At 33.8% G+C, this 57,671-nt stretch carries 52 protein-coding genes and 1 riboswitch (1 of these 53 running past the window's edge); of the genes, 31 read left to right on the forward strand and 21 right to left on the reverse strand.

Annotation, left to right across the window (positions count from 1 at the left end; all coding sequences use genetic code 11):
- Positions 1–171: 171 nt before the first annotated feature.
- The 7 genes from SBL15_RS09515 to SBL15_RS09545 all read right to left on the reverse strand — a co-directional run bounded on the left by SBL15_RS09515 (position 172) and on the right by SBL15_RS09545 (position 6,702).
- A complete protein-coding gene (locus SBL15_RS09515) occupies positions 172–2,136 on the reverse strand; it encodes a fructose-bisphosphatase class III (protein ID WP_053016420.1) in 1,965 nt (654 codons plus the stop codon).
- A 188-nt stretch (positions 2,137–2,324) separates the two neighbouring features.
- Entirely contained in the window at positions 2,325–2,939 is a 615-nt protein-coding gene (locus SBL15_RS09520; RefSeq protein WP_053016422.1) for a DedA family protein, read from the reverse strand.
- A 113-nt stretch (positions 2,940–3,052) separates the two neighbouring features.
- The gene (locus SBL15_RS09525) at positions 3,053–4,051 is read right to left on the reverse strand and encodes a ThiF family adenylyltransferase (RefSeq protein ID WP_107611497.1); all 999 of its coding nucleotides are present in this window, start codon (positions 4,049–4,051) and stop codon (positions 3,053–3,055) included.
- Positions 4,051–4,818, reverse strand: coding sequence for a thiazole synthase (locus SBL15_RS09530; protein WP_037538909.1), 768 nt, complete (start codon positions 4,816–4,818; stop codon positions 4,051–4,053). The genes SBL15_RS09525 and SBL15_RS09530 overlap by 1 nt, the downstream gene beginning before the upstream one ends.
- Position 4,819: 1 nt before the next feature.
- The gene (gene thiS / locus SBL15_RS09535; RefSeq protein WP_037550281.1) at positions 4,820–5,020 is read right to left on the reverse strand and encodes a sulfur carrier protein ThiS; all 201 of its coding nucleotides are present in this window, start codon (positions 5,018–5,020) and stop codon (positions 4,820–4,822) included.
- Complete coding sequence (thiO, locus tag SBL15_RS09540) at positions 5,004–6,119, reverse strand: glycine oxidase ThiO (RefSeq protein ID WP_107611499.1); 1,116 nt, start codon at positions 6,117–6,119, stop codon at positions 5,004–5,006. The genes thiS and thiO overlap by 17 nt, the downstream gene beginning before the upstream one ends.
- Positions 6,112–6,702, reverse strand: a complete 591-nt coding sequence (locus SBL15_RS09545; protein ID WP_182703538.1) for a thiamine phosphate synthase — start codon at positions 6,700–6,702, stop codon at positions 6,112–6,114. Before SBL15_RS09545 ends, thiO begins: the two co-directional genes overlap by 8 nt.
- Before the next feature lie 63 nt (positions 6,703–6,765).
- Positions 6,766–6,875, reverse strand: a riboswitch (TPP riboswitch).
- 339 nt (positions 6,876–7,214) lie between these two features.
- On the opposite strand from SBL15_RS09545, the gene SBL15_RS09550 reads away from it, so the two are divergent.
- From SBL15_RS09550 to SBL15_RS09625, 16 genes are all read left to right on the forward strand, one after another.
- Positions 7,215–8,495, forward strand: a complete 1,281-nt coding sequence (locus tag SBL15_RS09550; RefSeq protein ID WP_016930787.1) for an MFS transporter — start codon at positions 7,215–7,217, stop codon at positions 8,493–8,495.
- 241 nt (positions 8,496–8,736) lie between these two features.
- Positions 8,737–9,021 carry a putative quinol monooxygenase gene (locus SBL15_RS09555; RefSeq protein ID WP_037550272.1) on the forward strand — a complete coding sequence of 95 codons (285 nt, stop codon included), beginning with the start codon at positions 8,737–8,739 and terminating at the stop codon, positions 9,019–9,021.
- A gap of 167 nt (positions 9,022–9,188) precedes the next feature.
- On the forward strand, positions 9,189–11,126 hold the full coding sequence (locus SBL15_RS09560; protein ID WP_107611502.1) for an FUSC family protein: 1,938 nt from the start codon (positions 9,189–9,191) through the stop codon (positions 11,124–11,126).
- A 71-nt stretch (positions 11,127–11,197) separates the two neighbouring features.
- A complete protein-coding gene (locus SBL15_RS09565; protein WP_053016436.1) occupies positions 11,198–11,617 on the forward strand; it encodes a DUF2188 domain-containing protein in 420 nt (139 codons plus the stop codon).
- A gap of 164 nt (positions 11,618–11,781) precedes the next feature.
- Positions 11,782–12,480, forward strand: a complete 699-nt coding sequence (locus SBL15_RS09570) for a GTP pyrophosphokinase family protein (protein WP_037538902.1) — start codon at positions 11,782–11,784, stop codon at positions 12,478–12,480.
- A 141-nt stretch (positions 12,481–12,621) separates the two neighbouring features.
- The gene (locus SBL15_RS09575) at positions 12,622–13,497 is read left to right on the forward strand and encodes an alpha/beta fold hydrolase (RefSeq protein WP_107611503.1); all 876 of its coding nucleotides are present in this window, start codon (positions 12,622–12,624) and stop codon (positions 13,495–13,497) included.
- Positions 13,498–13,589: 92 nt separating this feature from the next.
- A complete protein-coding gene (locus SBL15_RS09580; RefSeq protein WP_107637381.1) occupies positions 13,590–14,312 on the forward strand; it encodes a MerR family transcriptional regulator in 723 nt (240 codons plus the stop codon).
- A 137-nt stretch (positions 14,313–14,449) separates the two neighbouring features.
- On the forward strand, positions 14,450–15,130 hold the full coding sequence (locus SBL15_RS09585) for a GntR family transcriptional regulator (RefSeq protein WP_011274899.1): 681 nt from the start codon (positions 14,450–14,452) through the stop codon (positions 15,128–15,130).
- Between the two features lie 21 nt (positions 15,131–15,151).
- Positions 15,152–16,690 carry a gluconokinase gene (gene gntK / locus SBL15_RS09590; protein WP_107611505.1) on the forward strand — a complete coding sequence of 513 codons (1,539 nt, stop codon included), beginning with the start codon at positions 15,152–15,154 and terminating at the stop codon, positions 16,688–16,690.
- 40 nt (positions 16,691–16,730) lie between these two features.
- Positions 16,731–18,089: a gluconate:H+ symporter gene (locus SBL15_RS09595; RefSeq protein ID WP_317955845.1), complete on the forward strand. Its 1,359-nt coding sequence runs from the start codon at positions 16,731–16,733 to the stop codon at positions 18,087–18,089.
- A gap of 165 nt (positions 18,090–18,254) precedes the next feature.
- Entirely contained in the window at positions 18,255–18,512 is a 258-nt protein-coding gene (locus SBL15_RS09600; protein WP_317955847.1) for a hypothetical protein, read from the forward strand.
- Between the two features lie 304 nt (positions 18,513–18,816).
- Positions 18,817–19,683, forward strand: coding sequence for a UTP--glucose-1-phosphate uridylyltransferase GalU (gene galU / locus SBL15_RS09605; protein ID WP_011274904.1), 867 nt, complete (start codon positions 18,817–18,819; stop codon positions 19,681–19,683).
- A gap of 864 nt (positions 19,684–20,547) precedes the next feature.
- Entirely contained in the window at positions 20,548–20,943 is a 396-nt protein-coding gene (locus tag SBL15_RS09610) for a (deoxy)nucleoside triphosphate pyrophosphohydrolase (protein WP_016930782.1), read from the forward strand.
- Positions 20,943–23,807: a DEAD/DEAH box helicase gene (locus SBL15_RS09615; protein WP_317955849.1), complete on the forward strand. Its 2,865-nt coding sequence runs from the start codon at positions 20,943–20,945 to the stop codon at positions 23,805–23,807. Before SBL15_RS09610 ends, SBL15_RS09615 begins: the two co-directional genes overlap by 1 nt.
- Positions 23,808–23,922: 115 nt before the next feature.
- Positions 23,923–25,191 (forward strand): MrcB family domain-containing protein, encoded by a 1,269-nt coding sequence (locus SBL15_RS09620; protein WP_107637383.1) that lies wholly within the window; start codon positions 23,923–23,925, stop codon positions 25,189–25,191.
- A 405-nt stretch (positions 25,192–25,596) separates the two neighbouring features.
- Complete coding sequence (locus SBL15_RS09625) at positions 25,597–25,788, forward strand: hypothetical protein (protein ID WP_011274908.1); 192 nt, start codon at positions 25,597–25,599, stop codon at positions 25,786–25,788.
- A gap of 151 nt (positions 25,789–25,939) precedes the next feature.
- Here SBL15_RS09625 and SBL15_RS09630 read toward each other — a convergent pair whose 3' ends face one another.
- On the reverse strand, positions 25,940–26,206 hold the full coding sequence (locus tag SBL15_RS09630) for a DUF1413 domain-containing protein (protein ID WP_053016455.1): 267 nt from the start codon (positions 26,204–26,206) through the stop codon (positions 25,940–25,942).
- A 189-nt stretch (positions 26,207–26,395) separates the two neighbouring features.
- Between SBL15_RS09630 and SBL15_RS09635 the strand changes: the two genes are divergently transcribed.
- Together SBL15_RS09635 and SBL15_RS09640 are read left to right on the forward strand one after the other, a co-directional pair.
- Positions 26,396–27,091: an SDR family oxidoreductase gene (locus tag SBL15_RS09635; RefSeq protein ID WP_037570697.1), complete on the forward strand. Its 696-nt coding sequence runs from the start codon at positions 26,396–26,398 to the stop codon at positions 27,089–27,091.
- A 120-nt stretch (positions 27,092–27,211) separates the two neighbouring features.
- Entirely contained in the window at positions 27,212–28,444 is a 1,233-nt protein-coding gene (locus SBL15_RS09640) for an acetylornithine deacetylase (RefSeq protein WP_107637384.1), read from the forward strand.
- Positions 28,445–28,500: 56 nt separating this feature from the next.
- Here the strand turns inward: SBL15_RS09640 and SBL15_RS09645 are convergent, their stop codons facing one another.
- The 3 genes from SBL15_RS09645 to SBL15_RS09655 form a co-directional block, all read right to left on the reverse strand.
- Entirely contained in the window at positions 28,501–30,666 is a 2,166-nt protein-coding gene (locus SBL15_RS09645; protein WP_107611512.1) for an RNA degradosome polyphosphate kinase, read from the reverse strand.
- A 96-nt stretch (positions 30,667–30,762) separates the two neighbouring features.
- Positions 30,763–32,304, reverse strand: a complete 1,542-nt coding sequence (gene ppx / locus SBL15_RS09650; protein ID WP_317955854.1) for an exopolyphosphatase — start codon at positions 32,302–32,304, stop codon at positions 30,763–30,765.
- A 213-nt stretch (positions 32,305–32,517) separates the two neighbouring features.
- Positions 32,518–34,062, reverse strand: a complete 1,545-nt coding sequence (locus SBL15_RS09655) for an AbgT family transporter (RefSeq protein WP_107613558.1) — start codon at positions 34,060–34,062, stop codon at positions 32,518–32,520.
- Between the two features lie 268 nt (positions 34,063–34,330).
- Here SBL15_RS09655 and SBL15_RS09660 point away from each other — a divergent pair, with 268 nt between their 5' ends.
- On the forward strand, positions 34,331–35,149 hold the full coding sequence (locus SBL15_RS09660; RefSeq protein WP_107611515.1) for an SDR family oxidoreductase: 819 nt from the start codon (positions 34,331–34,333) through the stop codon (positions 35,147–35,149).
- Between the two features lie 192 nt (positions 35,150–35,341).
- Here the strand turns inward: SBL15_RS09660 and SBL15_RS09665 are convergent, their stop codons facing one another.
- A complete protein-coding gene (locus SBL15_RS09665) occupies positions 35,342–36,418 on the reverse strand; it encodes a M42 family metallopeptidase (protein ID WP_317955857.1) in 1,077 nt (358 codons plus the stop codon).
- Positions 36,419–36,585: 167 nt separating this feature from the next.
- Here SBL15_RS09665 and SBL15_RS09670 point away from each other — a divergent pair, with 167 nt between their 5' ends.
- A complete protein-coding gene (locus SBL15_RS09670; RefSeq protein WP_107611517.1) occupies positions 36,586–37,047 on the forward strand; it encodes a YehR family lipoprotein in 462 nt (153 codons plus the stop codon).
- Between the two features lie 81 nt (positions 37,048–37,128).
- On the opposite strand, the gene SBL15_RS09675 is transcribed toward SBL15_RS09670, so the two are convergent.
- Together SBL15_RS09675 and SBL15_RS09680 are read right to left on the reverse strand one after the other, a co-directional pair.
- On the reverse strand, positions 37,129–38,415 hold the full coding sequence (locus SBL15_RS09675) for an O-acetylhomoserine aminocarboxypropyltransferase/cysteine synthase family protein (protein ID WP_317955860.1): 1,287 nt from the start codon (positions 38,413–38,415) through the stop codon (positions 37,129–37,131).
- 274 nt (positions 38,416–38,689) lie between these two features.
- Positions 38,690–40,267, reverse strand: a complete 1,578-nt coding sequence (locus SBL15_RS09680; RefSeq protein ID WP_107611543.1) for an FMN-binding glutamate synthase family protein — start codon at positions 40,265–40,267, stop codon at positions 38,690–38,692.
- A gap of 188 nt (positions 40,268–40,455) precedes the next feature.
- Between SBL15_RS09680 and lnsB the strand changes: the two genes are divergently transcribed.
- The 4 genes from lnsB (at position 40,456) to SBL15_RS09700 (ending at position 43,720) form a co-directional block, all read left to right on the forward strand.
- Positions 40,456–41,238, forward strand: a complete 783-nt coding sequence (gene lnsB / locus SBL15_RS09685) for a CPBP family lipoprotein N-acylation protein LnsB (protein WP_107611519.1) — start codon at positions 40,456–40,458, stop codon at positions 41,236–41,238.
- Positions 41,239–41,293: 55 nt separating this feature from the next.
- Entirely contained in the window at positions 41,294–42,094 is an 801-nt protein-coding gene (locus SBL15_RS09690; RefSeq protein ID WP_016930767.1) for a CPBP family intramembrane glutamic endopeptidase, read from the forward strand.
- 176 nt (positions 42,095–42,270) lie between these two features.
- The gene (locus SBL15_RS09695; protein WP_011274922.1) at positions 42,271–42,933 is read left to right on the forward strand and encodes an ATP-binding cassette domain-containing protein; all 663 of its coding nucleotides are present in this window, start codon (positions 42,271–42,273) and stop codon (positions 42,931–42,933) included.
- A complete protein-coding gene (locus SBL15_RS09700) occupies positions 42,926–43,720 on the forward strand; it encodes an ABC transporter permease (RefSeq protein ID WP_037550211.1) in 795 nt (264 codons plus the stop codon). Before SBL15_RS09695 ends, SBL15_RS09700 begins: the two co-directional genes overlap by 8 nt.
- A 54-nt stretch (positions 43,721–43,774) precedes the next feature.
- Here the strand turns inward: SBL15_RS09700 and SBL15_RS09705 are convergent, their stop codons facing one another.
- Both SBL15_RS09705 and SBL15_RS09710 read right to left on the reverse strand, forming a co-directional pair.
- Complete coding sequence (locus tag SBL15_RS09705; protein WP_107611522.1) at positions 43,775–45,241, reverse strand: sensor histidine kinase; 1,467 nt, start codon at positions 45,239–45,241, stop codon at positions 43,775–43,777.
- Positions 45,231–45,911, reverse strand: a complete 681-nt coding sequence (locus tag SBL15_RS09710) for a response regulator transcription factor (RefSeq protein ID WP_107611523.1) — start codon at positions 45,909–45,911, stop codon at positions 45,231–45,233. The genes SBL15_RS09705 and SBL15_RS09710 overlap by 11 nt, the downstream gene beginning before the upstream one ends.
- Positions 45,912–46,062: 151 nt before the next feature.
- On the opposite strand from SBL15_RS09710, the gene SBL15_RS09715 reads away from it, so the two are divergent.
- Positions 46,063–46,293, forward strand: a complete 231-nt coding sequence (locus tag SBL15_RS09715) for a hypothetical protein (RefSeq protein WP_107611524.1) — start codon at positions 46,063–46,065, stop codon at positions 46,291–46,293.
- 117 nt (positions 46,294–46,410) lie between these two features.
- Positions 46,411–47,586: an MFS transporter gene (locus tag SBL15_RS09720; protein WP_107611525.1), complete on the forward strand. Its 1,176-nt coding sequence runs from the start codon at positions 46,411–46,413 to the stop codon at positions 47,584–47,586.
- A 56-nt stretch (positions 47,587–47,642) separates the two neighbouring features.
- On the opposite strand, the gene SBL15_RS09725 is transcribed toward SBL15_RS09720, so the two are convergent.
- Together SBL15_RS09725 and SBL15_RS09730 are read right to left on the reverse strand one after the other, a co-directional pair.
- Positions 47,643–48,992, reverse strand: coding sequence for a carboxylesterase family protein (locus SBL15_RS09725; protein ID WP_107614324.1), 1,350 nt, complete (start codon positions 48,990–48,992; stop codon positions 47,643–47,645).
- 127 nt (positions 48,993–49,119) lie between these two features.
- The gene (locus SBL15_RS09730) at positions 49,120–50,784 is read right to left on the reverse strand and encodes an APC family permease (RefSeq protein WP_107611527.1); all 1,665 of its coding nucleotides are present in this window, start codon (positions 50,782–50,784) and stop codon (positions 49,120–49,122) included.
- Positions 50,785–50,969: 185 nt separating this feature from the next.
- Between SBL15_RS09730 and SBL15_RS09735 the strand changes: the two genes are divergently transcribed.
- Positions 50,970–51,569 (forward strand): YdeI/OmpD-associated family protein, encoded by a 600-nt coding sequence (locus tag SBL15_RS09735; RefSeq protein WP_053018416.1) that lies wholly within the window; start codon positions 50,970–50,972, stop codon positions 51,567–51,569.
- A 96-nt stretch (positions 51,570–51,665) separates the two neighbouring features.
- On the opposite strand, the gene SBL15_RS09740 is transcribed toward SBL15_RS09735, so the two are convergent.
- Positions 51,666–52,709 carry a 2,3-butanediol dehydrogenase gene (locus SBL15_RS09740; RefSeq protein ID WP_053041393.1) on the reverse strand — a complete coding sequence of 348 codons (1,044 nt, stop codon included), beginning with the start codon at positions 52,707–52,709 and terminating at the stop codon, positions 51,666–51,668.
- A gap of 431 nt (positions 52,710–53,140) precedes the next feature.
- On the opposite strand from SBL15_RS09740, the gene SBL15_RS09745 reads away from it, so the two are divergent.
- From SBL15_RS09745 to SBL15_RS09760, 4 genes are read left to right on the forward strand one after another with little or no spacing between them, the layout of a single operon-like run.
- Complete coding sequence (locus tag SBL15_RS09745) at positions 53,141–54,448, forward strand: betaine/proline/choline family ABC transporter ATP-binding protein (RefSeq protein ID WP_107614399.1); 1,308 nt, start codon at positions 53,141–53,143, stop codon at positions 54,446–54,448.
- Complete coding sequence (locus tag SBL15_RS09750; protein ID WP_037535693.1) at positions 54,448–55,083, forward strand: ABC transporter permease; 636 nt, start codon at positions 54,448–54,450, stop codon at positions 55,081–55,083. Before SBL15_RS09745 ends, SBL15_RS09750 begins: the two co-directional genes overlap by 1 nt.
- A 24-nt stretch (positions 55,084–55,107) precedes the next feature.
- The gene (locus tag SBL15_RS09755) at positions 55,108–56,055 is read left to right on the forward strand and encodes an osmoprotectant ABC transporter substrate-binding protein (protein WP_037535696.1); all 948 of its coding nucleotides are present in this window, start codon (positions 55,108–55,110) and stop codon (positions 56,053–56,055) included.
- Complete coding sequence (locus SBL15_RS09760) at positions 56,055–56,741, forward strand: ABC transporter permease (RefSeq protein WP_037550177.1); 687 nt, start codon at positions 56,055–56,057, stop codon at positions 56,739–56,741. Before SBL15_RS09755 ends, SBL15_RS09760 begins: the two co-directional genes overlap by 1 nt.
- Positions 56,742–56,800: 59 nt before the next feature.
- On the opposite strand, the gene lrgB is transcribed toward SBL15_RS09760, so the two are convergent.
- Both lrgB and lrgA read right to left on the reverse strand, forming a co-directional pair.
- Entirely contained in the window at positions 56,801–57,502 is a 702-nt protein-coding gene (gene lrgB, locus SBL15_RS09765; RefSeq protein ID WP_011274935.1) for an antiholin-like protein LrgB, read from the reverse strand.
- Positions 57,502–57,671 carry the 3' portion of an antiholin-like murein hydrolase modulator LrgA gene (lrgA, locus tag SBL15_RS09770; RefSeq protein ID WP_107611530.1) on the reverse strand. Its footprint extends 286 nt past the window's final position, so only the last 170 of its 456 coding nucleotides appear in the window; the start codon falls outside the window, past its right edge — the gene reads right to left on this strand; it ends in the stop codon at positions 57,502–57,504. The genes lrgB and lrgA overlap by 1 nt, the downstream gene beginning before the upstream one ends.

Genomic DNA, 57,671 nt, shown 5'->3' on the forward strand with positions numbered 1-57,671 from the left:
CAAAAGGCGAGAGTAAAGCTGACTAGTTTATAATACGGATTTAAAATCCAAGGGAGCCTACAGTCTACTTCTCTCTATAACTATAAAAAATAGCTGTGAAAAAATTTATCGTCATAGATTTCTTCACAGCTAATCTTAGTATGTTTATTTAGGTTGTCATAAATATTTGTATTAATTTAAGTATCTATCATGCATTAATAATTTTAAGATGCGGATTTGTTCTTGAAGTACTTTACCGTCATTGGTATCTCTGATTTTTTTGCGTTGTAATTCTTCGTCTACAACACGACGTACTGATAATTCATCTGCACCGTCTGATAGTACTTTATCTCTTGAGTCAAAATGTTGATGTGCGACTAATTGCATGCCAAATGAATTGTAAAGTAATGTATAACCCGCAATACCTGTCGTTTTTTGATATGCTTTTGAGAATCCGCCATCGATAACTAACATCTTGCCATCTGCTTTAATAGGGTCTTCACCATCTATTTCTTTAACGGGTGTATGACCATTGATAATTCGACCTTCATCTGGATTGAGACCGAAGTCTTTTAACATTTTGCGAATCATATCAACATCTTCTCTTAAATAATAATATGGATTCTTAGGTTCTTTATGAGAAGCCTTATCTTCAATAAAGTAACGTTCAAATGTTGTCATCGCTCTTTTTCCGAAAAGTGAACTATATTTACCAGTCCATAAATACCACACTAAATCTGTTGATAGATCATCAGTGATTTCTTTGTAGTCGTATGCATAGCGTACATGTCTTTCAAACACGTCTAAAAGGTCACGACCTTTATGTTGTTCTCCTTCAATTTCGAATGATTCCATTTCTCCATTCTCATCAACAGGGATACAACCATGAATAAGAAGATTGCCATTATACGGAAGGTAAAGTTTCCCTTTCTTCATCAAGAACGACATGTGACGTTTCAATTTCTCAGATTGCTGGAAAGAAAGTAGCAGTTTGTTCATAACTTCTTCTTCCTCAGGTAATAATTTACCAGGATCTTGTGGGTCCACAGTACTGAAACATGTATCTTTTAAAGGATATGTTTTACCGTAAATTGTGATTTCATTCGTATCATAGTTGACCTTTTCCAAGACTAAACGGTCTTCCATTTCGAAGGTAGGACGACGTTTGATAATTGGCATTTCTAGTTTGAATTGAATCATCGCAATGGCTTGATGAATCTTAGTGATTTGGCTTTCTTCAAGTTTAGATAGCCCGACTGGTTTATCAGGGCGTTTCTTAGGTTTAAATGCAGGATTATCGCCACTATAATGTTCTTCGGCAAGCGTTAATAACGGACGTAAATTAATTCCGTAAGCATCTTCAATAATATCTAAATTATCGTATCGTGCACATATACGAAGTAGGTTGGCTAAGCATGCTTTAGACCCAGCATATGCACCTATCCATAAAACATCGTGGTTTCCCCATTGAATATCAACAGAGTGATAATTGATTAACGTGTCCATAATCTTATCTGGTTGAGGACCACGGTCGTAAATATCACCAACTACATGGAGATGATCAACTACTAGACGTTGGATACTATAAGATAAACCAATAATTAAGTCGTCAGATTGTTCTAACTCGATAATTTGATTTACTAGTGTTTCATAATATGATTTTTTATTGTTGAATTCATTATTCTTATAAAGTAGCTCTTCAACGATATATGTATATTCTTTAGGTAACGCTTTACGTAATTTTGAGCGTGTATATTTTGATGAACAATAAGTAATTAAATCAATTAATTGTTCAATTGTAGTAATATACCAAACATTTAATTTTCCCTTCGAATCGAAGTTATTTTTCACAAGTTTTAATTTTTCTTCAGGGTAATAGACGAGGGCAGCTAAGTCATCGATTTCTTTTTGGGATAATGTCTTTGCATAAAGGTCATTTATTTTTGAACGAACATTACCTGATCCATTACGCAATACATGTTGGAACGATTCATATTCACCATGAAGGTCACTGACGAAGTGTTCAGTACCTTTTGGTAATTCTAGAATAGACTCTAAATTGACAATTTCTGTTGCTAACTTCTCAGGACTATCAAATTGTTGTGATAATAAATCTAAATATTTCTCTCGTAATTCACTTTCAGTCGTTTGTGTCATCTAATTTCACTCCTGTTTGGAATTGATATTCATATGGGTAGATATGTCATAAAACCGCTTACATTAATTATCTTTAAAAAGCACCACTTTTTCAATGCTGATGCTTAAAATGTCAGAATTAATTCTTAAAGTTTAAATATATATAAGATAAAAGCCTCAGTCATCGAATGATTCTGAGGCTTTAAATGTTATTTAACTCGGTTTCTATTTTTAAAGAATATTCTATACAGTAAGTAAAGCACTGCAAGAATAATAATGACATACATAATATATGAATAAGTGTGTAAACCAGCCATTAGGGCATCGAAACTACCACTTAGCATACGGCCTAATAAGATTAGGGCGAAGTTCCAAATTGTAGTACCTAGTAATGATAATACTGCGAACGTTACGACATTCATTTTATTGATACCAGCAGGAATTGTGATTAATACACGTAATACTGGAATGAAGCGACATAATAATACTGCCCATGCACCATAACGCTTAAACCAGTCATTTGCGCGCCTTACATCTTTACCCTTAAGTTTAAACCATTTACCATGTTTATCTACAAAACGATAAATACTTTCTTCGTTAATTAAACGGCATAAATAATATAGGATTAATAATCCAATAAATGATGCGATTGTTGATATAAGGAATAAAATTGGTATTGATAAACCCGACTTAACTGACATTAAACCAGCAAAGGTAAGAATGATTTCAGATGGGACAACAGGTAAAACATTCTCTAATAAGATGAGAATAAAGATTGCTGTATAACCCCACTTACTTATAAAATCAGTGATTAATTGTTCCATTTATATTCAAGAACTCCTTTTATTAAAAGCATTATTTGTGAAATTAAAAATTCATAGTAAATTTATTATAATAAAATTTACTATGAATTGCTTGTATAAACCTATGTGTATTTTTATTTAAGAGCTTTTAAATAAGAATGATACAACTTAAATGCTTCTTCATCATCTTCGATGCCATAAACATTCATACGTCCATCTTTAAATAAGGTAATTTCATAATCGTCATCTTTAATTAATTTTGCGAAAGAAGTGGATTTCACAATTTCACCGGGAAGGTGATGTGCATGTTCAAATATGCTTGATTGATATCTAAAGAGATACGTACGTCCACATAAGCTTTCAATATGCTGCTGGTGTTTCGTTTCTAAGAGTGAGTAGTGTTGATTCGCACATACCTCACACGTGTGATCTTTCAATATATCGACGTTCATCGCTTTATAATCGATATGCCACGTATCAATAGTGATTAATTTTTTTGAAAAGCCTTCCCCAGATAGGTAACGAAGCACTTCTGCAACTTCATAACTTGCAACTTGATTAATAATAGTTGGTAGTACGCCATTAATCGCACAACTTTCGCCACTTGATGGCATTTGTTTTAAGAGGCATTTTAGACATGGTCCTTTGAAATCAATGCCATAAACCGTTCCTTTATTGCCGACAGCAGCACCATATACCCAAGGAATTTGATGTTTGTGACACACTTCATTGATGAGATAACGAATTTTAAAATGATCCATCCCATCGATAACGATATCTGGTTTAACTTCATCTAGTATATCTTCAATATTGTTTGAAGTTATTTCTTGATAATACGTTTGTACGTCTACATGATGATTGATACGTGCAATATGTTCTTTTATTGCGTGTACTTTTGGTACCATATTTAGAGCGTCATCTTCAGTATAAAGCGCTTGTCGATGTAGATTAGACGTTTCAACAATATCCATATCAACAATTGTGATGTGATGTGCCCCCATACGAGCAAGTAGCTCGGCAACATGACTACCTAATGCGCCGGCACCTAGAATAAGTAGCTGTGCATTAGAAAGGGCATGCTGTCCTTGTTCACCAAAAGGAGAAAATCTCATTTGACGATTGTAACGTTGCATTATAAGAATCCTAAACCTTCAGTTGGGCTTGATGCTTGGGCAGTATATTTTACTGGGATTCGTCCAGCTTCATAAGACAAGCGACCAGCATGAATACCTAATTTCATTGCTTCTGCCATCTTCACAGGATCTTTCGCACCTGATACAGCTGTATTGAGTAGAATACCGTCAGCTCCTAATTCCATCGCATGACATGCATCTTTCGGAGAACCAATACCAGCATCAACGATAACTGGCACATTTGAGTTTTTAATAATGTAACTTAAATTAAGTTGGTTGTTTATGCCGCGACCAGTTCCGATTGGAGATGCTAATGGCATAACGGCATGCACACCTAAATCTTCTAAACGTTTAGCTAAAACAACGTCATTAGAAATATATGGACATACAATATAACCACGCTCTAGCAATACTTTACAAGCTTCATATGTTTCAAATGGATCAGGTAATAATGTTTCATCATCACCGATAACCTCAACTTTAATCATGTCACATACACCTGCATGTTTAGCGATTTCTGCAATACGAATGGCTTCTTCAGCAGTTTTTGCGCCAGCAGTATTTGGAAAAGTTATAAAGTCTTTTAAATTAATGTTTGCGAGTGGATTAGGTAAATTCTTGTCATACAAATTCATACGTCTTACTGCGAAAGTAAGTACATTTGTTTCTGAAGCTTTAATCGCTTCTGTTTGTATGTCTTCATTTTCAAACTTTCCTGTACCTAGTAATAAACGAGATTGTAATTCTAAATTTCCAATTTTAAACATTTTATCCGCCTCCAACAAATTCTAATAATTCTAATTGATCATCTTCACGTACCGTGTGTTGATGATAATCTTCTTGTTTAATTAATGTTTTATTATGTTCAACAATGACACGTTCTGGGTCTAATTCTAGAGAGATGAGCACTTGATGAATGGATTGCTCAGTGTCGAACGTGAATGCATCCCCATTAATAATGCATTTCATGATTTAACCTCCTTGAGACATTGAAAGATTCATAGCGAGTTGGTTTGACTCCAGTTAATAGCCAGTTTGCAATGTCACGACCAATAACAGGGGACAATAAAATACCGTTACGATAATGACCGGTAATGACATATAATCCATCGTCAACTCGGTCCATAATTGGTAATTCACCGTCCGTATATGGACGTACGCCAGACCACTGCTTCATGATACGTGCGTTTGCAAGTTCAGGTATACGTTCTGTCGCATAGTGTTTTAACCATGAGACGCCTTGTTCCGTATTACCCACAGAATAATTATCAAATTCGCTAGTAGCACCAATTAAGTAGCGATTAGGCGCTTTCGGAACTATATAGCATCCATTTGTCATAAATACCGTTTGCTGTAAGTTTAAATCGTCATGTTCCATAAGAAGCACTTCACCTTTAACGCCGACAACCTCACGAGGCAATTGATATTGTTTTAACAATTGAGATGACCACGCACCACCTGCGACAATGACTTTCTTCGCATATAAATCACCTTGAGATGAAACGATTTGATAGTAACCATTCTGACGAATAATATCTGTTACATTTGTATTGAAGTAGCGTGAAATACGACGCTGTTGTAAGGATTTAAACAGTGCTTTCGTATAATGATTTGCATTGATTTGTCCATCATTTGGAATGTAGATTGCCATTTCAGATGCAACCACACTACCACTAGTTAAATCTGCTAATTCATCGTCTGATAGTTCAATTACATTGTTATCTAAGGCATGTAAGAATCGAAATTGTGAGCGCAAATGCTCCACATCTTCAATTTGATTTGCGATTTTAATCAATCCTGATGCTTGATATTGAATATCTATTCCAGTTTCATCTTGGAGTGTTTCGCATAATTCAGGAAAACATTCACGTGACTCTAGAGCGAGACGAAATAAGTCGCTGTCTTCTGTAAATTCATTTTGTGCACCTAACATGCCTCCAGCTTTATATGAAGCATGTTTACCAGGTATATCACGGTCGACAATTGCAATGTCGAGTTGCGTATGACTGAGGTGTCTCGCAATGGACATTCCGATAACACCAGAACCAACAATAAGTACGTCATGCATCTTTCAACCACTCCTTTCGTAGATGTTGAATTTGTTGTAAAGATGCGTTCATAAAATAAGAAATTGCACAAATTCCTGCAAAGCCATTTGGAAGCCGTTGTATCGTATCTTCAGTTATACCTCCTATGGCATAGACTGGAATCGGAACTTGTAACACGGCTTTGATTTCAGTCATTGATCTAGGCTGCTGATTTGGCTTAGAAGCCGTGGTAAATATATGACCATAAAAGACATAATCTAATTGATGTTGATAAGCTTGTTTCACCGAGTTAATAGTGTGCGTCGACATGCTTACTTCAACATCAGGATGTTGTGCTTTATAATCGAACGCTAATGTGTCCATTTCGCGACAGTGCAAGCGTTTAAGTTTTAAGGATTCTAATAAATTAACATCGCTATGGATAATAATTTTGTTTCTTGGAAAGCCAGCAGCAATTAATTTTTTTAAAAAGGAAAATAAATCATCATTAGACATAGGCGTACGAAAGAGTAAACCATCGATGCCTTTACTAATTTCAATGAAATGTTGTAAGTCTGCTTCTGTTAAATGTTTATAAGTTGTTATCGCAATAAAGATGTCTATCACCCCTAATAAATGAAAAAACGCTATCTCCTTCGTAGGAAATAGCGTTAGTCTCTATGTAACGATATGTGTAAGCCACTTTCCTACGCCAGTACAAACTGGATCAGGTTCCAGGAATTATAAAGTTCTTTCTTTACTCTCAGCCTTAAACAAAGGCACTTCCAGTGGATAAATTATCTATTTAATTTTAAATAATAATAAGTCGCGTTTCATTTCAAGTTCATTCTACAATTTTTTTAAATGGAGTTCAAATTTTAATGAATATTGAGATTGCAAAGCGTAAATACGAATTTAGTGAATAAAGTAATCAACGATGTACAATTTAATAAAAGAACTTTTAAACAAGATGTTGAAAACGATTTCAAAAACTGGTAATATTATTAAAAATAAATGCTGAAACCTTATGATGGTAAGGGTTTTAAGGGAGTTATTTTTACAAATAGGGAGTCTCGTGATTATATTAGACAACATATTTAGAATCAACAAATTAAAGGAAGTAGGAAAAAGAGGATATGGTACAAAGACAAAAGAAAAGTAGTGTTCGTTGGTTTTTCGCATTAGCATTTTTTATCATAGGTGTTATTGCCTACATGGATAGATCTAACATCTCATATATTGCCCCACAAATGATGGAAGATTTACATATGACAAAGCAACAATTTGGTCTGTTAGCTTCATTCTTCTCATTAGGTTACGCGTTAATGCAAGTACCTTCTGGTATGTTAGCTGAGAAATTTGGACCTCGTAAGATGATTACAATCGCTTTAGTATGGTGGAGTGCTTTCACTATCTTTACAGGTATGATTAAACATCACGGTTTATTATATTTAGTGCGTTTCTTATTCGGTATTGGTGAAGCGCCAATGTATCCATCAAACGCTGTGTTTAATGCAAACTGGTTCTCTAAAGATGAGAAAGGTAGAGCATCTAGTATGTTACTCGCTGGTTCTTATTTTGGACCTGTATTAGCGCCTGTGATTACTATTGCTATTGTAAATGCATTTAATTGGCAAGCTGTATTTTACATCTTCGGTGCTGTAGGTATTTTAATTGCAATATTATGGGGAATCATTGCGAAAGACTTACCAGAGCAACACCGTATGGTTAATGACGCTGAGAAACATTTCATTATGGAGAATCGTGACCTTGTTCAAACAAGTAAATCACTACCACCTTGGAATCAATTCTTCCGTCGTGTAAGTTTCTATGCGATTGCAGGTCAATACTTTGTAGTACAATTCGTTATTTCATTATTCTTAATTTGGTTACCAACTTATTTAACTGAGCAATATCATGTTGAATTTAAAGACATGACAATTAGTTCATTACCTTGGTTTATCATGTTTATTTTAATTTTATCTGCTGGTGCGATTTCAGATAAAATTTTACGTAGCGGACAATCAAGATTCGTTTCAAGAGGTTTAATTGCCATTGTTGGTTTCATCGTGTTCGCAGTTTCAATTTTCTTTGCAGTACATACTGAGAATTTATACGTAACGATTTTCTGGTTATCACTTGGTTTAGGTGGTATGGGTGTATCAATGGGTATGAGCTGGGCAGCAGCGAATGACATTGGTAGAAACTTTGCCGGTACAGTATCTGGTTGGATGAACTTATGGGGTAACATTGGTGCATTATTAAGTCCGTTCTTAGCTGGTGCGTTGGTTGCATCACTTGGTTGGACAATGACTTTCCAATTATTAATTATTCCAGCAGTCATCGCAGCAATTTTATGGTTGTTTGTATCACCAGACAAACCACTGATTAAAGATGAAAGTCGTGAATTAAAATAATTTCATAGAAGCTAGGACATCATTCCTAGAATCTAGCCAGTAAGTGGGTTTTAATTAATTCATTTACTGGCTTATTTAATTACATTACTTGCTAAGTGCTTTGGAACATAGATTCACTAAATGTCTATTTTGACGAATTATATTAAAATGTGATTAAAGCTTAAAGTCACATTAGTGTTTTATGTATGAGTGAAAATGGTAAGATAATATTAAATTAATCACAAAATTGAGGGTGAAATGTATGATTATTATTAATGCCAAACTTAAAGTAAGTGAAGAACATCGTGAAGCATATTTAGATTTAATGACGAACTTAGTTAAACATGCACGTGAAGAGGAAGGAAATACATTTTATAGCCACTATGAAGATGTAACTGAACGTAATACATTCGTAGTCGTAGAGAACTATAAAGATCAAGATGCGGTTGAAGCACATAACCATTCAGATCATTTTAAAGTGTTTAGCGAAAATATCGGCAAATATATTACAGAAAAACCAGTCATCGATGTTGCGGAAGCCAAATAATTAAAGAAATTTGCATAATAATATACATTACTAAGGTAGGATTTGAAATCTATGTCACAGATATGATTTCAATCCTACCTTTTTGTAAATTAGACAATGGTCATCATATAACTTAATAAAAAGTGTTATCATTGAATATGTATGTTTTATAGAAAGGAAAGATAACATTGGGAAATGTTTTAAAATCACTTATCACATTTGACACAAGTAAAGTTGACCCGATGAAGGGTGTCAGACAAGGCTTGTTATTAATTATCCCAGCACTATTAGGTTATTTCCTAGGCAATTTCGCATTAGGATTGCTTGTATCGACTGGGACATTGGCACATATTTATGTGTTCAAGAGTTCACCTCGCTCAATGATTAGAACTGTTATCTTATGCTCATTGTCATTTGCAGTATGTATGATACTGGGCACACTTACGGTTACTGAGCCGATATTATATGGCGTAACATTATTATTAGTTACAGTCATCCCATATTACATCTTCAGTGCATTGAAGATTGCAGGACCATCTTCAACATTCTTTCTTGTAACGTTTTGTTTACCAAGTAACTTGCCAATAGCACCAAATGAAGCGTTATACCGTGGTTTAGCAATTCTTGTTGGTGGTGCGATTGCTACATTAGTAGTCATCTTGACAATACTTTTCCAAAAACAAAAAATCGAAAATAGAGCGATTAATTCGGACTTTAACATGATTAAAGAATTAATGCACAATTATAATGATGTCGATAAATTTAAAGAAAGTGCAAAAACAGCGGTAACACAGTTCAAAAATTCAGATGAATTGTTAATCACTGCAACGGCTGGAGTGAACCAGAAATTGAGTCCGCGTTTCCAAAGACTGTTATTACTCCACACATCAGCACAGGGGTTATATTCAGAGTTATTGGAACTGCATGAAAAAGGTATTCGCCCTATACCAGACGAATTAGTTGAAATGATGGATGTTGCGATACGTAATGCATATCGAACAACAGCCTCTCGTGAAAAGTGGACAAAAGAAGTTCATGTAGATGAAGCGTTTGATGATTTATTACAATATATCTTGAAAATCGATGAAATTACAAACTTAGATTCTAGTCAAATTGAACATGAAGCAAGTGTTCGTAAACCGTTATATAGTCAACGTATCATTCATAATTTAACATTAGATTCAATTGTATTTCGAAATACATTAATTTATGCCGTCATTATGGCAGTAGCAATATTTATTTCGTTAGCCTTTAATATCCAAAAATCTTACTGGATACCATTAACAGCACATACAGTCTTATTAGGCATGACAACTCGACGTATGTTAGACCGTTCTGTTGCTCGTGGACTAGGTACTATCTTAGGAACACTTGTCTTATCAGCTATATTGTATTTCAATCCACACTTAATCATTGCCGTTATCATAATGGGTATTGCAGCAATGGTCACTGAAACATTTGTAGGTTCAAACTATGCGTTCGCAGTTATATTTATCACGATCCAAGTTATATTATTAAATGGTTTAGCATCAGATAACCTTTCAATTTCAATTGCCTACACACGTATCTTTGATGTATTGATCGGTATAGCAATCGCAGTTGTCGGAATTCTTCTTATTAACCGTCAAACAGCGTCTGCCATGTTGCCACGAACGATTGCAGAAGTGGTTCGTAAGGAAGCGGTCATCTTCCAATATTTATTCTCAGAGAATCACTACCAAGATGATTTACGTGAAAGAGATGAAAGTTTAGCACTTTCAGTGAAAATGAGTAACATGACTCAAATCAACAATTCAGCAAGTGGTGAATTGTTCTCTAATCAAGAAGTGATTCGTTATTATTATCCAAGTATATTTGCCTTAGAAGAAATTAACTTTATGTTAATGCGTGCGATGCAAGATCATCAACGTCAACGTATTTCAGATCAGCAAATGGGGGAATACCTAGTTACTTTTGAAAATTTAGCGAAACATTTCGAACTTCAAAGCCGACTTGAAATTAATGAACTTTCCGATTTACCTCAATATAATTACATTAAATCGGCATTAATGAGACTTCAAAACAATTGCGTGCATACGCGTAAAGATATAGACGATGTTGAAAATGGTGTGGCGATTAAAGCATAGTCCGATAAACAAGTTTCACTCGGAACGATAGTGGTAAAGCAAACTATCAAGTTAAAAAGGAGTTTGATAGGATGCCTTGGACGATGGATGATTATCCGAATACGTGGAAGAACTTCGATGAATTAGAACGTAAGAAAGCAATTGATATTGGTAATGCTATGTTAAAAGATGGTTATAAAGAAGGCGATGTTATACCGATTGCTACACAGCAAGCTAAAGATTGGTATAAAGATGCGACGAAAGATGAGCTAGATGAATTAAAACATAAACACATTACCCAACACCAAAAAGATCAATCCGCAAACCCAAAACTAAATGACGAAAATGTACATGTCTATTTCGAAGATGATGAATGGAAAGTGAAAACAGAAGGTGCGAAACAAGCGTCTGATACGTTTGAGAAGAAAGCAGACGCCACTAAACGCGCACAAGACATCGCTGATAATCGTGGTACTAAAGTCATCGAACATAATAAGAATGAAACATCATAATTAATAGTTGCAAACCTTTATGTCTGGACGCATTGTTCAATATAAAGGTTTGCATTTTTAATTATAAATTTAATTGTTAAAAATAATGTGAAATCAAAGAGTATTATTTTTAGTTCATTTTGCAATTCGCTATAATATACAGTGATGATTAAGGAGGAAATACTATGTATGTAGAAAGAAAACCATCATTGTATATAGAAGAATTACGAAGTGAATTTAAAGATAACTTACATCATTTTAAAGATGGAGACGAAGCCTTCGATAGACTTATTGGCTTCGTAGAACTGGACCACTTATACTCCTCAGCCTTAAAAGAAATCAGTACAAAATTAGATATTCTAGATGACAACTTTAATCACGTTTATAAACACAACCCTATTCACCATATGGAACGCCGTGTGAAAGAGATGAACAGCTTAATTAAAAAGTTGCACCGCAAACAACTAGATATTAGTGCAGAAAGTGCTCGTGAACATATATTAGATATTGCAGGTATTCGCGTTGTTTGTAACTATTTAGAAGATATTTATGTCATTGAAAAGATGCTATTAAAACAAGAGGATGTCAAACTTCTTAAACGTAAAGACTATATTAAAAATCCAAAAGACAACGGTTATCGTAGCTTACATATTGTTGTGTCTATCCCAGTATTCTTATCAAATAAAGTTGAAAAGCTTCCCGTGGAGATTCAAATTAGAACCATTGGCATGGATATGTGGGCAAGTTTAGAACATAAAATTCGCTATAAAAATAATGCGAGTACGGATGATTATAGCGATATGTTAAAAGACTGTGCACTTGAAATTGCAGATGTAGAATCTAAAATGCAATCGATACATTCTGCGATTTCAGATAATAACTAAGCGATTAGTTTAGAGTATAACTTGATGAATTGTACGTAACTTGCAACAATTCTATAAGTTATACTTTTTTAATTTGACTCAGTTTTGATAATTTTGTGATAAAATAATAATTTAGTAATATAGCAATTTTTGAGGTTGATTATGAACAGAAAACATTTCAAAACACAAATTTATCAATTGAAAAATTATCATAACGAACAAGTCGAAGTAGCATTTGCCGGGAATCAAACTTCAAACAGGGCAATTGTCTTTTTACATGGGGCAATCATGACCTATCGCATTATGACGATGTTTGAACCGTACTTTAGAGAATATAAGATGATCTTTATTAACTGTCCAAGTCGTGGCAAAAGCTCAAGTATCGATCGCAATAATCACACATTAGATGATTACTCTGAACGAATTGAAGACGTTTTGGAACAAATTGTTTCGTCACAACATCTTGAAAAGGTCATGGTCATTGGTTACTCGATGGGTGGTATGATTGGTACACGTTTGTTGAAATATAATACATTGCCCATATCGCACCTTGTTTATTTAAGCAGCGCAGCTAAAATTACGCCAAACACAAGTATGCTAGCACGTTTGTTCTCGACAGATAGTAAACGTGATCACTTTAAAGATGAAATTACCGCAATTAAAAATTTGCCACAATATATATTAAAAAAGACGGTCTACGCACGAAAAGAAAACGGACTAGATATCTTATCATTTGTCGCCCCAATTAAAACTATCATTACAGATTTAATATATACGATAAAAGCTGATTATCTTCCAGATATAGAAGAAATTGAACAATTTCCTAAGTTACTATTTATCTCTGGCAAAGATGATGAAATCATTCCGTATACTGATTCACAAGCGACAATGGAGCAGTATAAACGCTATGGAGGAGAAACGAAAGAAATCGTCTATCCAGGTATCGGCCATATGGACTTTCCTTCTGTCCTTGAACAATTACCAAATGGTACGGTAGGCATCGTAGATCATATTAAAGATTGGATAGAAGACAAATAAGACATCCTTCAGACTTACTTTAAACTATATGTAAAAATGTCTTGCTCGTGACGTAGCGTCATGAGGTAGATTCAATGTAGGAGGTGGACACTATGTCACATTATACAGTTGGAGAGCTTGCCAATCATTTAGGAGTTACAGTTCGAACACTACAATATTATGATCGTAAAGGCTTATTGACAGCTGAACGTGCATCAGAATCAAATCGTAGATATTACAATGATGATCATATACAGCAACTACAGTTGATAGTTTTGTTGAAGCAATTTGGTTGTACATTGGATGAAATTAAAACGCTACTTTACGAAGATAGCGATATGAAGACGCTTAAAGCAATGTTGCAACTTCATAAGAAAGAATTAGAGACAACCATACATGATCAAACAAAAGCACTAAAACATTTGAACAACGTTGACCAATATATTTCAAATCACTCAAGCGCTCCAATAAATCATTTATCTGACATAGATAAAGCAATGAAACAATCGACTACATTGAAATCGTTTAAAAGTAAAGTATTGATTAGCGCAGGTATCATTGGCATTATTCAATACACAGGGTTAATCACAAGTTTAATAAGAAGTTCGAGTAAACCATTTATTGCGATAGTGCCTGTCTTAGTAACCTATGCCGTTGGATTAACAACATATTATTATAAAAATATTTCATATCTGTGTCCCAATTGCCAACATACGTTTAAGCCATCATTGAAACAGTTCATCTTGGCACGACATACTATGCAAACACGTAAATTAGAATGCCCTAAGTGTCACGAACCACATTACTGCATCGAAGTTTCAGATGAGAAGAAATAGAATTTTAATCATGGTTTTCCCGGTCCATCTGTGGCCGGGTTTTTTAAATTTATAAAAAGAAAGCGTTTGCAAAAACGTAACTTATATATTAATATACTTGTATACAAGTTGTAATTGAGTCAATAGGAGTGAAAGATGTGAAAGAAGGTTATCCAGAACAATGGCTTGGTGGCATGTCTAAAGGAGAAGGTGTCGCAGCAGAAATACGATTGCAAATTGTGAGTGGGGAAATCGAAGTAGATACGCTACTTACTGAGAATCAAGTCGCAAAACAATTTGATGTTAGTCGTTCCCCTGTTAGAGATGCATTCAAATTATTACAGACAGATCAACTTATTCAATTAGAACGCATGGGCGCTAAGGTATTACAGTTTGGTGATCAAGAGAAGAAAGAACTCTATGATTTACGTTTAATGTTAGAGTCATTTGCCTTCTCTAAGATCAAACACATTGATAGAGCACCTATAACTAAAGAGATGCGTAAGCACCTTGAAATGATGAAAGTAGCAGTTAAATTCGAAGATGCTGAAGCATTTACACAACATGACATTCAATTTCATGAAGCCATGATTAACGCATCCAATCATCAATATTTACAAACATTCTGGAATCATTTGAAACCTGTAATTGAAACACTCGTATTACTATCTATGAGACATCGCATGGAGCAGGATAAAGCGGATTTTGAACGCATTCATAGTAACCATGAGGTGTTTATTGAAGCGGTAGAACAATATGACTCTACAAAATTAAGAGAAGCTTTCCACTTAAATTTCGATGATGTTGGCGAAGACATTGAAAGTTTCTGGCTAAGATAAATAGAAGAAAGAAGGAATAATATGAAATACATGATTGGTGTTGACATAGGGACAACAAGTACGAAATCAGTATTATACGATGAAAATGGACAATTCATCATGAAACACAACATTGGCTACCCCTTACATACACCCAATGTAGATGTTTCTGAAGAGAACCCTGACGAATTGTTTGATGCAGTACTAATGACTGTGAAATATGTTGTCAGAGAAGCAAATATAAAAAAAGAAGACATCAAACTAATTTCATTTAGTGCACAAATGCATAGTCTGATTGCACTCGATACACAACATCATCGTTTGACTGAAAGTATTACATGGGCAGACAATCGCGCGAGTAAATACGCTGAACTAATTAATAAAGAACATCATGGCTCAGACATATACCAACGCACAGGAACACCAATTCATCCGATGTCACCACTATCTAAGATATTCTGGATGAAGCATGAACAATCAGATATTTATAAACAAACTGCCATGTTCGCAGATATAAAAACTTACATATTCTATCAACTATTTGAAAAATATGTCATCGATTACTCAATGGCGTCAGCTACTGGCATGTTCAATCTTAAAGAACTTGACTGGGATAAAGAGGCACTTGAATTGTTGGGTATTACTGAAGCACAACTACCACAACTGGTACCTACGACACATATTCTTAAAGGTATAAAGAAACGCTATGCAACTTTAATGGGCATTGATGAGAATACACCTATTATTGTAGGTGCAAGTGATGGTGTTCTCTCTAACTTAGGAGTGAATAGTTATAAAAAAGGCGAAGTCGCTGTCACAATCGGTACATCTGGCGCGATTCGAACAGTCATTAATAAACCTCGCACCGATTATAAAGGACGTATCTTCTGTTACGTACTAGATGAAGAACATTATGTCATTGGAGGACCAGTAAACAACGGTGGAGTTGTTCTGAGATGGTTAAGAGATGAACTCCTTGCAAGTGAAGTTGAAACTGCCAAACGTTTAGGCGTTGATCCATATGATGTACTGACTAAAATCGCAAGTCGGGTTAAGCCAGGTGCAGAGGGTCTCATCTTCCATCCGTACCTTGCAGGTGAACGTGCACCATTATGGAACGCTGATGCACGTGGTTCATTCTTCGGTCTTACACTCTCGCATCAAAAGGAACATATGATTCGTGCTGCTTTAGAAGGTGTACTCTATAATCTCTATACAGTTTATCTTGCACTTATAGAAGTAATGAACGAAACACCAAGTACAATTAAAGCAACAGGAGGATTTGCTAAGAGTGAAGTCTGGCGTCAAATGATGGCAGATATCTTCGACACAGACCTTATCGTGCCTGAAAGCTATGAAAGTTCTTGTTTAGGCGCTTGTGTACTAGGTTTGAAAGCATTAGGGGAAATTGATGACTTCTCAATTATTGAAGAAATGGTCGGGACAACGAATGCACATCAACCTGATTCAGAAACCGTTCAAGTGTATCAACAGTTAGTTTCAATCTTCATTAATTTAAGTCGCTCATTAGAAGAACGTTATGCAGAAATTGCAGATTTTCAACGTAAGCACATGGAGTAAATTAATTAATTAAAAAAAGAAAACATTGGGAGGATTTACTATGTTTGGAGATATTTGGCCACTTATCAGTGTTGTTATCGGGATTTTATTACTATTATCATTAATTATATTCTTGAAATTGAACACATTTATTTCATTAAACGTCACTTCTGTCGTGACTGCTATACTACTAGGTATGCCATTAAATAAAATAATGGAAACTATAGAAGCGGGAATGGGAAGTACGCTTGGCCACATTGCATTAATCTTTGGGTTAGGGGCAATGCTTGGTAAATTACTTGCAGATGGTGGCGGTGCGAATCGAATTGCCGACACATTGATTGCTAAATTTGGACCTAAACACGTGCAATGGGCAATGTTGATTGCAGCATTTATCGTGGGTATCGCATTATTCTTCGAAGTAGGTTTAGTCTTATTAATTCCGTTAGTGTTTACGATTGCTAAACGTGCAAAAGTATCACCACTTAAATTAGGTTTACCAATGGTGACAGCTTTATCAGTAACACATGGTTTCTTACCACCCCACCCTGGACCAGTCGTTATCGCTAAAGAACTAAAAGCGAATGTGGGAGAAGTATTACTATTTGGAATCATCATTGCAATTCCAGTGACGATTATTGCTGGACCTGTATTTAATAAAATTGCACAAAAAATTATCCCTTCAGCATACACTCGTGAAGGTGATATATCAGCATTGGGTTCTCAAAAAGAATTTAAAGAATCTGAAATGCCAGGTTTTGGATTAAGTTTATTTACAGCAATATTGCCAGTGATCTTAATGTTAATTTCAACTATCGTTCAATTAATCACTGGCCATGAAGAAGCTAAAAATTTATTTGAACAAATTGTTTACTTCATAGGTACGGCTGGTACTGCAATGTTAATTTCAGTTATCTTCGCTATTTTCTCAATGGGCTTGAACCGTGGCAGAAAGATGGACGACATTATGAAGTCAGTTACAAATGCCATCTATCCAATTGGCATGATGATCTTAATCATTGGCGGTGGTGGCACATTCAAGCAAGTATTAATTGATGGTGGCGTGGGTGATACAATCGCAAAAATGTTCGAAGGTTCTACAATGTCACCTATCTTACTTGCTTGGATAGTAGCAGCAGTATTACGTATTGCATTAGGTTCAGCTACAGTAGCTGCAATCTCTACAACAGGTATCGTTTTACCATTATTACAACATTCTGACGTTAATGTCGCACTCGTTGTACTTGCAATAGGAGCCGGAAGCGTGATCCTATCTCACGTAAATGATGCAGGATTCTGGATGTTTAAAGAATACTTCGGCTTAACCGTCAAAGAAACATTCCTAACTTGGTCACTACTTGAGACAATCATCTCATTATCAGGTATCATCTTTATATTATTTATTAGCTTGTTTGTATAGGGTTAATGTTGAATGCAAAATGTAAAGCCACTCCAACGAGTGGCTTTTTTTATTAACACTGATATGACAAGTCTAGATTGCAATAAGAAAGTAATTTATGATTAATATATTATCTGTTAAATGATATATTATTCTATGAAATAAAAATTTACTGAGGGTATTTGAATGTCAAAAGTTAAAAAGATAAATGTGAGAGATATTGATTTAGATTTGTTACAAAACTCTAGAATTGATGATGTAGAAAAAGAAATAGATAAATTTAAAATGATAGATAAATTAGATCTTTTAATCATCGCACTAATTTGGGGTATGATTTTCATCATTGATTTTCAATATAGTGAATACGTTATTTTAATCGTATCATTCATCGGTTTAATCTATGCTTTTTTATGTAACGAGTATATTAAAAAAAGCAAAATATAACATTGCACAATTATTGATGCATTATAGCAATCCACCATTATTTGATAAGCATACACAAATCAAAGTCGTTCAAAGTAAATTTACTGAGTTCAATATATATATGATGTTTGGGGTATTCGGGTCACACTTTATCGTAAGTATTTTAAAAATAATCGATCATGTGTTTTTAAGTTGAAATTGAATAGAACTTAAACGCAAACTTCAAACAATTGGTTATCACAAGCTATCACTAGGAAAGAAATAAAAAGAGTGATAAACTAACAAATGATATAAAAGACAGAATGTGCAAAGGAGTTACTTGAGTTTGAAACAGATAAAAAAAGCAATCATACCTGCTGCTGGTTTAGGGACGCGATTCTTACCAGCTACTAAAGCGATGCCTAAAGAAATGCTTCCTATTCTAGACAAACCTACAATTCAATACATAGTGGAAGAGGCTTCTCGTGCAGGAATTGAAGATATTATCATCGTAACTGGTAAACATAAACGCGCAATTGAAGATCATTTTGATAATCAAAAAGAATTAGAAATGGTTCTTGAAGAAAAAGGAAAAGATGACCTACTTGAGAAAGTACAATATTCTACAGACTTAGCAAACATCTTCTACGTTCGACAAAAGGAACAGAAGGGATTAGGACATGCGATTCATACAGCACGTCAATTTATTGGAAATGAACCATTTGCAGTCTTATTAGGTGATGACATTGTTGAATCAGAGACACCAGCTATCAAACAATTGATGAACGTTTACGAAGAAACAGGTCATTCAGTCATTGGTGTTCAAGAAGTACCAGAGAGCGTTACTCATAGATATGGTATTATTGATCCATTAGAAAAAGAAGGCCGTCGTTACGAGGTAAAACAATTTGTTGAGAAACCGAAACAAGGTACAGCGCCTTCAAATCTAGCCATCATGGGACGTTACATCTTAACACCTGAAATATTTGACTATCTTGAAACACAAAAAGAAGGCGCTGGAAATGAAATTCAGCTCACTGATGCGATTGAACGTATGAATAGTGATATTCCAGTTTATGCATACGACTTTGATGGCGATCGTTACGATGTTGGAGAAAAATTAGGCTTCGTTAAAACAACGATTGAATATGCACTTAAAGATCCAAAGATGAAAGATGAACTCATTAAGTTTATAAAAGAATTAGGATTTTAATATAATGATACAAAAGAAGACCCCATAAGCACTTAAGTGATCAGCTTAAATGTTTATGGGGTTCATCTTTGATGTAAAAAACATCGCACCTATACTTCTTTAGAGACATTTCGACTTAATTAATACTTAGTTAAAGCATCAGAGAGTAAGTATTAATTAAAAATTTTGTAATAGCTTATTTCCTAAAAATATAGTTCATAATACACCTGACATATGGTAAAGAATTATGGGTTCTTCTTTGGATTACGTAATCTTGGCTGTTTGATTCATGTTGAGTTGACTGACATGTCACGAGCATTATGAACATATATCAAGAAGTATAAATTCCACTCATCTCAGTTTCCGCTAAGATGAGCTTTTTGGGAAATATAATATGTAATGGTTATACTTCCCAACCTCCTCAAAAACTCTATGTATTAGATGTATATCTAATACACTTAAATTGTACAATATATTATTCAGATAGAATACCTGTCGTAATATCAAATCTTTAGCTAAAAATATCAATCTTTTTACTTCATTTAAAATTTATTGAAAAAGAAAGAGACCCACCTTACTCTCCAGTTAAGATGCGCCTCTAACGAATTTTATCAGTTGAGAGCTTATTATCCCCCTCATGCATCAGATCGATCTAATGTGAGTTAATTATACTGCAAACATAATGGCGCCCGTTATCAAAAGATGGACAGAAAGTATCAATAATTGGTGGATTTCTTAAAATGCAAATTTGCTTTAAAATTCTAACTAAATATGTTCAATTTAAGTTTTAAAAAACTTATACATACTTTTAGATAAGAGGATTGATGAAAATGTAAGTTTTGATAAAATTATAATTAATAAAATAAAAAGGTGTGGGTCTTTTCTATGAAAAAGGTTATAAATGTTGTTGGCGCTATAATTTATTCAGAAGGGAAAATCTTATGTGCACAACGTAGTGAAAACATGTCATTACCATTAATGTGGGAATTTCCAGGTGGCAAAATTGAGCCTGAAGAATCTGAAAAAGAAGCTTTAATCAGAGAAATACAGGAAGAGATGAAGTGTGATTTAGTTGTCGGTGACAAAGTGACTACAACTGAACACGAATACGAATTTGGCATTGTAAGATTAACTACTTTTAAGTGTACATTAAATAATCAAATGCCTACGCTAACGGAACACAAAGAAATCAAGTGGTTACATGCTGGTGAATTAAAAACACTTCAATGGGCACCAGCAGATATTCCAGCAGTAGAAATGATTTCAACTGGTGAAGAATAATGGCTAATAATATAGTAGATAGTTTAAAGCAGTCATTGAATAAAGGTTTTATAGATAAAAACGTTGTTCACGAAGGTAATTTGAATCCCAAAATATTAATAAATAATAAAAATCAAAACGTATTAACAACTATTTTAAATGAGTTAAACAAATGTAATACATTTTATATATCAGTAGCGTTTATTACTGAAAGTGGGTTAGCAAGTATTAAATCAGCACTCTATGATTTAAATAAAAAAGGAATTTCAGGAAAGTTAATTACTTCGAATTATTTAGGATTTAATACCCCTAAAATGTATAAAGAATTATTGAAACTAAACAATGTTGAAGTACGCTTAACAGACATTGAGGGTTTTCATGCGAAAGGATATATATTTGACCATGATAATTATTCTTCTATGATCATTGGGAGCTCTAACCTGACATCAACTGCAATGAAAGTAAATTATGAACATAATGTTTTGTTGTCAACTCATAAAAATGGCGATTTAATACATAATGTAAGGTATCAATTTGAAGAATTATGGGATAACAGTATACCTTTAGATGAGAAATGGATTGAAGACTATGAATTATCATTTAGTCCGAAACTCTATAAAAATTTATTTGAAATCAATAGTGAGCAAAACACATTATTAAACAAATTTAATAAAACCAATGAAATAAAACCAAACATCATGCAAGAAGAAGCTTTGATGTCTCTAAGACAATTAAGAGAATCAGGTGAACATAAAGGGTTAGTTATATCGGCTACTGGAACTGGTAAAACTATTTTATGTGCATTGGATGTAAGGAATTATAAGCCTACTAAATTTTTATTTATTGTTCATAATGAGAGTATTTTAAAGAAAGCTCGCCAAGAATTTATAAAAGTATTTCCCCATGAAAATCCGCAAGAGTTTGGTTTATATACAGTTACTCATAAAGAACAAGAAGCAAAATATGTTTTTGCAACTATTCAATCTTTAAGTAGAAATGATAATTACAAAAACTTTAAAAAAGACGCATTCGATTATATAGTTTTTGATGAAGCGCATCGTACTGATGCTAAAACATATCAAATTATTTTTAATTATTTTAATCCTGATTTTATGTTAGGTATGACAGCAACTCCGGAGAGAACAGATGATGGAAATATATTCAAATTATTTGATAATAATATTGCATATGAAATTCGATTACCTAAAGCCTTGGAAAGCAAAATACTTTGTCCATTTCATTATTATGGAGTTACCGATTATGTACATAATGGCATAGAAAGTGATGATTTTACTGATTTAAAAGATTTAACTTCTGAAGAAAGGGTTAGTCACATAGTTGAAAAAGCAAACTATTACGGTTTTTCAGGTGATACATTAAGAGGGTTAATATTCGTTAGTAGAAAAGAAGAAGCTATTGAAATAGCAGAAATGCTGACAGCTAGAAATATTCCAAGTAAGTCACTGATTGGTAGTGATAGCCCTAATAAAAGAATGAAAGTAACAAATGAACTAATTAATGGTGAAATTAATTATATCGTTACAGTCAATTTATTCAATGAAGGTATAGACATTCCAGAAGTGAATCAAATTTTAATGTTAAGAGGTACACAATCTAGTATTATATTTATTCAACAGTTAGGTAGAGGATTGAGAAAAAGTTCTGAAAAAGAATATGTTACAATCATAGATTTTATAGGTAACTATAAAAATAACTATCTTATTCCAATAGCTTTGTCAGACAATCAATCTCAAAATAAAAATGCATATCGTGAGTTTTTAAGTAACCCTAATAAAATAGAAGGTATATCTACGATTAATTTTGAAGAAATCGCTAAGAAAAAAATCTATGATTCTATAGATAATGCTAAATTAAATAGTGTAAAAATTATTATTGATGCATATAAAACTGTTGAAGAACGAATAGGTCATACACCAATGCTTATGGACTATATTGAACAAAATTCGATTGACCCTCAGGTTATTTTATCTAAATTTAGCAGTTATCATGAATTTTTAAAGAAATATAAATATACGCAAATGGAACTCTCAGATGATGCAACAAAAAATCTATGTTTCTTATCAAGAGAAATATCACCTGGATTAAAAAATTCGGATTATTTAGTACTTGAATATATAATCAATAAAGGTCAAATAGGTGAAGAAATATATGATGAATTGAATTATCTTAATAATGAGGATATTAACACTTCTTTAAAAATATTAACATTAGAATATTTTGGTCAAGCAGAACATGCGAGATATGGTAGTCCAATTATAACTAAGAATGGAAATAAATATAGTTTGAGCGCTTCATTTAAAAAACATTTGGCAGATATGCAATATCAATTATATGTAGACGATTTAATTAGTTTAGCTAAATATTATAATGAGAAGTTTCAAAATTCAGGGAATGACTTAATCCTTTATAATCAATATTCGAGATTAGATTTTCTAAAATTAGTAAACTGGAGAAATGATGAAAAAAATATGAGTAATAACATTTATGGTTATAGAGTGTTAGATGATCATATTCCAGTATTTATTACATATAAAAAATCTGAAGATATAGAAGATAATATTAAATATGAAGATCATTTTATAAGTCAAGATGAATTAGCTTGGGTTTCAAGAGCAAATGCATCATTAAAAAGTAATGAAATACAAGATATTATTAACCATAAAGAGAAAAATAAAAAAGTTTATATTTTTGTAAAGAAAAGTGATGCTGAAGGAAGACTTCATTATTATTTAGGAGAAGCAGAATACATCCAAGGAACAGCTAAAGAAGAAATTCGAGATATTGGTGATAGAGTAGTAACAATGAATTTTACTATGAAGACATCAATTAGAGATGATATATATAGATATATTGTAGAAGAATAAAATTAACGATCACCATAGTGTAATTAGTCAGATTTTAAATTGCACTATGGTGTCTTTTATTATTTTGAATATATAATAATATATGTAATATACATAATGATTAGAGGGATTCAAGATGATAAAAGATATAAAAAATGTTTTGAATTTGATAAAAATGAAAAATAGTGAGGATGTCAGAACGAATAAAGATTGGGACCTAAGTGACAAGTATTCATCAATTATTGAAGAATTATTGCCCAAACAGCTAGAAAATTTATCTAATAATAAAGACCTTTTAACTACTGGAAGTGTTGGAAAGGGAAATTATAGTATGGTTCCATGGGTTACTACCTTTAACACTAATATAACTAAAAGCACTCAAAAAGGTTACTACATTGTTTATTTATTTCACCCCGAAGGCAAAGGGGTATATCTCTCTTTAAATCAAGGTTGGAGCGAAATTAAAGAAAAAACTTTTGGTGTGAAAAAAGCTAAAGAAAAAGCACTTGCCCTTTCCAAGTATTTAGCGTCATATCTGGATGATAATAACTTTGAAGTAGGTAGATTTTATTATTCAAATAATAAGGATAGTAAATATGATAAATCGGATTTGCCAAGTGGATATGCTCACGGTTCAATTATTTATAAGTATTATGATTTTGAGACTGAAGTGTATACCGAGGATATGATGATTTCAGACTACAAAGAAATGATTAAATTACTTAACGGATTAGTAAATAAAATTAATATAAATGAATATAACGCTTTATTATTAAATATTAATGAAATAGTTACAATAATAGAGACTAAAGAACTTAATGAAAGTATTAATGAAAATAAAAATATTCAAATGTCTCAAATAGATAAGCCCAAAGCTTCCACATATGCAAAAAAATATAAGACCTCTACTAAAAAACAAACTGATGACGACATTGAAAAAGCCCATAAAGAAAACAAAATAACGGGACAAATTGGAGAAAAATTAGCTTATCAATATTTTATGAATTTAATTGAAAAAAATATATCTGATAAAAATTTACAAGAACAATTTATTAATACAATTGATACATCTATGGGTGAACTGCACGGATATGGATATGACATGACTGCTTTTGATCCTCAAAATTTAGATAGTCCAGTTGAAAAATATATTGAAATTAAAGCCACTAAATCTAAAAAAGAGGATGAACCTTTTTACCTATCATTAAATGAAATATATGCCATGTATGAGAACCCTCAAAAATATTTGATATTCAGAATTATAGGATTAAATAGTAAAACACCTAAGTTTTATATTATTGATCCATATGAAAACCATGATGAATTTGAAAGTGTAGAGGATTTAATAGAGAAAGTCTTTAATGCCGAGTGTATTCAATTTAAAATATTTAATGTTAAACCATAGAATATACATCATAGTTAAGAGGGATAACATAAAAGTATAATTACCTGAACCTAAGTGCTTTAGCGCATTGTGAGTAGTTCTAAGATAGATAACGTAGCGAAGTTATAAGACTCCTAGCGGAAAAGAAAGTGTCTCAAGACTACAGGCTTGAGCCTTTCCCGCAGGAAAGCGAAATAACTTAAGCAAGTGAATATCTATCTAAGAACTACTTTATAGCCCCCTAGGCAAGTATATCGACTTAAGTGAAATATAAATCCTTTTATATTCCACATACATAAATTCCTTCAATAGCTTTCATTTTCAAAAAAGTGAACTATTTGTGAAAAGTATCACAAAAGACTTTAAAAATTTTTAAAAGGGTGTATGATAAGAATTGTAAGGAATAAGTAATGGGAAGTGATACTGATGAGAAAAGTAATTGAAGAAGTTGTTTTTTCTGATGAAGGCAGTTACGACATTTATTTGAAAACTGGTGTTAATCAAGGAATGATCGGTGATATTAAAGATGGCTACTTGACTATCGATTCAATTCCATATATTGATGCAGAACGACTATATTACTATGGACTCGAACGTAAAACACTCGTTACAAATTAATACAAATTGAATGGCCTCCTATTAACATTCAAGAACCTTATATGCCTTCGTTGGTGAGCAGTCGAAGTCATACCATAAATATACCCCTAATCATTCTGGAATAATGTGTTGAAAGCCCGTATCTTACCATAGAGATACGGGCTTCAGTGTATTATAAATCTTTGAAATTCTTCTTAACTTCATTATATTGATATTCTTGATTATATAACTTAAACTTGTAGCCTTCTTGACTAGAGAATGGCATTCTTACACGTGGAATTTGGTCCAATTGTGCGATAAATTCTCTCTCTTGGCGTGTACGTTGCTTCACACTCATATTCATCCATTCTTCTTCACTATATAAATCGATGAAATGAAACGAGAAACTTGTTCTACTCTTTTCAGCACGTAACGCTTGAATACGTTCTTCAAATGTCATTGTGTATCCTCCTATCTTTCTATATGCCCAATGATTTAATTACATATATTAACTTTAATACGTTTTCTTAAAGATTACAATTCATCTTAGTATTTTCATAATAATATTTCCTGGGAATTGTCTTAAAGGTTTAATGCATTTTAAATAAGGTAATGTATTTTATGAATCTAAAGTAAAGGATGAAGTGAAATGACAGAATTAAACGGACGCGTAGCAATTATTACCGGTGCAAGTAGTGGTATCGGAGCAGCAACAGCAAAAGCACTTGAGAAGCAAGGTGTTAAAGTCGTATTAGCAGGACGTAGTCATGATAAATTGAATACGGTAGCGAAAGATATGAATGAAGACAATATACATATTGTACCTACAGATGTGACAAACCAAGTAGAAGTAGATGCATTAGTAGCAAAAGCCATCGATGTATTTGGACACGTGGATATCTTCGTAAATTGTGCAGGTGTCATGCGTTCATCAAAAATCACAGACTATCAAGTTGAGTCATGGGATTCAATGGTTGATACGAATATTAAAGGACTTCTATACAGTCTCAATGCGATATTACCTAAGTTTGAAGCACAAGGGTCAGGACATGTGGTAAATTTAGCATCTATATCTGCGAATGAAGTATCTAAAGAAAGTGCATTATATAGTGCAACTAAATCCGCTGTACTGATGATTTTTAATGGCTTAGAAAAAGAATTAGCAAAAACAGGGATTAAAACAACAAGCATATTACCAGGAATGGTAGATACACCAATGACAGAACGCAGTGACTTTGGTGGTCGTAAGAAACTAGATCCTGAAAATATAGCTGATGCGATTGTTTATGCACTAACACAACCAGCACATGTCAATGTAAACGAAGTGACTGTGCGACCAGTATAATAATAGTCATAGGTGTTTCTTGTCATTTGGCAAGAAACACCTTTTTTGTAATCTTTATCGTGATACACTGGTAATGAAGGACGATAGTGGGGATAACTAAGATTTAGAGGAGTGACAAAGATGGAGAAACGTCTTTATAACTTATTAGAATTATTAGTTAGCTATAATACGGAGAGTCCACCTGGACGTAATACAGACCCTTTGCAAGATGAGATTGAAGAATTATTAAAAGCACTTGGATTTAGTATTCAACGGGAACAACTTTATAAGAATGATAGTGTCATTGTCGCGACTTTGAAGGGGAGTGACCCTTCCGCACCTAAACTTATATTAAATGGCCATGTAGATGTGGCATCAGTAGATGATGATTCAAACTGGACGTATTCACCATTTGAATTAACCCAAGTGGATGACTGGCTTTATGGTCGTGGAGTAAGTGATATGAAAGGTGGTATGGCGTCATTATTTTATGTTCTTGAAAAGTTACATCAAGAAGGACGCCAACCTAAAGGCGATATCATTGTACAGTCTGTCGTAGGAGAAGAAGTAGGTGAAGCAGGTACGAAACTTGCTTGTGAAATTGGACCTAAAGCTGATCTAGCACTTGTGTTAGATACAAGTGAGAATATGGTGCTTGGTCAAGGTGGTGTGATTACCGGCTGGATTACCGTGAAAAGTAAGAATACCATTCATGATGGTGCGCGTAGTCAAACCATCCATGCTGGTGGTGGGCTATTTGGTGCGAGTGCCATTGAAAAAATGACAAAAATTATTCACGCACTAAACGAATTAGAACAGCACTGGGCTGTAATGAAACATAGTCCTGGTATGCCTCCAGGTGCAAATACCATTAACCCGGCAGTGATTGAAGGTGGACGCCATCCAGCATTCATTGCAGATGAATGTCGTTTATGGATAACGGTTCATTATTTGCCAAACGAGCGATATGAAGATGTAGTTGCAAAAATAGAAGATTACTTGAATCGTGTGGCTGAGGCTGATATTTGGCTTCGAGAGAATCCATTGAAGTTTGAATGGGGCGGTGAATCAATGATTGAAGATAAAGGTGAAATCTTCCCTAGCTTCACCATACCTACTGAACATCCTGGATTTAAACAATTACAGTCAGCACATCAAACTGTTCATGGAACGGATTTAAAGCATGGTATGAGTACGACTGTAACTGATGGTGGTTGGACAGCACACTTTGGTATACCAACTATTTTATACGGGCCTGGTAGTTTAGAAGAAGCACATAGCGTAGATGAGAAGATAGAAGCATCAGAACTACAAACCTATAGTGATGTTCTCTACCAATTCTTAAATCATTGGTACGATTACCCTAAGAAATAAAATTGTTTACAAAAATAAAGGCAATGGTCATGAGCGACCATTGCCTATTTTATATGTTATTTCTTTAGAGAACGACGGATACGATTCATCCAATTCGCACGACGTTTAGACACAACTGGCATACCTGATGGTTGAGCTGAACGTTTTTTAAGTTCTTGTCCATATTTAATTGCTTCTTGCATTAAATAGACTTGTGAATTTAACGGTGATAAGTTATTTCCCACATAGTGATAATGACCATGTTCATCTTGGTAGCGTCCTTTTTGATTATCAGATAATTGTAAGTCCATGAAGTCGACTAGGCGTTTTCCAATTTCTTTATCTTCAACTGGGAATAAGATTTCTACACGTTTAATCATGTTACGTGTCATTACATCAGCTGATGATAAATAGATGCGTTCATCTCCATTGTTATGGAAGTAATAAATACGAGAGTGCTCTAGTAAACGACCTACGATACTTACCACTTCAATATTCTCACTTATACCAGGAATACCTGGTTTTAAGCAACAGATACCACGAATAATGAGTTGAATCTTCACACCGGCTTGTGATGCTTCGAATAACTTTTCAATGATGGCTTTATCCGTAAGTGAGTTCATCTTCATCATAATTTTACCGTTGCCATGTTGAAGGTGACTGCTAATCTCTTTATCAATGCGATCGATAAAGACATCACGAATATCAAATGGTGCTACGATTAATTTATTATATTCTGGTTTTACTGAGTACCCACTTAAATAATTGAAGAAGTTAATGGCATCTTCTGCAATTTGTTCATTTGTAGTGATAATACCCATATCTGTATAGAGTTTCGCAGTCTTGTCGTTATAGTTACCTGTTCCTAAGTGAACGAATGATGTTAATTCGCCACCAATACGTTTAACGACTAAAGCGATTTTACTGTGTGTCTTAAGATGTGTCATACCATATATAACGTGACAACCTGCATCTTCTAACATGCGTGCCCAGTGTACGTTGTTTTCTTCATCGAAACGTGCTTTCAATTCTACAAGTACGGTTACTTGTTTACCTTTTTCAGCAGCTTCTTTTAAACTCTTAATAATAGGTGAGTCTTTACTAACACGATACAATGTCTGTTTAATCGCTATTGTATTTGGATCGTCCGCAGCTTCGCGAATAAAGTCAACAATCGGTTCGAAAGATTCGTATGGGTGATGGAAGAAGATATCACGTTTTAATGCAAGTTCATATAAATTATTATTGCCTAAAGAACGTGGAATCTGTGGTGAATATTTTTCATAAGTTAAATAATTTAATTTATGAGATAGGTGATCGACTAAGCCGAAAATAAATGTTAAGTCTAATGGTCCATTTAAGAAATAAACATCTTGCTTATCAACTTCCAATGTTTCGATAAGCCAGTCTAAATCATCTGGATTTGCAGTACGACCATCAACTTCTAGACGTACAGCTGAACCACTCTTACGTTCTTTAAGGAAACGTTCGATTTCGATAAGTAAGTCTTCAGCGCCATCCTCATGTATCGTTAAATCGGCATTTCTTGTGATTCTGAATGTGAAGGTATTTAATACTTCATAACCAGTAAATAAATAATTGATAAAGTATGTGATGACGTCTTCAACCATGACGACATATTGTTTAGCACCTTCATTATAAGTTAAGAATCTTGGAATGAGTGACGGGATTTGCACAATTGCTGAATTAATCGCATCTTCAGTATCAATGTCTACGAAGATGTTTAAACTTTTATTATTAAGTTTAGGGAAAGGATGATACGCATCAATGCCAAGTGGTGTTAAAGTTGGCAGAATCGTTAGTTTAAAATCTCTTTCTAATTTGTTTAATAAAGGTTCAGATAATTCATGTGGTTCGCACATCACTATTTCATAATCTTGAAGTTCAGTCATTAATTCGTTATAACGTTCATATTGTGTATCAACATATTTTTTAGCTTTTTCTTGGATGGAATCAACTTGTTCTTGTGGTGTCATTTGTGCTTTGTTTTCTGGTTTGTCATAGCCCATCTTAACTTGGTCTTTTAAACCTGCAACGCGAACCATGAAGAATTCATCTAAGTTAGAACTAAAAATAGATATAAAGTTTAATTTTTCTAGTAGCGGATTGTTTTTGTCATATGCTTCTTGAAGTACGCGATAGTTGAAATCAAGCCAACTTAATTCGCGGTTGTTGTAGTATTGCGGTAAGCTAATATCATTTTCTCCCAATTGAGTTTGCATTCCAAATACACCTCGTCATTTCCTCAAATATGCGTTATTCTTTTCAATTAGTAAGTAAAAGGCATAATATCCTAACTTTAAGATAGCATACTTGTTTTAAGATTTTGTAAAGATAATGGAAACATTTCCTTTAAGTATCTTTTCAATATGTTTTTTCTGTCTGTTTGCTTGATATTCTTCTGCAATGGGCTCGCCTTCAGTATAGTAAACAGTCAATTGATAGTCCTCGTCGCCTTTTTTCTTTTTCTTCAATTCAACATCGATTACGAAGCTCGTTTGTGAAATGTTTAATGCGTTGATAAATTTAATGATGCCGCCGAGCGCTTGAATCGTATCTACTTCTTTATTGCTAAACCAATCTGTTTCTTTGCAATAGAATTTCAATAGTGATTTATTTTTGAAACTAGCGAGTAACGCTAATTTAACACGGTCTTTATGTGTATAACCGTTAATCATAGAGTTAGCAATGATGTAGTACGTGTGTGGAGAACTTGAATCTGAATCGATAAAGCTACCTAGGTAGTAAATATAAGCGCCTTCTTCAAATAGACGTTGATCGTTATCACTAATGTCTAAATCAGCGATATCAATTAATTGTGATAATAAGGATTTAGCTAATTTAAGACGTGCTTGTGAACTAACATCTTCAATCTTATATTCACGTGCTAAGAAGTGAATGGATTCTTTACGTACATTATTTTTATCGAAGACATCAGGGTAGCGTTCACGTACTTGCTTCATGACATATCCCTCACGTAAACCGTTTCTAGAGAATGTGAACTGTTTAGCGTCTACAATTTTATACAACGTTTTAAACACTGATACAGCTGGTAAGATGATGTCTACACGGTCACGACTTAGGCCGTCAAGGTTGGTTAAATCATCGCGATCACTTTTACGAATGATATCAAAAACTTCATCAATATCTTTATTCGTCATTGTATAATTGTGTACACCGCCAATAGGGTATGAATGTTCGGCTTGATGGATTCGAGCTACATTTCGTGCGGAACCACCGACACCTACAAGTGCAACCTCTTGATCTTTCAACCACTCTAAAGATTCAAATTGTTGAGATAGGAATTTCTCCATATCTTTAATAGCACCTTTATCGTTATGATCTTTGTCGTTGAAGAACTTTCTTTTAAGTGTTACGACACCGAAAGGGAAACTATGTGATTCAAATAGTTCTTTATCTTTAAATAACGTTACTTCAGTTGAACCGCCACCGATGTCGACGGATACTCCGTTTTCAATTTCAGTAGTGTGAGTAATTGCGTAATAACCATAGTAAGCTTCGTCTTCTTCGGGTACGATTTTAATATCAATACCAACTTCATTTTTAACTTCATTGACAATTTCATCATTGTTTTTAGATTGACGGATTGCGGCAGTAGCAATCGGATGTAATTCAGTTACATTGAATTTATCAGACACAGATTTAAAGCTGTGTAATGCATCAATGAGTACTTTTATGCCTTCTTTACTCATTTTATTATCTTTAGTGAGATATTCGCTTAGTCGTGCAGGCGTCTTAATGTTGAGCAATTCATTAATTCCTGATTCTTTATTAAAGTTAAAAATAACTAATCTGATAGTATTTGATCCAATATCTACTAAACCTATTCGTTCTTCCATCGTGTCCTCCTAAATGACTAGAATAATGTTGATTAAAATACACTTCTATACCTTTATTTTACCGTAATATAACACTTTGAAAAAGGGAGACTGCTATAAATATTTAGTAATAAGTAAAAATTTTGTAAGGGATTACATAAAAATAAACCTCCTCGAAGATAGAGGAGGTTTGTGCACATTTAAAAGGCTAAAATATTATGTTTAATTGTTATATTATTTCGGAATTTTAACAGGTCCACCTGGTCCTAATGGAATACCTAGTAAGTACCAAGCGATAACGAATAATGTCCATACGACACCTAACGCAAAGGTGTATGGCATTAAACTTGAAAGTAGGGAACCTAGTTTCATATTTTTATCATACTTTTGCGCGTAAGATAGAACGAGTGGCATATAAGGCATCATCGGAGTGATTGGGTTTGTAATTGAATCACCAACACGATAAATCATTTGAGTAAATGCAGGATGATAACCTAGTAATATCATCATCGGTACGAAGATTGGAGCAAGAATACCCCACTTAGCCGATGCACTACCTATAATTAAGTTAATCAAACTACTAAGAATAATGATGCCTATAATAAGCACGATACCATTTTGATGTTGAAGTAATTTGGCGCCATAGACTGACACAATAATACCAAGATTACTCCATTGTAAGAACGCTAATAATTGAGCGGCAAAGAATACGATTAATATGAAAGACCCCATAGAACCAAGAGAGTCACTAATCATACTACCTAAATCTTTCGAGTTCTTGATTTGTTTACTCAAAATGCCATAGACCATCCCAGGAATTAAGAAAATAACAAGAATCACTAAACCAACACCATTAATTAAAGGTGAGTCGTCAATGAGACTGCCTGTTTTAGCATTTCTTAACCAACTTCCTTCTGGAATACAACATACGATTAGGGCAACAATCAGTAAAAGAAATGACATGTTCGCCCAGAATAATGCTTTCTTTTCAGTTGGCGTAATATGAGATGATGTTTCCTCGTCTTCATCATAATTAGCTTGACTCGCATCATATTCACCTAAACGTGGTATAACAACCTTTGTTGTAGTGAAATAGATAACAGGAAGTACTAAGATGACACTTGCGGCAATAAAGTACCAGTTCATAGCCACATTAATCTTGACGCTATCTGAAACAATCTTCGTTGCTGGTTCAGTAAATGCATAGACTAATGCATCTTGCATACCAATTAAAAAGTTTGCGCCAAAACCACCTAATGAAGAAGCATAGGCCATTGCAAGACCGGCGATTGGGTGATAGCCAATCTTAATAAAGATCATTGCAGCAAGTGGGGGTAAGATGACTGTTGCTGCATCCCCAGCTAGACTTCCTAATATCCCAATTAAAATGATAGTCGGTACAATGATTCGCTTTGAAGCTCGGTTAACAACTGAAATCATTAACTTATCAAAATATCCTGATTTCTCAGCAGCACCGACACCAATCATCACTGCTAATACAAGTCCTAGTGCAGGAAATTCAGAAAAGTTCTTAACGGCATCATTCATAATCATAGCGATACCTTCAGTACTAAGAATACTCTTTATATGTATGGTTTCTCCATTTCCTGGATGTTTCACTGATACGTCAAAAAGAGACACAATCCAAGTGATAATAGCTAAGCCAACACACATTAAGAAGAAAAGCATTGCAGGGTCTGGTAATTTATTACCAGCTTTTTCAACACCATTTAGAAATTTATTAACTAAAGATGTTCTTTCTTTTGTATTAGTGGTCATAAAATGGCCCCCTTTGTTAGTTAACTCAAAGTATAACAAACTAATTTTTAAAATATAGCAATTTTCAGAAATTTAAGTATAAGAATTGGTTATTAATGTGATAAGTACAATAATAATTACTTATTAAATAAGATTGGAATTAAATTGTGTGATGAAGCGCTATCATTATGAGAATAAGGTTTGAGGGTGTTTGAAGTGTGGAAGATAAACATTGTATAGATGAGTTAAATTTCATTAAAGAAATTTGAAAATAGGAGTGAAAGCCGTTATGAAACGTTTAGAAAATAAAATTGCAGTCATCACTGGTGCAAGTACAGGTATTGGTCAAGCATCAGCAAAGACCTTGGCTAATGAAGGTGCACATGTACTCGCCCTTGATATTTCGGATGAATTAGAAAAAACGGTTGAAGAAATAAATCATAATGGAGGTAAAGCTACTGCGTATAAAGTAGACATCTCAGATGATAAACAAGTCCAAGACTTTGCGGATAAAGCTAGAGATGAGTATGGGCGTGTAGATGTTATCTTTAATAATGCGGGTGTAGATAATGGCGCAGGCCGAATCCACGAGTATCCTGTTGAAGTATTCGATAAAATTATGGCAGTGGATATGAGAGGTACATTCTTAGTAACCAAATTCTTATTACCGTTAATGATGGAACAAGGCGGTTCTATTATTAATACGGCATCATTCTCAGGACAAGCTGCCGACTTATATCGTTCTGGATATAACGCTGCCAAAGGTGCAGTCATTAACTTTACGAAATCCATCGCTATTGAATATGGTCGTGAGAATATTCGTGCGAATGCTATTGCACCAGGAACAATTGAAACCCCATTAGTAGACAATTTAGCTGGTACTTCAGAAGATGAAGCGGGTAAAACGTTCCGCGATAATCAAAAATGGGTCACTCCATTAGGTCGATTAGGTAAACCTGAAGAAGTAGGTAAACTTGTTGCATTTCTAGCATCTGACGATAGTTCATTTATTACTGGTGAAACGGTTCGAATTGATGGTGGTGTTATGGCTTACACTTGGCCAGGAGAAATGTTAAGTGATGATAGTTGGAAGAATTCAGTAGAATAGCAATAAATTGTAATAGTTAAAATTAAAATGAAGGTTAATATTATAACCCCAGTCTATGGCAGTAGACTGGGGTTAGTGACGTCAAATGACGTTAATCTTCATTATATTAAGCACACCACACACTAGTGTGAAAATGCGATATTTTGATGATATGACTTAAACTATCAAATTCATAATATTTTAACTAGTAACTTACCATTTTATTCTCTCATAAGCATCATCATTTAGTGAACGAACGATTTCAGTTACAAGGTGCACTGAATTTTCATAATCATCTGTGTGGAGTACTGACACATTTGAATGCATATAACGTAAGGCAACGCCAATAGAAATTGTAGGTATACCTTCATTTGCAACATGGATACTTCCTGCATCTGTACCACCGCCAGCTGTTGTATCCCATTGCACAGTAATGTAATGTCTTCTTGCAACTTCTTTAATATATTGACGTAAGCCTTGATGTGCAACATTAGATGCATCCATTAAGATTACTACAGGCCCATTTCCTAAAGTCGTCTCACTTCCAAGGTTGTTCATTCCTGGTGTATCGTATGCGACTGCAACATCCACTGCAATAGCGAGGTCAGGTTTGATTTTATTAGCAGCAACTTTAGCACCACGCAAGCCAACTTCTTCTTGCACAGTTGCCCCTGCATATAAATCTACACCGATTTGTTCATATTTAAGTCTTTTTAATACATCGATTGCAAGTGCACAACCGTAGCGATTATCGAATGCTTTAGCAGTTAAATATTTGCCATTCGCTAATTCTTCAAATTCACTATAAGGTGTAATCATATTGCCAACTTCGATACCGTGATTTTCAGCATCTTCTTTACTTCGAACACCGATATCAATGTACATATCTTTAATTTGGACAGGCTTCTTACGTTCTTCTGGGTCAAGTACGTGTGGTGGTTTTGAACCGATAAGACCACGGATTTCAGTACCATCATCTGTTGTAATGGTTACTTTTTGAGATAACATGACTTGATTCCACCAACCACCAATAGGTTGGAATTTAATAAATCCATTATTATCGATTTTAGTCACGATAAAGCCAATTTCATCTAGGTGGCCAGCTACCATAAGTGATTTTGTTCCATTGTCACTTGCTTTTTTACCAAATATGCCACCCAAACCATCTTCTATAATTTCATCACTTACAGGCTCTAAATATTCTTTCATCTTTGCCTTTACATTGCGTTCATATCCAGCAATGCCATTCACATCAGTCAATGATTTTAATAATTCAATTGATTCTTTCATATGCACACACTTCCTAACGTCATTATTTACTAACATTGTAGCATGTAGATTTTTGTTTTTCTGAAAAAATTGTTTCTAATCAAAATTATCTGGTAATGTTATACATAATAAGATAAAGTAAATGCTATAATTTAATTGAAAAATGACACAGTGGGAAGTAGATGAGTATGATGAAAAAGTTCTTTGTATTGACGATATTAATGGTGTTAAGTGTAAGTATATTAGGCGCGTGTAGTAAGGAACGCTCTAAGACATATGAAGGGGACATGGAAGGGAAGCATGTATTAACGACATTGTCTTATAAAAAGAATAAAGTAGTAAAACAATCAACGGTAACAACATTGAAGTATAATGATTTCGGTATGTCTAAGAAAGAAGCTAAGAAGACGTTCCATGATCATCATCAATTGAAAGACCTTAAAGGTGTATCTTATAGCTTAGAAAATAATCATGAAAAATGGGTTGAAACAATCGATATAAACTATAAAAAAGCAGATATTAAAGAAGTCGAGAAGTACTTCTCTTTAATGTCAACATCTAAAAATGATAAGAAGGTCAATATGGAAGGGACCGTTAGAGAATTAAAAAAATTAGACTTTAAACAAAAAAGTAATATGACAGATGAATAATGAACCAGAAAAGCTGTAACGGAGCCGGGGACATGGACATAAATTAATGTCTCAAGATCCGTTACAGCTTATTTATATCATTTAAATAATGCTAAGTGCATCATTTAAGTCGTTAATAATATCTTCAGCATTTTCAGTACCTATCGATAAACAAACCATTTCTGGAAGTACACCTGATTGACGTTGTTCCGCTTCAGTCAATTGTTGATGCGTTGTACTTGCAGGATGGATGACGAGTGATTTGGAGTCTCCTACATTTGCGAGTAATGAGAATAGTTGCAATTTATCGACGAAGCGAGCGATGTCATCAACTGATCCGTCTACGCCAAATGTCAGAATTGCACCTTGACCTTTTGGTAGATATTTTTTAGCTAAGTTATGATATTTGTTGTTTTCAAGACCAGGATAATTTACCCAAGTGACTTTAGGGTGTTGAGCTAAAAATTGAGCAACTTTTAAGGCATTTTCAGAGTGACGTTCCATACGTAGATGTAATGTTTCTAAACCAATTAAAAATTCATGAACATTATAAGGCGATACAGCTGAACCTAAATCACGTAATAATTGAACACGTGCTTTAGTGATGTATGCAGCTTCACCGACATCATTCGTATATGAAATGCCATGATAACTTGGATCAGGTTCGACTAATCCAGGGAACTTACCGTTATCCCAATTAAACTTACCGCTATCTACTATAATGCCACCTATTGATGTACCATGGCCTCCTATAAATTTAGTAACTGAATGGATAACAATATCAGCACCATGTTCAAATGGACGACATAAATAAGGAGAAGCAAATGTATTATCAATGACAAGTGGTAAACCATTATCGTGAGCAATTTGTGCTACCGCTTCAATATCTAATACATCTATAGCTGGATTACCGATTGTTTCAGCATAAATCGCTCTTGTTTTATCATTAATCACTGCTTTAAAGTTGTTAGGATCACTAGGGTCAACAAAGTGAACTTTAATACCTAGTTTTGCAAAGGTGATGTTTAATAAGTTATAAGAACCGCCATATAGGTTAGACGATGCTACAATCTCTGAACCAGTTTCCACAATATTGAGTAATGCCAATGTGATAGCAGCTTGACCTGAAGAGGTAGCTAATGCACCAACACCACCTTCTAATTGTGTGATACGTGCTTCAAAGACATTCTGAGTTGGGTTCATGATTCGTGTGTAAATATTACCTGGTTTAGCCAAAGAGAATAGGTCTTGTGCATGTTGCGTATCATCAAAGACATAACTTGATGTTTGGTAAATAGGCACAGCACGTGATTTTGAGAATTCATCGATAACTTGTCCGGCATGAATCGTTTGTGTTTCAAATTTCCAATTTGGATGATTGTCTGTCATAAATATTACCTCCAATTAATAGAATATTCTGATAATTTATTTTTAATTATTATACAGCACTTTAGAATGAAATCAAATTGAATTAGTAAGAATTAAAAGGTAGGGGATAGAATTTCCGAGAGTTTATTTAATTGGTGCTCGCTTAATTCAAGAAATTACAAAAAAGAGAAGGTACTTGATATGAGTACCTTCTCTTACTAGTCAGCTATTGGGTGGTAGCGATATAGCTTCAAAGTATTATTTTTATCCAACCTTAACTCTCTTTGCCATCGAGTTAACTTATTAATTTCAATTTATAATCAATGATATTTTCTATTGAACCATCAATACGTTTAATTACAATATGGTCACTTGTAATTTCATTCGGACTTTTGACACCAACTGCGGCCGCAATGTTAAATAGTCCCTCATGTAAACTAGTAATATAGTTCGTTACTCGATATTGCTTTTCATCGACAATTAATGCTTTTTCCTTCTTAGGATCTGTCGTCGCAACACCTACGGGACACGTGTTCAAGTGACATTGTTGACTCATAATACAACCTACACTAATCATCATGCCACGAGCAATATTAACTAAATCGGCACCTAATCCTAAAGCAATCGCTACTTTATCTGGCGTAATTAATTTACCTGAGGCAAAGATTTTCATTTTATCTCTAATTTGATGTTGCTCTAACATACCAGTTACGATAGGTAGTGCTGTAAATAATGGTAGACCGACACCATCTTGCAACTCTTGGAATGTCGCACCTGTACCACCTTCACCGCCATCAATTGTGATGAAATCAGGATATATATTCATATCAATCATTGATTGAACTAATGCTTCAATTTCTTCAACTTTACTCACTACTATTTTAAAGCCGACTGGTTTTTGACCTAGATGACGTAATTTATCTACAAATTGTAATAAGTCTTCAGGTGAGTCTATAAAATCAAAGCGGTTAGATGAGTTCACGGTTTTATAAGGTTCAATGTTTCTGATTTTGGCAATTTCTTCTGTAACTTTATTGCCCTCCATATGACCACCGCGAGTTTTGGCACCTTGTGCGAGCTTAATTTCAAATGCTTTGACCTCTTTATGATTTGCCGTCTTCAGAAATTGATCGTCGCTAAAGTTACCATCTTTATCACGAACACCGAAGAGACCAGGTCCAATTTGGAAGATAATGTCGCCTCCACCTTTAAGGTGATATTCTGACAATCCACCTTCACCTGTATTCATCCATGTGCCTGCACGGGCTAACCCTTGTGATAATGCAGTGATTGCACGACCACCAAGTGCACCGTAGCTCATTCCTGATTGACCAACGAGTCGTTTGATTTTAAAAGGATGTTCTAAATTGTTTCCGAGAATAATAGCATTATCGTCTGTTAAGTAGTACGGATCAATAACTGTTTGATCTCGATGTTCATCACGTTGAAATAAGCGTTCATTGTCCACTTTATAGACGAATGTTGAAATCATAGTTTGATTATCAATTTGTAATTCATTACGTTGTAAAGGAAACATTGTATTTCGTATGTAAAAACCATCCTTATACTCTCGTTGTGTTCCAAAACTAGACATTCGAGAGTTGTATTTACCTGCTAGTACAATATTTGTGTACTGATTTCTTGAAAATGGTTTCCCCTCTGTATCATTAGCAAATAAGTATTGACGTAATTCTGGTCCAATCTTTTCTGCAAAGTAACGTACACGTCCTAGAACAGGATAATTACGTAAGACACTGTGTTGATTCTGCCCTTTATCTTTAAATAGCAACACAAGTACTAAGCCGATTATTGAAAGAATCACAATAAATATCATGATGTTAACAATAAACTGCATAACTGTAAGTATAGAAATCAATTTTATTTCTCCCCCTTTGAACTTTCTACAATTAAAATCATACACCAATGTAAATCTTTTACAATTTAAATTAGGAAGAAATTTTCAATTTCTTAATATTAATAATCTGATAGAATAACAAATGATATATGACATACATGTATTTCGATGATAAAGTATGATGTACAAGATGTAAGAGGTGACCTATGGAAAAAGAGGGAAAGTCATTGAAACAAGAGGGTTTAAGAAATCAATGGGGAAGTCCTGAAGTAGTAAAAAAAGATTTCTTATTAATACCCATTTACATCGTTTTTCAAATTTTAATGCCAATTATTATTGTTTTCGGTGTTCTAGGTGTTCATGCGATGATAACGCAAGACCCACCACCGCTCTATTTATATAATTTGATGTTGAGCGTCAGTTTCGTTATAGCGCAATTTATTGTTATCGTATCATTTTTTGCATTACATAAACTCTATATTGCTGATGTGGCATTTAGACAACTTCGCATTGCTAAACGTAATTACTTACCATTAATAGTTAGTGTGAGTATCAGTGCAATATTGCTATATTATACTTTTAATTTTGTAGCGCAGAAACTACCTAAACCTTTAAGTTATGATGTAACTCAAGCGCAACTTCGTCTTGAAGGTCTATTCAATCATCCAATTGCAATCGTGTTTACTTTTATTACAGTGGTTGTATTACAACCTTTAATTCAAGAATTAATTTATCGACACTTAATCATTCATGAACTCGGAAAAAAGCTGAATTTGATGTTAGTTATTGTATTGAGTATAGTGATAGAAGTAAGTGTACAGGTATATGACTTGATATCCATCATGGAAGTGATACCGTATTTAATATTATCAATTGGCTCTATCATTATTTACATAAGAAGTGGAAAGAATTTAGCAGCATCATATCTTTATCATAGCTCTGTACATTTGGTGATATTTATTACTACAATGGTAGAGAAGTTTTTTTAATTTTTGATAATAGTTGAAATTTACATATTCAAAAAGAATAGATAGGGAGAGACTTATGACAAATGAATATGAACATTCGCAAGAAACATCTAAGCATTCACAACTAAACAATGAATTTGCATCAAAACGAATTGTTAAACGTGATTTCTGGCTTATACCAGGCTACTTAATTATTAATATTGTTTTGCCATTGATATTAACAATAGTTGTAATGATTACGATTGTAGCTATTACGGGTCAGACCTCACAAGATCCTTTCATAAAACAATTAATGGGGATTAATCAAATTTTTGTCTTGTTAGGACAGTGTCTGTTATTACTATTATTTTATTTAATGCATCGCAAATCGCTTATTCCATTAGCAATTCAACGCTTTAAAGATTTGAAAAAACACATCATACTGATTATTGTTGTTCTCATTGCGATGTATTTGGCACAATTTTTATACGGAAATTTAATAGAATTGCTACCTGAAAAATATCAGTTTAATAATACTGAAAATAATAAACAAATTGAGGAACTCTTTAAGACGAGATGGATTTGGCCAATATTATTTTTAGATATAGTAATCGTTACGCCAATCGTTGAGGAATTACTCTTTAGACATCTCATTATTCATGAACTCGGTAAGAAATTAACATATGGTGCAATGTACGTTGTATCAGTATTAATCTTTGCTGGATTACACGTACTAAGCGCATCATCTCCATTTGAAGTTGGACCATATTTAATTATGGCGATTGGATTTGTTGTTGCGTATCACTATAGTGGTCGTAACTTAGCAATCACCATTACGTTGCATATGATAAATAACTTAATTTCATATTTCTCTATTATTATTTCGATTATTTGGTAATAGATTTACACGGATTGAAGTGAGATACAGTGAATCAAGAAATGTTAACTTGAATTCGCTTATCTTACTTCTTTTTTTGTTATTATAGATATAAATGATGCTAGAACAGATTAAATAAAAAAGTATTTTAATTTATTTTCCAATAAAAGTAATAGTTAAGAGGAGGTTAGTAACAGATGTTATTAAACATCAAAAATTTATCATATAAAGCGGATAGACGTATGATACTCAAAAATATCAACTTTCAATTAAATGAAGGTGAGGCAGTAGCAATCATAGGTCCATCTGGTAGTGGGAAGAGTACATTTTTAAAGCAGATTAATAATCTAATTAGCCCGACAGATGGTGAACTTTATTTCAAAGATAAGCCATTCAATGACTATCCTCCTGAAGAATTGCGTATGAAGATAAGTTATCTCATGCAACAGAGTCAACTTTTTGGTGAGACGATTGGGGATAACATGTCATTTCCAGCGTTAGCTCGTGATGCGCACTTTGATAAGGAAAAGGCACTCGATTTATTGAAGAAAGTGAACTTAGGTCAGTATGATTTAAACTCTAAGATTGAACATCTATCCGGAGGTGAACGTCAAAGGATTACGATTGCACGTCAACTTATGTATCGTCCGGATATATTATTGCTAGATGAATCTACAAGTGCACTCGACACGCAAAATAAGCACATTATTGAACAAATGATTTTTGACATGGTTAAAGAAGGTGTCGCAGTCTTATGGATTACGCACAGTGATGACCAGAGTATGAGACATTTTCATAGAAGAATAACAATTAGTGATGGTGAGATAACGAAAGAGGAGGCGTTAAATCAGAATGAGTAATACAGCCCTTTGTTTAACTGCATTATTATTATTAATTCCAATCTTTATTTCGTATAAAGAAGGGTTACATATTATTAAAGATTTAGTAGTAGCTTCCGTACGTGCAGTTGTACAGTTAATCATATTAGGTTTTATATTGCACTATATTTTCAAAATAGATCAAGCATGGATATTAATGTTAGCAGTGCTAATCATTATTATAAACGCATCGTGGAACACAATTAACCGTGCTTCTCCTGTTATGCATCATGTCTTTTGGATTTCATTTATCGCTATATTTATTGGAACTGCTTTACCGCTAACTGCTACTGTATTAGCTGGAGCGATTGATTTCAAAGCAAATGAAGTTATCCCGATAGGTGGTATGTTAGCGAATAATGGCCTTATCGCGATTAATTTGGCTTACCAGAATTTAGATCGAGCATTTGTTAAAGATATTACCGATATTGAATCTAAGCTTACATTAGCGGCCACACCTAAATTGGCTTCTAAAGCATCAATTAGAGAGAGTATACGACTTGCTATCGTACCTACGATAGACTCGGTTAAAACATATGGTCTAGTTTCTATTCCTGGTATGATGACAGGCTTGATTATTGGTGGCGTACCACCACTACAAGCGATTAAATTTCAATTACTTGTCGTATTTATCCATACCACAGCTACGATAATGTCAGCGTTAATTGCGACATATTTAAGCTATAACCAATTCTTTAACGTGCGTCATCAATTAGTGGCGCGTAATAGTGCACTCAATGCACCCGATGAAGAAGCGAAAGATAATTAAATTAAAAAGTCAGCTTTCACTTGATTCTCCAAATGAAAGCTGACTTTTTATTTACTATGCTGTATCCACCAATATGATATGGAAATGTACACCTTGCTTAGATGGTAATAGTGTAATTGAACCATGATGATAATTAACAGCGTCTTTTATGATAGATAAACCGATACCATGTTGAGCTTTATTCGCTTTCGACGTATACGACTGTTTAAATAATGCATCAATATTAGCGTGAGGCAAACCTTGACCGTCATCCTTATAATCAATCATCAAGTTATTTTCAATTTTAGAAAAAGTTATTTTTATGCTAGGGTTGATCTCATTATGATCAATACTATTATTGATTAAATTTATCAGAAGTCTCTCGAAATACAATTTATTCCCATAAAACGTTGATTCATCTTCAAAATGAAAGTCGCATGTTAGGGATTGGTAACCAATAATCTGAGCAATACGATTAACTGTTGATTGAATAGGAAAGTTCTCTTTATCATGCTTCATCTGATTGGTTTCCATATCAAACGTTTGATTCAAACTATCAATCAAATCACTCATAAACGTTGCTTTCTCCGAAATAAGTTGAACATAAGATTGTGACGCTTCATCAGCTTGTATTAGTTTAGAGTAACCATAAATCGTTGTAAGTGGTGATTTTAAATCATGAGAGATTTGACTAATCCACTTCGATTTATAATATGACATTTGATTATGATAAAATTTATCAGACAACATTTGTTCATTCAATTTCGACAAAGATGTGTCCAGTTCCGGATATGTTCGACGATTCTTAAATCGCTTACGTTTCGACGTAGGCTGATGTAGTTTGCCCAAAGACAAATTGCCAATCCAATCAATGTAAAAGGACAACGGTCTTGTCAGACGTTTTGAAATTAGAATGGCAGTTAAAGTAATTAAGATGATGTTAGCAACGATGAACGAAATGAAAAGTACAATATACGTATTCTTGCTATCATTAAAGGCTTCGCCAAAGTTATCATTCCACAGTATAGTTCTTTGACCTGGATTCTTCTCAAATTGAAGTTCATTGTTTGAAATCAAATAGTTGTAATGATTGAAATCTAAAGATGATAAACTATCAAGTAGTTGTGATGTTTTGATTTCATCGCCATTTGTTATTTTAGGTTGTTTCATTTTATTTCTATAAATATAAACAAGATACGTGCCTTTTTTTGATACAACAGAATTTGTATTATTTATGTTTTTTAATAGTGTTGGCTTTATATTTGTATTACGTTTCGATTTTGGGTAGAGAATGTCACCATTTTTACGGACGAAATATAAATCAACGTTACTCTTCTTGGCTAACGATTTAAGATTGTCATTTGGTTCTTTGGTAACTCCGTATGTTTCTAAATAGGTTGGTTCAATTTCGTTAATATCCCAATAAATATTAGGTAAAACTTTGAAAAACAATATTATTATTAATATACACGTGATAGTGAAATTTAGAAGTACAAATATAGTCATATATTTAAGAAACTTTAATGTAAATTTATTGATCATTGCCATCTTCCTTGAACATGTATCCTTTGCTGCGTACAGTTTTAATCATCTTAGGTGAATTAGGAGCCGCTTCAATCTTCTTACGCAAAGTTCTAATATGTACCATCAAAGTGTTATCATCGACACCTGTATCGTATCCCCATACTTTAGCGTAAAGCTGATCTTTCGTAAGTACTTGGTTCTTATTTTTAACAAGATACGTTAATAAATTATATTCACGATTCGTAAGGTTGATTGGTTTATCATTAATACACACTTCCATACTATTGAAGTTAATAGTTAAATCATTATAACGATACATCGACTGATCTTTATCATTTAAATGTAAAGACACTCTATAATATAACTCCATAGGATCAAAGGGTTTCTTAATATAATCAACTGCACCTTGTTCGAAGCCTTTATAAACATCTAAATGTGTTGTTTTAGCAGTAACTACGATAACGGCTGTATCATCTAAATCAATATATTTCAATAACTGATAACCATCTTCAGACTTTAAATTTAAATCTAATAATATAACTTGAAAATTGAAGTTCAATAATTCAAATTTTGCATCTTCAATATTATCAACGGATTTAATGTGTTGTATCCCTTTTGTACTTAAAGATAATTTCATTAACTCATTAATATCTTTATCATCTTCAATAATAAGTACTTCGCCGTTCATTTAAACCACCTCAATACCTATCTTATACAACTTTTTAACATTTAACTATTCCGATAATTATTATTTAAGGAAAAATTAAGATTAAACTAAGTAGTATTTAATTTGAAAATTTTACTATATAACTAAATCATTGAACGAAGGAGCAAATTATATGAAAGTTATATCTCATCTGCTTGGAATTATGATTACACTACTTGCACTATTTAATATATTTAGATTTTTAATAAGCCTAGTTGAAAGTTATTTTAATATGAATTTTGGTTTTGATTTTATATTGCATAATAATTATGTGACTTACGGCGCAATTGCATTACTTGTTCTTTCAGCATTTCTACAAGAACTTATTGAACATCAATACAACAATAATGAAAGTCTCTTTTAAAACATTGGGGAAGAAAAATATAAGTGAATATTATATAATGGAACAGTTACGAAACTTGAAGAACAGTGCGTAGCTGTTTTTTTATGTAAAAATGATTAAATGAAAGGAGTATGAATGATGTCTGTTATGCGGATAGCCACATTTATCATCAGCGTATTTATTGTAGGTATGGTTGAAATGATGGTCGCTGGTATCATGAATTTAATGAGTGATGACTTAGGTGTTTCAGAAGCGATTATAGGACAACTTGTCACGCTTTATGCATTAACCTTTGCAATATGTGGACCTATACTTGTTAAATTAACCAATCGATACCCTGCACGTCCCGTATTATTATGGACTTTAATTGCCTTTGTAGTAGGGAATGGTATTATCGCCGTAGCGCCTAACTTTACGATTTTAGTCATCGGACGTATATTATCATCAGCCGCTGCATCATTAATTATCGTCAAAGTCTTAGCACTAACAGCAATGCTAACGATACCTAAGAACAGAGGTAAGATGATTGGTGTTGTCTATACTGGATTTAGTGGGGCAAATGTCTTTGGTGTGCCAATCGGTACGATGATTGGTGATTGGATTGGTTGGCGTTTCACATTCGTATTTATTATTGTTATTAGTCTTATTGCCGGCTTATTAATGCTGAAATATCTTCCAACTACTACGGAACTCAATCAAGCCAATAGAATGTATAATAGCGTTTCCGATGATAATCAAGTTACATCTCATATTGTTCGACCAGTTGAGGTCGTTAAGTTTTTAGCAATTACATTGCTTATTCTAATCGCTAATTCAGTGACGTTTGTATTTATCAATCCACTTATTTTAGAGAATGGTCACTCCATGGGCTATGTATCATTAGCGCTACTCGTTAATGGTGTTGCCGGTGTTGTTGGTACATCAATGGGTGGTGTACTAGCTGACAAATTGACTAGTAAGCGATGGTTAATTATTGCTTTCACAGTATTTATTGTAGTTATGTTAGCCATTAATTTAATTTTATCTACAACAGTACTATTATTAGTTGGACTCTTTATTTGGAATATCGTGCAATGGAGTACGAACCCTGCGATTCAAAGTGGTATTATCGAACATGTTGAAGGTGACACAAGTCAAGTTATGAGTTGGAATATGTCTTGTCTTAATGCAGGTATTGGTTTAGGTGGTATTATCGGTGGCCTTGTTGTTTCAAATATGAATGTTGAAGCGGTCACGTTTGTAAGTGCCTTTATAGGTTTGTTAGGACTGATTATTGTACTTACATTAAAGAACGTACATTATGCTAAAAATTAATATCATATAACCATTTTAAACCCGTGATGGATGCATGCATCTATCACGGGTTTACCTTATTTATATACATGTGGTTCTAAGTGATTTATAGAGTAAGGTTCATAGGGCATGGTGCCTGTTCTAGCGTAATGAACTAAGTCACTTATCATACGTTTGCTTAATTCGAACTCATTGTTCGAAAGTTTAATAGAGTGACCCTGTAGTATATCCATCTTACCGAACCAGAAGACTAAATCTAAAATATGATAAGCACTTGCAAAATGAATATGTTCAGGTCGAGCCCAATCAAAGCGTAACAACCAACGATAAGAATTATTACTCATTTGTTGAAGTAACATGAATGTTGGCTGTTTAAAATATAATTCCGTCACGACATGTGCTTGTTGTTTTCCAGTTTGAACACGACTGAAATCGACGTGAATATGATTTAATTTCATGACATCAACGAAACGTTGAGGGCTCAGTTTTCGTGATTCATTTCGGATATAACAATCGCCTTCATCTTTCGTATAGCTTAATACAATGGGTTTGTTGAATTCAGTTAGAGGCCTACACATCTTGCTATCTTTAATCGGTTGATATATTAATTCTAAGCCTTTGGATTTGCCACGTGCTTCCGCGTCATATGCCATTAATTGTAGAATGGCTTGATCATCTAAATCATTTATACTTTTTCCGGAAAAGTGTTGTTGCATTAAATCATCAAAATGTTGTGCTTTCATCATGCCAGTTTTTGCTGAATCTAACTGCAATATGCCACTTAATAACATGACTTGATGATAATAGTGGTCAAGTTGTGGTTGCTGCATCAAAGCTTGAATACTCATACTGCCTGCTGATTGACCCCATAATGTAACATTGTCAGGATCTCCACCAAAATACTTAATAAAATGTGCAACCCACTTTAATACCGCAATTTGATCAGACAGACCGTTATTTTTATCGTAGTGCGCGTTAAAGTAAGACCAATCTAAAAATCCCAATGCACCTAATCGATAGTTGAACGTAATCACAATGACATCATGTTGCTCAACAATATGTTCTGGAGTATATAATTCTGCTGAACCATGACCATTTATAAAGCCGCCACCATAAAAGTAAATGATTACAGGTTTCTTTGCTTTGCCAGTCGATTGACGCCAAATGTTTAAATGTAGGCAATCTTCATTGGGTTGAAATTTCTGTTTCGTAGTTGAAAAGAACGTTTCTAATTTATTGAATGGTTGTGGAGGGATTGCTCTAAATTGTGTAGCATCAACAAATGTATCATAACTATATATAGGACTAGCATGTTTAAAACGACGATGTCCAATAGGGGGATATGCATAAGGAATGCCTAGAAACAAATCTAAATTCTTATGTGTGAAACCTTCAAAAGCCCCATACTTCGTATTAATTATTACCATCAGATCATCACCCAACATTTATCAATTACTTTAACTATAGCATTATTTTATGAGTTGAAAGATATTGAATGCTGTTCTATTCTAAAAAAACCTAAGTATGAACGTAGTCACACTTAGGTTTACTGTATTAATCATTATGTTGTTGGATTGCTTCTTTTCTTTCAGCTTCCTGTTGTTCTGCTTCTATTGTATCTTCTTTCATTTGTTTATTAATCTTCTTAGCACGTTTGTAATACACACTCTTGAAGTGGTTTGTAATACCAATTCTATAAAAGACAAGTGCTATAACAATTATAACTAGGAAATCGTAAGGGTAGTGTATTAGGTTAATACCTTTAAACTCTTTACTACCGATAAATGACATACAAGCTAATAAGATTAAGTAGACAATAATCCACATACTTCCGCCGATTTGTTTTTTAGTGTTTTTCCAATTCATTTTATATTCATAGAAGAAATAAATTGGTAATCCTAAAATAATAATCAATATAACTTCAGCTGTGGTTGGCCACATCGCCCAATAAATTGCTAATGAAGCAAGTACAAATGATAATGGTGCCATTACTTTTAACATCGTGCCACGGAATGGTCTGTGTAATTTAGGTCCCATTTCACGTAATGACATTACCGTAGTTGGTCCTGTTAAGTAAGCGACTAATGTTGCTGTTGAAATAACAGCGGCTAATACACCCCAATCACGGAATAACGTCACCATAATCATACTGATGATCGCATTAAATACGATGGCTACACGTGGAATATTATAAGTTGTATTAATTTTACCTAAGAACTTAGGAATATGACCATTACGTTCCATTGCATTTAATACACGACCAGTAATCGCAACAAATGATACGCCTGTACCAAATGGTGAAACAACCGCTTCGATGTATAGCAAAATAGCTAACCAGTTGATACCTAATAAGATTGCCATGTCTGCGAATGGTGAATTGAAGTTGATACCACTCCATCCATGCTCATGAATCATTGATTGTGGCATAGATGTAATAAATGTACTTTGTAGTATGATGTACAGAATTGCGCTCAACGTTAATGAAATTGCAATGCCACGTGCAATATTCTTTTCAGGATTTTTAATTTCAGATCCCATATTAATGATTGTTTGGAATGCATTAAATGAGAAGATGATTCCTGATGTTGTTGTTGCTGCAAAGATTGGTGCACTACCGTACGGCATAAATTCGCCAATAGATGAACCGTAGTTACTAGTGTCGAAACCTGAAAGCATTAACATGATGATTGTTAGTAACGGTACACCTAATTTAAAGAACGAAATTAAACTAGTGAAAGACGTTAATAATTTAACTGACCAATAGTTTAATAAAGAAAAAATAATGATAATGACATAGACAGCGAATAATCCTGTCGTACTGATTGAACCATTATGCATTAATGCAGAAGTTGGTTTTGCCCAATCCCATGGCCATGAACTGATGTATTGTACAGCAGATACTGCTTCAATTGGAATGATAGTAACTAATGATACCCAGTTTGCCCATGCGGCAATAAATCCTAACAATGAACCGTGTGAGTATTGAGCATAGTTACTCATACCTCCAGATTGCGGAAACATTGTTCCTATTTCAATATAGTTATAAGAAATCGTTCCTATAACTATAAACCCGATAATCCAAGATAAAATGGCTGCAGGACCAGCTGCAGAAGAAGCTTCCCATGCACCAAATAACCAACCTGAACCAATTAAACTTCCTAGTCCTAATAATACAAGTTGGACCAGATTGATTTTACCTTCGTTATGATTTTGTCCCATAAATACTCCTTTATGTTGTTTTAATATTCATCAAAAATGATACGTTATAATTATACGCTTATCATTTCATTAGTCAATTTATGATTTTGTAAACTTACAAATGATTGTGTAATTAATAGTTATTTATTGACTTAAATAATATAATGATTGTATTGTTATCAAACTAACGATATGAGGTGACTAAGGTGCCAGAGAAACAATCCGATAAACAGGTATTAGCTTTTTTAGAAAAAGAAAGTCAATGGAAGGAATCTTATCAATATTTAAGAAATTTAATATTTGATGAGTCAGAATTAGAAGAAGCATATAAATGGATGCATCCAACATATACCATTAATGATAAAAATGTTATAACGATTCATGGTTTTAAACATTATGTAGCGTTACTATTTCATAAAGGTGCAATTTTAGAGGATAAATATAAAACGCTAATTCAACAAACAGAACGAGTTCAAGCAGCAAGACAATTACGCTTTAAAACACTAGATGAAATTAAAGCGCGTCGAGATGAAATTTTATATTATATTAATGAAGCCATTGAAGTTGAAAAGGCCGGCAAGAAAGTTGAAATGAAGAAGACAGAGGACTATGAAATACCTGAAGAATTACAGCAAGCATTCAATGATAATCCTAAGTTAGAAGAGGCATTTTACAAATTAACGCCTGGTAGACAGCATCAGTACATATATCACATTTCACAAGCTAAACGCAGTCAAACAAGACAAAGCAGAGTTGAAAAATATATTGACCATATACTTGATGGTAAAGGCATGTATGATAAATAATTGTTAAGAAAAAAGCTTTTAATCTTCATCTGTAGAGATGTCGATTAAAAGCTTTTATTTAAATCAAGTTAAAATGTATCGATGTGTTAATTCAAATTAGCCATTTAATTTAACTAAAATTTTAGCTTGAGATTTATCGTTTACTAATTGTTCGAATCCAGATTTAACAATGTTTTCTAATTCAATTTCATCTGTTACTACGCTCTTAACATCTAAGCTACCGTTCGCAATTAAATCAATTGTTTGTTGGAATGTAGTAGGTGAGTATGCAATTGTAGATGTTAATTGAACACCTGAGTTAGTTAATAACATTGGGTCGAAATCTACTGCATGAGCAAAGATTGATACGATGACAACTGTACCTCTTGGACGTGTAACTTGTACTGATTGAGATAATGTTACGCCAACACCAGCAACTTCAAATGTAACATCTACACCATTTTCAGTATGTTCGTTAATAAAGTCTACAGGATTTGTATTACCAGAGTTAACTACATGCGTAGCGCCGACTTCTTTAGCTTTAGCTAAACGTTCTTCAGATAAATCAAATACGAAGATTTTACTTGCACCAGCTGCTTTAGCTGCAACAATTGTTAATAAACCAATTGGACCAGCACCAAATACTGCTACTGTATCACCAAATAATAATTTACCTTCTTTAACTGCTTGAACTGCAACCGCAGTTGGTTCTACTAAAGCACCTTCTTTATCAGATACACTTTCAGGTAATGCATATACATTTTCTTCTGGTGCATTTGTAAATTCGGCAAAGCCACCATCAGAACCTAAACCGATAAATGAATAGCCATCATATAAGTCAACGCTTTCATCTTTCTCATGTTTAGATACAGTTGGGTTAACAACTACGCGGTCACCTTTTTTATATTTAGTAACGTCTTTACCAACTTCTTCAACAACACCAGCAAACTCGTGACCTAAAGTAACAGGTGCTTTTTGTCCAAGTAGTGGATCAGGTTTATCTGTAGAGATGAAGACTGGTCCTTCTAAGTATTCATGTAAATCAGTTCCGCAAATACCTGCCCATGAAACTTTTACTTTTACTTCATTGTCTTTTAATTGCTTAGGTTCACGATCTTCCACGCGAACATCTTTTTGACCATACCATACTGCTGCTTTCATTATTACAACATCCCTTCAATAAATACTTATTACACCTATAGACTAATACTATTAATTTCGTAACGCAATTTTGAATTCAGCTTTATATTATTTATTTAGAAAAGTTTGACAATTTCATGAATTTTATTGCAAGCAACTTTATTTTCTGCAGTTTTTTAACTTGATCATGCTTGAAACAACTTTAAAAAAATGCAATTGTGAATTTTTTTAATCTTTTCATATAAGAAATGTTTCAAAAAATTATATAGGGTATATAGATATAAAAGATGGAAAAAGCTCGAATTATATTGAAATTGAATTAATTAGAATTTTATGAAGCAAAGGCCATGAGGCTCTTGTTTAACTTATTACGTATTTGTTTAACAATGGGACTACTGGCCTTTTTGTTTTATGAGCTTTTTTATCTGGCAACAATAGGAAGGAGCAATCTAATGACGCTAAGTATTAAAAACTTAACAAAAATTTACTCTGGCAATAAAAAAGCAGTAGATAACATTTCATTAGATATTGAATCTGGTGAATTTATTGCCTTTATTGGGACAAGCGGTAGCGGTAAAACGACAGCTTTACGAATGATTAACCGAATGATTGAAGCCACTGACGGCACAATTGAAATGAATGGGAAGAATGTTCGAAATATGAATCCAGTTGAATTACGTAGAAGTATTGGCTATGTTATTCAACAAATTGGATTGATGCCTCATATGACCATTAGAGAAAATATTGTTTTGGTACCAAAGTTGCTTAAATGGTCTAAAGAGAAGAAGGATGCTAAAGCAAAAGAATTAATCAAGTTAGTAGACTTACCTGAAGACTATTTAGATCGTTATCCATCAGAATTATCAGGTGGTCAACAACAACGTATTGGTGTTGTACGTGCATTAGCTGCAGAGCAAGATATCATCTTAATGGATGAACCTTTTGGTGCATTGGATCCAATTACGAGAGACACTTTACAGGATTTAGTTAAAGATCTTCAAAAGAAATTAGGGAAAACATTTATTTTCGTGACACATGATATGGACGAAGCAATAAAGCTCGCAGACCGTATTTGTATCATGTCTAAAGGGAAAGTTGTTCAATACGATACACCGGATAATATTCTTAGAAATCCTGCCAATGATTTTGTTAGAGAATTTATTGGACAAAATAGATTGATTCAAGATCGTCCGAATATGAGAACGGTTGAAGATGCGATGATTAAGCCTGTTACGGTAAATGCCAACGACACTCTTAATGATGCAGTCAATGTTATGCGACAAAGACGTGTCGACACAATATTTGTAGTCAACAATCATCATCATTTACTTGGATTCCTAGATATTGAAGATATTAACCAAGGGTTACGTCAACGTAAGGAATTAATCGATACAATGCAACGAGATGTTTACAAAGTCCATATTGATTCTAAATTACAAGACTCCGTACGTACGATATTAAAGAGAAATGTTAGAAACGTACCAGTCGTTGATAATGACAATGCACTTATAGGTCTAATTACACGTGCTAATCTTGTTGACATTGTCTATGACTCTATTTGGGGTGAAGAAAATGATGAGATGACATTGTCTGATTCGCACATGAATGATGTCGAACGTGAAAATGAGTTAGGTAACATCGAAAAAAATGAACATGCCGAAGACCGTCCAAATGACGCTACAACTAAGCAAAAAGATGTTACAGATAGATTAGATACGCATGATGTGATGAATTCTAATCATTCGGGAGTTGATCGTTAATGCGCCAATTTTTCCAAGAATATGGAAGCCAACTTGTATCGAAAACGATAGAACACTTTTACATATCAATTATCGCGTTATTAATTGCGATTGTAGTTGCGGTTCCGTTAGGCATTTTATTATCTAAGACGAAACGTACTGCAAATGTAGTGTTAACGATAGCGGGTGTGCTTCAAACAATTCCGACGTTAGCAGTATTAGCCATTATGATTCCAATCTTTGGTGTAGGTAAGACGCCAGCGATTGTCGCATTGTTCATTTATGTATTGTTACCAATTTTAAACAACACAGTTCTAGGAGTACAAAATATTGATAAGAATATCATCCAAGCTGGAACAAGTATGGGTATGACAAAGATGCAGTTAATGAAAGATGTCGAATTGCCATTAGCCTTACCACTTATAATTAGTGGTATACGTTTATCAAGTGTATACGTAATCAGCTGGGCTACATTAGCTAGTTACGTTGGCGCTGGTGGACTCGGTGATTTAGTCTTTAACGGATTAAATTTATATCAGCCACCAATGATTATTAGTGCTGCAATTCTTGTAACGTGTCTGGCTTTACTTGTCGATTTCATACTTTCTTTAATTGAAAAGTGGGCCGTGCCTAAAGGGCTTAAAGTATCTAGATAAATACAAAGGGAGGATTTTAAAATTATGAAAAAGTTAAAACTTACTTTCATACTTCTTGCAATGTCTCTCATCGTATTATCTGGATGTAGTTTACCAGGTTTAGGCGATGGTGACGGTAAAGATAGTGTGAAGATTACTGCCACAGAAACTAGTGAAACAAAAATAATGGCAAATATTGAAAAATTAATGATAGAACATTATACAAATGGGAAAATTAAACCTACTATTATTGGTAATTTAGGTTCCAGTATTATTCAACACAATGCGTTACAACGTGGAGATGTGAATATGTCAGCTGTGAGATATACAGGAACAGAATTGACGAGTGTACTTGATGCGCCACCAACAAAAGATACTAAAAAAGCAATGTCAGAGTCGCAAAGATTATTTAAAGAAAAATATAATCAGAAATTTTATGACTCATTTGGGTTTGAAAATACGTATGCTTTCATGGTTACTAAAGAAGTAGCTGAGAAATATCATTTAGAAAAAGTTTCAGATTTAAAAAAATATAAAGATGAATTACGTTTAGGTATGGATACACAATGGATGAACCGTGCTGGTGATGGATATCCAGCTTTCCAAAAAGACTATGGGTTTAAATTTGCGAGTGCACGTCCAATGCAAATTGGTTTGGTGTATGATGCTTTAAAAAATAAAAAATTAGATGTTGCTGTTGGTTATTCAACAGATGGACGTATCGCTGCTTACGATTTGAAAATCTTAAAAGATGATCGTAAATTCTTCCCACCATATGATGGAAGTCCATTAGCCACTGAAAAACTAATCAAAGATCACCCTGAAATTGATAAAGCATTGAAAAAATTACAGGGACAAATTAGTACTAAAGAAATGCAGAAATTAAATTATGAAGCGGATGGAAAAGGTAAAGAACCTGCCGTTATTGCAGAAGAGTATTTGAAGAAACATAATTATTTTGAAGATGACAGTAAGAAAGGTGGTCAAAAATAATGAAAGGTAACTTGTTAAGCTCACTTTATGAATACTATACCTTGAACTTTGGCTATCTGATGGAACTCTTTTTCAAACATTTATTAATGTCTATTTATGGTGTGTTATTCGCTTGTATTATTGGCATTCCGATAGGGATATTAATTTCAAGATATACGAAGTTATCATGGCCTATTATTACTATCGCGAATATTATCCAGACAGTTCCAGCTATCGCGATGTTAGCAATACTTATGTTAGCGCTTGGGTTAGGGCCTAATACTGTAGTGTTTGCAGTATTCTTATATGCGTTACTTCCAATTATTAAGAATACGTATACTGGCATTACCGAAGTAGACTACAATATTAAAGATGCAGGCAAGGGTATGGGTATGACTAAGAATCAAGTCATGCGTATGATTGAATTGCCATTGTCATTATCAGTGATTATTGGTGGTATCCGTATTGCTCTAGTTGTAGCGATTGGTATCGTGGCAATTGGATCATTTATTGGAGCTTCTACACTAGGGGATATTATTATACGTGGTACAAACTCTACTGATGGTACGGTTTATATACTTGCTGGTGCCATTCCAATTGCGTTAATTGCGATTATTATAGATTTAGGATTACGCTTCTTAGAAAAGAAACTCGATCCAACAAGTAATAGTAAGAAACGAGACAATAAAGTTCAAAGCATCAATTAATGGTTGCAAACCGAAGAGAACCTGAGCACAACATTGTGTTCAGGTTCTTTTTAAAATGTTTAGAATAAAATTGAAGCTAATGGTGGAACAATGGCAACGATAATTACGCCAACGATAACAACGGCGATACTACCCATTGACTCTTCAGTTTCACCAAGTTCTTTGGCTGCAGCTACGCCAAGTGTGTGTCCACTTGTACCTAGTGCTAAACCACGAGCGATTGGATTTGAAATTTTAAACCACTTAACAATTTTAGTACCTAATGCAGAAATAACAACGGCATTTAGAATAACGGCTAATGACGTTAACTCTTTGACGCCGCCAATACCTTGTGATACTGGAAGGGCGATCGCAGTTGTAGCAGCTTGTGGTAGCATTGAAGCACCAATTTGATCGCCTAATTGGAATACAATAGCTACTAAGTAAATTAAGATAAGTGCGATTAACGTTCCAATAGCGATACCCCCAAAAATTTGTAGCCAATATTTTTTAAGTACATCACGTTTTTTATATAAAGGGATGGCGAAACTAATTGTTGCTGGCTCTAAGAAGAAGTTAATAATGTCTCCACCTATTTTGTAATTTTCATAACTAATACCTGTTACTTTTAAAAATACGATCCCCGCAACCATTGCTACGAAAAGTGGTGCTAGTAAAAAGAAACCGTTCGTTTTTTTATAGAAATATTGTGCAATGACAAATGGTATTAATGAGACTAATATACCAAAATACGGTGTTGTAATTCCTAAATGATCTACCATTAGTTACCCTCCCCAAGTTTAGTTTGTTTATTTTGCTCTTTAGATGGGAATAATTTTTTTGTTACGAATAATTGTGAAACAAATCCTACACAGATAAGTAGTAATAACGTTGAAATAATAATTAATAGCAATATTAAAATTGGATGTTGGCTTAATATTGGTAAAGAAT

Origin of the sequence: Staphylococcus sp. NWU MKU2, assembly GCF_033283605.1 — a bacterium.
Taxonomy (GTDB): domain Bacteria; phylum Bacillota; class Bacilli; order Staphylococcales; family Staphylococcaceae; genus Staphylococcus; species Staphylococcus haemolyticus.

Bases quoted from the DNA above. Each gene is read 5' to 3' on its own strand.
- SBL15_RS09750 (WP_037535693.1), top strand. From the start codon at position 54,448: ATGCGCCAATTTTTCCAAGAATATGGAAGCCAACTTGTATCGAAAACG.
- SBL15_RS09710 (WP_107611523.1), bottom strand. From the start codon at position 45,911: ATGAACGGCGAAGTACTTATTATTGAAGATGATAAAGATATTAATGAG.
- gntK (WP_107611505.1), top strand. From the start codon at position 15,152: ATGAAATACATGATTGGTGTTGACATAGGGACAACAAGTACGAAATCA.
- SBL15_RS09690 (WP_016930767.1), top strand. From the start codon at position 41,294: ATGACAAATGAATATGAACATTCGCAAGAAACATCTAAGCATTCACAA.
- SBL15_RS09705 (WP_107611522.1), bottom strand. From the start codon at position 45,241: ATGATCAATAAATTTACATTAAAGTTTCTTAAATATATGACTATATTT.
- SBL15_RS09520 (WP_053016422.1), bottom strand. From the start codon at position 2,939: ATGGAACAATTAATCACTGATTTTATAAGTAAGTGGGGTTATACAGCA.
- SBL15_RS09740 (WP_053041393.1), bottom strand. From the start codon at position 52,709: ATGAAAGCAGCAGTATGGTATGGTCAAAAAGATGTTCGCGTGGAAGAT.
- SBL15_RS09700 (WP_037550211.1), top strand. From the start codon at position 42,926: ATGAGTAATACAGCCCTTTGTTTAACTGCATTATTATTATTAATTCCA.
- SBL15_RS09695 (WP_011274922.1), top strand. From the start codon at position 42,271: ATGTTATTAAACATCAAAAATTTATCATATAAAGCGGATAGACGTATG.
- SBL15_RS09725 (WP_107614324.1), bottom strand. From the start codon at position 48,992: ATGGTAATAATTAATACGAAGTATGGGGCTTTTGAAGGTTTCACACAT.
- SBL15_RS09730 (WP_107611527.1), bottom strand. From the start codon at position 50,784: ATGGGACAAAATCATAACGAAGGTAAAATCAATCTGGTCCAACTTGTA.
- SBL15_RS09760 (WP_037550177.1), top strand. From the start codon at position 56,055: ATGAAAGGTAACTTGTTAAGCTCACTTTATGAATACTATACCTTGAAC.
- SBL15_RS09670 (WP_107611517.1), top strand. From the start codon at position 36,586: ATGATGAAAAAGTTCTTTGTATTGACGATATTAATGGTGTTAAGTGTA.
- SBL15_RS09635 (WP_037570697.1), top strand. From the start codon at position 26,396: ATGACAGAATTAAACGGACGCGTAGCAATTATTACCGGTGCAAGTAGT.
- SBL15_RS09625 (WP_011274908.1), top strand. From the start codon at position 25,597: ATGAGAAAAGTAATTGAAGAAGTTGTTTTTTCTGATGAAGGCAGTTAC.
- lnsB (WP_107611519.1), top strand. From the start codon at position 40,456: ATGGAAAAAGAGGGAAAGTCATTGAAACAAGAGGGTTTAAGAAATCAA.
- SBL15_RS09640 (WP_107637384.1), top strand. From the start codon at position 27,212: ATGGAGAAACGTCTTTATAACTTATTAGAATTATTAGTTAGCTATAAT.
- SBL15_RS09655 (WP_107613558.1), bottom strand. From the start codon at position 34,062: ATGACCACTAATACAAAAGAAAGAACATCTTTAGTTAATAAATTTCTA.
- thiS (WP_037550281.1), bottom strand. From the start codon at position 5,020: ATGAAATGCATTATTAATGGGGATGCATTCACGTTCGACACTGAGCAA.
- SBL15_RS09555 (WP_037550272.1), top strand. From the start codon at position 8,737: ATGATTATTATTAATGCCAAACTTAAAGTAAGTGAAGAACATCGTGAA.
- SBL15_RS09755 (WP_037535696.1), top strand. From the start codon at position 55,108: ATGAAAAAGTTAAAACTTACTTTCATACTTCTTGCAATGTCTCTCATC.
- SBL15_RS09595 (WP_317955845.1), top strand. From the start codon at position 16,731: ATGTTTGGAGATATTTGGCCACTTATCAGTGTTGTTATCGGGATTTTA.
- SBL15_RS09645 (WP_107611512.1), bottom strand. From the start codon at position 30,666: ATGCAAACTCAATTGGGAGAAAATGATATTAGCTTACCGCAATACTAC.
- SBL15_RS09600 (WP_317955847.1), top strand. From the start codon at position 18,255: ATGTCAAAAGTTAAAAAGATAAATGTGAGAGATATTGATTTAGATTTG.
- SBL15_RS09565 (WP_053016436.1), top strand. From the start codon at position 11,198: ATGCCTTGGACGATGGATGATTATCCGAATACGTGGAAGAACTTCGAT.
- SBL15_RS09665 (WP_317955857.1), bottom strand. From the start codon at position 36,418: ATGAAAGAATCAATTGAATTATTAAAATCATTGACTGATGTGAATGGC.
- SBL15_RS09515 (WP_053016420.1), bottom strand. From the start codon at position 2,136: ATGACACAAACGACTGAAAGTGAATTACGAGAGAAATATTTAGATTTA.
- SBL15_RS09580 (WP_107637381.1), top strand. From the start codon at position 13,590: ATGTCACATTATACAGTTGGAGAGCTTGCCAATCATTTAGGAGTTACA.
- SBL15_RS09675 (WP_317955860.1), bottom strand. From the start codon at position 38,415: ATGACAGACAATCATCCAAATTGGAAATTTGAAACACAAACGATTCAT.
- SBL15_RS09610 (WP_016930782.1), top strand. From the start codon at position 20,548: ATGAAAAAGGTTATAAATGTTGTTGGCGCTATAATTTATTCAGAAGGG.
- thiO (WP_107611499.1), bottom strand. From the start codon at position 6,119: ATGCATGACGTACTTATTGTTGGTTCTGGTGTTATCGGAATGTCCATT.
- SBL15_RS09745 (WP_107614399.1), top strand. From the start codon at position 53,141: ATGACGCTAAGTATTAAAAACTTAACAAAAATTTACTCTGGCAATAAA.
- SBL15_RS09525 (WP_107611497.1), bottom strand. From the start codon at position 4,051: ATGCAACGTTACAATCGTCAAATGAGATTTTCTCCTTTTGGTGAACAA.
- SBL15_RS09575 (WP_107611503.1), top strand. From the start codon at position 12,622: ATGAACAGAAAACATTTCAAAACACAAATTTATCAATTGAAAAATTAT.
- SBL15_RS09720 (WP_107611525.1), top strand. From the start codon at position 46,411: ATGTCTGTTATGCGGATAGCCACATTTATCATCAGCGTATTTATTGTA.
- SBL15_RS09615 (WP_317955849.1), top strand. From the start codon at position 20,943: ATGGCTAATAATATAGTAGATAGTTTAAAGCAGTCATTGAATAAAGGT.
- SBL15_RS09550 (WP_016930787.1), top strand. From the start codon at position 7,215: ATGGTACAAAGACAAAAGAAAAGTAGTGTTCGTTGGTTTTTCGCATTA.
- SBL15_RS09530 (WP_037538909.1), bottom strand. From the start codon at position 4,818: ATGTTTAAAATTGGAAATTTAGAATTACAATCTCGTTTATTACTAGGT.
- ppx (WP_317955854.1), bottom strand. From the start codon at position 32,304: ATGGAAGAACGAATAGGTTTAGTAGATATTGGATCAAATACTATCAGA.
- SBL15_RS09620 (WP_107637383.1), top strand. From the start codon at position 23,923: ATGATAAAAGATATAAAAAATGTTTTGAATTTGATAAAAATGAAAAAT.
- SBL15_RS09630 (WP_053016455.1), bottom strand. From the start codon at position 26,206: ATGACATTTGAAGAACGTATTCAAGCGTTACGTGCTGAAAAGAGTAGA.
- SBL15_RS09715 (WP_107611524.1), top strand. From the start codon at position 46,063: ATGAAAGTTATATCTCATCTGCTTGGAATTATGATTACACTACTTGCA.
- SBL15_RS09660 (WP_107611515.1), top strand. From the start codon at position 34,331: ATGAAACGTTTAGAAAATAAAATTGCAGTCATCACTGGTGCAAGTACA.
- lrgB (WP_011274935.1), bottom strand. From the start codon at position 57,502: ATGGTAGATCATTTAGGAATTACAACACCGTATTTTGGTATATTAGTC.
- SBL15_RS09570 (WP_037538902.1), top strand. From the start codon at position 11,782: ATGTATGTAGAAAGAAAACCATCATTGTATATAGAAGAATTACGAAGT.